The sequence below is a fragment of the Pandoraea cepalis genome (assembly GCF_902459665.1).
In the GTDB taxonomy this organism is placed as follows: Bacteria; Pseudomonadota; Gammaproteobacteria; order Burkholderiales; family Burkholderiaceae; genus Pandoraea; species Pandoraea cepalis.
In genome coordinates, this window is record NZ_CABPSL010000029.1 from 1 (window position 1) to 42,003 (window position 42,003).

Sequence of the window (42,003 nt, forward strand, 5' to 3'; positions counted from 1 at the left end):
CCTCGCGAGTTCAGGCGAGCAGCGGCGTCATCAACCTAACGGTGTCCACGTGTCCTGAGTTACAGGGGCAACTCCAGGCAGTCCCATCGCGTCGGCCAAGGCACTGGTGGACGCCGTACGTGCTCACCCGGGCAAGCCAATGACGCTTACCGTGCGACGCGACGGCGCGCTGCACAACGTGACCCTGACGCCAAGCGCGGAAGTCGATCCGGCCGAGGCGGGCGGTGCGCGCGTGGGCAAGATCGGCGCGGCGCTGGCGTCTCAGGTCGATACGGTGACGGTCCGGTATGGACTGATCGAGGCCATTGGCAGGGGGGCGCAGCGCACCTGGGATGTCACTTCGTTCAGCGTACGAATGTTCGGGAAGATGATTACCGGGCAGGCATCGCTCAAGAATCTGAGTGGGCCGGTGACGATTGCGGACTATGCGGGGCGTTCGGCCCGACTCGGCCTGGATTATTTCGTCGCCTTTCTCGCGCTTGTCAGCATTAGCCTTGGCGTATTGAATCTGTTGCCGATTCCGGTTCTGGACGGTGGCTATCTGTTATATTATGCGGTCGAAGCGATTACCGGTCGGGCAGTCTCCGAGCGGTGGCAGGGCGCACTGCAACGAGTGGGCATCGTTTGCATCCTCGCGCTGTCTGCCGTAGCCCTATTCAATGACCTGTCGAAATTGCTGCACTAGACGGCGTCACGCGCCTGCCGTCGCAGGCACATCCGAGTTGTTACGATTCAATTGTTTCTTGGGGAAGCAAGTTGTCGAATAAATACCACCTTGTTCCGAAGACCCTGGTGATTGCGGTTCTGGCGGCACACAGTTTCCTGGCGCGGGCCGTCGAGCCGTTCGTGGTCAAGGATATCCGAGTGGAGGGCTTGCAGCGCATTGAACCCGGTACGGTGTTTTCGTACTTGCCGGTCAAGCCGGGCGACAAGTTCAACGACGATAAGGGCACCGAAGCAATTCGTGCCCTTTATGCAACGGGCTTGTTCTCGGACGTGAGCGTCGAAGCGCAAGGCAACGTGCTGGTGGTGCACGTCAACGAGCGTCCCGCGATTGCTTCCATCGACTTCCTCGGCATCAAGGAATTCGACAAGGACGGTTTGAAAAAGGCCTTGCGTTCGGTCGGCCTGACCGAGGGTCGCAGCTTCGACCGAAACCTGCTCGAGAAATCGGAACAGGAACTCAAGCGTCAATACCTTACGCGCGGTTACTACGCTGCCGAGGTGAAGACGACGATCACGCCGCTCGAGCGTAATCGCGTGGGGATCCAGTTCGCCGTGACGGAAGGCCCGAAGGCCACGATCCAGCAGATCAACTTCGTTGGCAACAAGGCATTCTCGTCGTCGGATCTGACGGCTGAGATGCAACTTGGCACGCCGAACTGGTTGTCGTGGTATTCGAAGAACGACTTGTACTCCAAGGACAAGCTGACGGGCGATCTGGAAAAGGTGCGTTCGTTCTATCTGAACCGTGGTTATCTGGAATTCAACATCGACTCCACCGACGTATCCATTACGCCGGACAAGGACGAGATGTTCCTGACGATCAACCTGCACGAAGGCGAGCCGTACAAGGTGTCGGACGTCAAGCTCACCGGCGAGATGCTCGGCAAGCAGGACGACGTGCGCAAGCTCGTGCAACTCAAGGCCGGTGATACGTTCTCGGCAGCCAAGCTGCAGGCCAGCACGAAGGCCATTTCCGACATGCTGGGCAACTACGGCTTCGCGTTCGCGAACGTGAACGCTCAGCCGACGATCGATCGGAAGGACCACACCGTGGCGCTGACGCTGACGGTCGATCCGGGTCGTCGCGTGTACGTTCGCAAGATCAACATCGTGGGCAACTCGCGTACGCGTGACGAAGTGATTCGCCGCGAAATGCGCCAGCTCGAAAGCTCCTGGTACGACGCCGATCGACTCAAGCTGTCGCAGGATCGTATCAACCGCCTGGGCTACTTTACCGACGTGAACGTGACGACCGAGCCGGTGGCCGGTTCGAACGACCAGGTCGACCTCCAGGTGAAGGTCGAAGAAAAGCCGACTGGCACGATCAACGTTGGTGCGGGCTTCTCGTCGACGGACAAGGTCGTGCTGCAAGCCGGTGTCAGCCAGGACAACGTGTTCGGGTCGGGAACGTCGCTGTCGGTCAACGTGAACACCGGTAAGACGTACCGGACGTTGGCTGTCACGCAAGTCGATCCGTACTTCACGGTCGATGGCGTGAGTCGTATCACGGACATCTACTACCGCACGTATCAGCCGCTGCTGCTCACGAGCGATTCGGATTTCCGTATCAACACGCTGGGCGGCAATCTGAAGTTCGGCGTGCCGTTCTCGGAAGTCGATACGGTGTTCTTCGGTCTGGGCTTCGAGCAGACGCGTCTCCATCTGACGAGCGACAACACGACGCCGCAGCGCTATATCGACTATGCCAACCAGTTCGGCTACGTCAGCAACAACTATCCGCTGACCATCGGTTGGTCGCGCGATTCACGTGATAGCGCGCTGATCCCGAACCGCGGTCATTATCAGCAGGCCAATATCGAAATCGGTACGCCGATTGGCACGACCAAGTACTACCGTGCCTACTATCAGCACCAGTACTACTACCCGGTGAGCCGTGGCTTTACGCTGGCACTCAACGGCGAAATCGGCTACGGCCACGGGATGGGCGGTCAGCCGTTCCCGATCTTCAAGAACTACTTTGCCGGCGGTATCGGTTCGGTGCGCGGCTATGAGCCGAGTTCGCTGGGTCCGAAGGACACCAACGGCGAGCCGCTCGGGGGCGCGTCGAAGCTGATCGGCAACATCGAGCTGACGTTCCCGCTGCCGGGTACGGGGTATGACCGTACGCTGCGTATCTTCACGTTCATGGACGGTGGTAACGTGTTCGATAACGGCCAGGCGATTACCTTCAATAACCTGCGTTATTCCTACGGCTTCGGTTTGTCGTGGATTTCACCGATTGGCCCGCTCAAGCTCTCGATGGGCTTCCCGCTGGTCAAGAAGGTGGGCGATCAGTACCAGAAATTCCAGTTCCAGGTCGGTACGTCGTTCTAACGACGGCGAGTCGATCGGTTCCGAACGTTTTATCGTTGTAAAGGGGTATGACATTGAACGGTATCCGTAAGCATTGCCTGCGCGGCTTCGCCGCAGCGTTGCTGGCTGGGGCAGCCTTTGCTGCCATGGCTCAGGATGCGCGCATCGCCGCCGTCAATTCGGATCGCATTTTGCGCGATTCGGCACCGGCCAAGGCCGCACAAGCCAAGCTCGAAGCCGAGTTCTCCAAGCGGGACTCGGATCTGCAGGCCATGGCCCAGCGCCTCAAAGCTATGTCGGACAAGCTCGACAAGGACAACCCGACGTTGTCCGACGCCGAGCGCGCCAAGCGTCAGCGCGATCTGGCCGCGGCCGACACGGAATTCCAGCGCAAGCAGCGCGAGTTTCGTGAAGACCTGAATCAGCGCCGCAACGAAGAACTCGCCGCGGTGCTCGATCGCGCCAATCGCGTCATCAAGCAGATTGCCGAAACGGAAAAGTATGACCTGATCGTGCAGGAAGCCGTCTACGTGAGCCCGCGTATCGACATCACTGACAAGGTGCTCAAGACCCTGAACGCAAGTTCGGGCGGCGGCACCGCCGGCAAGTGACGGCCTCGCCTTTGATGCCGGGATCGCAGTCGATTTCGTTGGCACAGCTGGTCGCCCGCTTTGGCGGCGACCTCGTGGGCGATGGCGAAGTCACCGTGGCCGGTCTGGCGCCGCTTGATCATGCGGGTGCGAATCAGCTCGCGTTTCTGTCCAATCCGCTGTATCTCGCCGAAGTGCCCAACTCGGGCGCGGCGGCGGTGATTCTCTCGAAGGCCGACTTCGACAAGCTGCCGTCGCATGAGGGGCGGGCGTGGATTCTCGCGCCGAATCCTTATGCGTACTTCGCGCGCGTCGCGCAGATGTTCGCGCAGGCGGCGGCGCCGGTTCCCGCAGCAGGCATTCATCCGAGCGCGGTCGTCGATCCGACGGCCGTCGTGCCCACATCGTGCGTGATTGGCCCGAATGTCGTGATCGAGGCAGGTGCTCGACTGGGCGAGCGGGTGCGTCTGGTGGCGAACGTGTTTGTCGGTCGAGGCACGACCTTGGGCGACGACGTGCTCGTGTATCCGAATGCCACGCTGTACCACGCGAGTGTGATCGGCGCGCGTTGCGTGATTCACGCGGGCGCGGTGATCGGTTCGGACGGTTTCGGTTTCGCACCCGATTTCTCCGCCGCTGGCGGCGAATGGGTGAAGATTCCGCAGGTCGGGCGCGCCGTGATCGAAGACGACGTCGAAATCGGTGCGTCGACCTCCATCGATCGCGGGGCGATGGCCGATACGGTGATCGAGCGCGGTTGCAAGATCGACAACCAGGTGCAGATCGCGCATAACGTGCGGGTCGGCGCCTTCACGGTGATTGCCGCGTGTACGGGCATTGCCGGCAGCAGTACCATCGGTAAATTCTGCATGCTCGGCGGCGCCGTGGGCGTGGCCGGGCATGTCACGATTGGCGACCGCGTCATCGTGACGGCCAAGTCGGGGGTGTCGAAGTCGATTCCCGGCCCGGGTACCTATACAAGCGCCTTTCCGGCCATCCCGAACGCCGAATGGAACAAAAACGCGGCCATCATGCGCAATCTGGACAAGATGCGCGATCGCGTGCGTCAACTTGAAGCGAAGGTCAAAGACCTGCAAGACAAATGAGCGAGACCACAATCAATATCGACATCCACAAGATCATGAAGCTGCTGCCGCATCGGTACCCGATGCTGATGGTGGATCGCGTGATCGGGCTGGAGCCGCACAAGAACATCCAGGTCATCAAGAACGTCACGATCAATGAGCCGTATTTCACGGGGCATTATCCGCAGCGTCCGGTGATGCCGGGCGTGCTGATCGTCGAAGCGCTGGCGCAAGCCGCCGCACTCCTGACGTTCTCCGACGAGCCGGTGCACGACGAGAACACGCTCTACTATTTCGTAGGTATCGAGAACGTTCGCTTCAAGCGTCCGGTCGAACCGGGTGACCAACTCGTGCTCGACATCGATTTCCTGAGCGAGCGTCGCGGCTTCTACAAGTTCAAGGGCAAGGCGCTGGTAGACGGCAAGATCGCGGCGGAAGCCGAGTTCATGTGCATGGTCAAGAAGAACGGCGAATAACCGGAATTAAGACGCTCATGACGAATATTCACCCCACTGCAGTCGTCGATGCGAAGGCGCAACTGGCCGACGACGTCGTCGTCGGTCCCTATGCGATCATCGGGCCGAATGTCACAGTCGGCGCCGGTACGCAGATTCTCTCGCACTCGATTGTCGACGGTCATACGACGCTGGGCGAGGGCAACAAGATCGGCCCGTTCGCCTCGATCGGCGGCAGTCCGCAGGATATGAAGTACGCCGGCGAGCCGACGCGGCTCGTCATCGGCGATCGCAATACGATTCGCGAATTCACGACGATTCACACCGGTACGGTGCAGGACGGCGGTCTGACCGGCGTCGGCAACGACAACTGGATCATGGCTTACGTGCACATCGCGCACGATTGCCACGTGGGCAACCACACGGTCTTCTCAAGCAACGCGCAATTGGCGGGTCACGTCATTGTCGGCGACTGGGCGATCGTTGGGGGCATGACCGGGGTGCACCAGTTCGTGCGCATTGGCGCGCACTCGATGATCGGTGGCGCGTCGGTGCTCGTGCAGGACGTGCCGCCGTTCGTCATCGCCTCGGGCGACCGTGCAGTGCCTTACGGCATCAACGTCGAGGGACTGCGTCGCCGCAACTTCACGGCTGACGCGATCACGGCGCTGCGTCACGCGTACAAGCTGCTCTACAAGAGTGGGCTGACGCTCGACGAAGCGAAGGTGCAGATCGAAGCCTTCGGTAACGCGGGTGCGCCGGACGTGTCCGATGCCGTGCGCGCGCTGCTCGACTTCCTCAACGCCAGCACGCGCGGTATCGTGCGCTGACCCATGCCGCCGACCCTTCCCGGTGCCGGCCAGCGAACCCTGGCGATGGTGGCCGGGGAGCTGTCCGGCGATCTCATTGCCGGCAACGTGCTTGCCGGTCTCAAGCAGAGCCTTCCGTCCGACATCGCTTACGCCGGTGTCGGCGGTCCGCATATGGCGGAGGAAGGCTTCGATGCTTATTGGCCCATCGACAAGCTCTCCGTCATGGGCTATGTCGAAGTCATCAAGCATTTGCGCGAGATTCTCTCGATTCGCAAGCAACTTCGCGAGCGCTGGCTGGCCGAGAAGCCGCTCGCGTTCGTCGGCTTCGATGCCCCCGACTTCAACTTCGATCTCGAAATCAAGCTGCGTGAGGCGGGCATTCCCACGATTCATTTCGTGAGCCCGTCGATCTGGGCGTGGCGCGGGGGGCGCATCAAGAAGATCAAGCGCGCCGTCGATCACATGTTGTGCCTGTTCCCGTTCGAGCCGGAGATTTACCGTCGGGCAGGCATCGACGCGACGTTTGTCGGCCATCCGATGGCCGACAAGATTCCGATGGTGCCCGATGTCGCAGGCGCGCGCGCCAAGCTGGCGCTGCAAGGGACTGGCCCGGTCGTCGCTATTTTGCCGGGTAGCCGGACGTCGGAAGTGCAACGGCTCACGCCCGTGTTCTTCGCGGCCATGCGCCTGCTGGCCGAGCGCGAGCCGTCGATTCAGTTCGTGCTCCCGGCGGCGACGCCGCGGCTGCGCACGTTGATGCAACCGATCGTGGACGCGCACAGCGATCTCAACCTGACCGTGATCGACGGCCGAGCACCGCTCGCATTGGAGGCGGCGGACAGCGTGCTTCTGGCGAGCGGTACGGCCACGCTGGAAGCGGCCCTTTACAAGAAGCCGATGGTCATCTCCTACAAGGTGCCTTGGTTGACGGCGCAGATCATGAAGCGTCAGGGTTATCTGCCGTACGTAGGTTTGCCGAACATTCTGTCGGGCGAGTTCGTCGTGCCGGAGTTGTTGCAGCAGTTCGCGACCCCGGAAGCACTCGCTGACGCCGTCTGGAAGCAATTGACCGACCCGGCGTTACGAGCGTCCTTGCAGGTGCGCTTCACGAAGATCCACGAGCAACTGCGCCAAAATACGGCCGCGCGCGCGGCAGAAGTGATCGAGCGCGTGCTGCGTGAGAAGGGGCGGTTATGAGCGAGGAAGTGAAGGGGCGTCGCGGTGCGCGCAAGGGGACCTCGGGCGACGACGTACCGGCCGCAAAGTCGCGTCTCCGCGCGCCCAAGGCGACGCTACCGCAAATGGCGCTCGATCTGTTCGCCGACGTGGCTGCCGATCTGACTTGCGGCGTGGATGAAGTGGGGCGCGGCCCGCTCGCCGGGCCTGTCGTGACGGCGGCAGTGATTCTCGACCCGGCGCGTCCGATCAAGGGGCTGGCCGACTCGAAGAAGCTTACGGCGCAGCGTCGCGAGGCGCTTTACGAGGAGATCGTTGAGCGCTCGCTCGCCTATTGCATTGCCGAGGCAAGTGTGGCGGAGATCGATTCGCTGAACATTCTCCACGCGACGATGCTTGCGATGCAGCGCGCGGTGAACGGACTCCCGCGTGTTCCGACGCTGGCGCTCATCGATGGCAATCGCTGCCCCGCGTTGCCGATGCGCGCGGAGGCGATCGTCAAGGGCGACGACAAGGTGCCTGCGATTTCAGCCGCGTCGATTCTCGCGAAGGTCACACGCGACCGCCAACTGGTCGCGCTACACGAGGCATTCCCGCAGTACGGTTTCGACGAGCATGTCGGTTACGGCACGCCGCGCCATCTCGCCGCGCTGCGCCTGCACGGACCGAGTCCGCATCATCGCCAATCGTTCGCGCCGGTACGCGAGGCCTTTGCATTGTTCGGCGCGCTCACCGTCGCCCGCGTGGGCCATTCGTCATGAAGCTGATCAGTTCCAAAGACAACCCGTTCTACAAGCGGCTAAAGCAGTTGGCGCAGTCGAACCCGCAGCGGCGCAAACTCGGCCAGACGCTGCTCGAAGGCGTGCATCTGGCCGACGCCTATCTCGACGCGCTCGGACAGCCGCTTGTTTGCGTGGTGGCGGAATCGGCGCTGGAGAACCCCGAAGTGGCACAGATCTGGGCGCGCGTGGACGGCGATCGACGCGTGTGTCTGCCGCATGCGCTGTTCGAGCCGTTGTCGACGCTCGTCAACGGTGTGCCGCTGCTTTTCGTGATCGAGATGCCGTCGGGGCACCTGCCGGCAACGCAAACGACGGATTGCGTCATTCTCGACGCCGTGCAGGACGCGGGCAATGTCGGTTCAATCCTGCGTAGCGCGGCGGCGGCCGGTGTTCGCGACGTGTATTGCATGTCGGGCACGGCGCTCGCTTGGTCTAGCAAGGTGCTACGTGCCGGTATGGGGGCACATTTCTCGCTGAACATCGTGGAGCATTGCACGCCGGATTCGCTCGCGCCGCGCTTGTCGGTGCCGTTGCTGGCGACGAGCTTGCAGGCCAGCACGTCGCTCTATGCGCAGGATCTGCGCGCGCCGGTGGCGTGGGTGTTCGGAAACGAGGGGGCCGGTGTGTCCCCGCAGTGGCTCGAGCGCGTGCAACGGCCGATCCGTATCCCGCAGCCGGGCGGCATGGAGTCGCTCAACGTGGCGGCTTGTGCGGCCATCTGCCTGTTCGAAGCGGTGCGTCAGCGGCTCCCCTGAGGCGACGCGCGGCGGGGCGCACGGGGAGATCCGGGATATCAACAAGAAGGGACGCTCATGGCGTCCCTTCCTGCATTCGGCATGGCGCATGCATGCGCGGCGGGCAACGTCAGTAGACGTCACGCTCCAGCTTGATTTCCTGCAGGATGGTCGTGGCGATTTCTTCAATCGATTTGTGCGTCGAGGACAGCCACTTGATGCCCTCACGTCGCATCATCGCCTCGGCCTCGTTGACCTCGTATCGGCAGTTTTCCAGCGATGCATACTTGCTGCCGGGGCGACGTTCGTTGCGAATCTCCGAGAGGCGCTGCGGATCGATGGAAAGCCCGAAAATCTTTTCCTTGTACTGATCGAGCGTGGAGGGCAGCTTCTCACGCACGAAGTCTTCCGGAATCAACGGATAGTTCGCGGCCTTCACGCCGTATTGCATGGCGAGATAGAGCGTCGTGGGTGTCTTGCCGCTGCGCGACACGCCCACGAGGATCACATCCGCGCTTTGCAGGTTCTTGTTGGACTGCCCGTCGTCATGCGCGAGCGAGAAATTCACCGCCTCGATCCGGTTCTTGTACGCCTCACTGTCGGCGTTCTGGTGGACGCGGCCGATGGCGTGCATCGACTTGAGGCCCAGCTCCAGTTCCAGCGGTTCGATGAACGTCTGGAACATGTCGAGAATCACGCCCTGGCAATTGCGCAGGATCTCATTGGCCCGGGCATCGACGAGCGTGCTGAAAATGATCGGGCGGATGTTGTCGGTCCGATACATTTCATTGATCCGTTGCGCCGTTTCATAGGCTTTATCGACGGAATCCACGAAAGGAACGCGAATCTGACGAAAACGCATCTCGAACTGCGCGAGGATCGAATGCGCGAAGGTTTCGGCAGTAATCCCCGTGCCGTCGGACACGATGAAGACCGGGCGCGCAGCCACCGGTTGGGTCGGTGCGGCGGGGGATGTCGGGGAGTTTCCGGGTGTCGTGGCGTCGGTCATGCGCAGAATCGCAAAATGGTGCGTTGCACGGTAGAATAGCGGCAACTTGTTGGATAAGCAATTGTGCGACCGTCGCGCGCCGCCCGGCTTCAGGCCCGTGGGGCGGGGCGTCGCGGGAAGTCTGGAGGGGGCGTCGCTCGTCGTCGAGACCTTGCCCCCGGTTCATGACGCCGCGTATGCGCGATTTCTTATCCAACAGGTCGATCGGCCCCTGTCAGTCCCAGCCGATCCTCCGAGAATTTTTTTTCTTACCTTAGGGGCTTTTATGACTAACGCAGCACACGACGGCGCCTACGTGGTGCCGTTTGAGCATCTGCGCATGACCGACGTCGAGTCGGTCGGCGGCAAGAATGCATCGCTTGGCGAAATGATCAGCCAACTGGCCGGCGCCGGCGTGCGCGTGCCGGGTGGTTTCGCCACGACGGCCTACGCCTTCCGCGAATTCCTCCATCACAACAACCTGACCGAGCGTGTCGCCCAGCGCCTCGAGGGTTTGGATGTGGATGATGTCAAGGCGCTCGCGCAAGCCGGTGCCGAAATCCGTCAATGGATCGTCGACGCCCCGCTGCAGCCGCAGCTCGAGAAGGATATCCGCGAGCAGTTCGCCCGTATCACGGCCGATCAGCCGGACGCATCGTTCGCCGTGCGCTCCTCGGCTACCGCGGAAGACTTGCCCGACGCATCGTTCGCCGGTCAGCAGGAAAGCTATCTGAACGTCGTCGGCATCGAAGACGTGCTCGATCGCATGAAGCACGTGTTCGCGTCGCTGTACAACGACCGGGCCATTTCGTACCGCGTTCACAAGGGCTTCACGCACGCTGAAGTGGCGTTGTCGGCCGGCGTGCAGCGTATGGTGCGCTCGGACTGCGGCGCGTCGGGCGTGATGTTCACGATCGACACCGAGTCGGGCTTCCAGGACGTCGTTTTCATCACGGCCAGCTACGGCCTGGGGGAAACGGTTGTGCAGGGCGCCGTGAACCCGGACGAGTTCTACGTCTTCAAGCCGACGCTCAAGGCCGGCAAGTACCCGATCATTCGCCGCACGCTCGGCTCGAAGCTGCTCAAGATGGAATTCACGCAACCGGGCGAGCCGGGCCGCGTGAAGACCATCGACGTGCCGATGGAACTGCGCAACCGTTACTCGATCACCGACGACGATTGCGTCGAGCTGGCCAAGTTCGCGCTGATCATTGAGAAGCACTACGGCCGTCCGATGGACATCGAGTGGGGCAAGGACGGTAAGGACGGCAAGATCTACATTCTGCAGGCACGTCCGGAAACCGTGAAGAGCCAGGCGATCGGCAAGGTCGAGCAGCGCTTCAAGCTCAAGGGCGAGGCGCCGGTATTGGCCACGGGCCGTGCCATCGGCCAGAAGATCGGTGCAGGCGCAGTGCGCGTGATCATGGACCCGAGCGAGATGGAACGCGTGCAGCCGGGCGACGTGTTGGTAGCCGACATGACCGACCCGAACTGGGAGCCGGTGATGAAGCGTGCCGCCGCCATCGTGACGAACCGCGGCGGCCGTACCTGCCACGCGGCGATCATCGCGCGCGAACTGGGTGTGCCGGCCGTCGTGGGTTGCGGCGACGCCACCGACGTGCTCAAGGATGGCGCGCTCGTGACCGTCTCGTGCGCCGAGGGCGACGAAGGCAAGATTTACGACGGGCTGCTCGAAACCGAAATCACCGAGATCCACCGCGGCGAAATGCCGAAGATCCCGGTGAAGATCATGATGAACGTGGGCAACCCGCAACTCGCCTTCGACTTCGCGCAACTGCCGAACGAAGGCGTGGGTCTGGCGCGTCTGGAATTCATCATCAACAACAACATCGGTGTGCACCCGCGCGCGATTCTCGAGTACCCGAACATCGACGCCGACCTGAAGAAAGCGGTCGAATCGGTGGCCCGCGGTCATGCATCGCCCCGTGCGTTCTACGTCGACAAGCTGGCCGAAGGGATCGCCACGATTGCCGCCGCCTTCTATCCGAAGAGCGTGATCGTGCGTTTGTCGGACTTCAAGTCGAACGAGTACAAGAAGCTCATTGGCGGTTCGCGCTACGAGCCGGATGAAGAAAACCCGATGCTGGGCTTCCGTGGCGCGTCGCGTTACATCTCGGAAGACTTCGCCGAAGCGTTCGAGATGGAGTGCCGTGCGCTCAAGCGCGTGCGCGACGAAATGGGCCTGACCAATGTCGAGATCATGGTGCCGTTCGTGCGTACGCTGGGCCAGGCGGAGCGTGTGGTCAACATGCTGGCCGGTTACGGCCTGAAGCGTGGCGAGAACGGTCTGAAGCTGGTGATGATGTGCGAAGTGCCGTCGAATGCCATTCTGGCCGATGAGTTCCTCGAGTACTTCGACGGATTCTCGATCGGTTCGAACGACCTGACGCAGCTCACGCTGGGTCTGGACCGCGATTCGGGCATGGAGCTGCTGGCCAAGGACTTCGACGAGCGCGACCCGGCGGTGCGGTTCATGCTCAGTCGTGCGATCAAGGCGTGCCTGTCCAAGGGCAAGTACGTCGGCATCTGCGGTCAGGGCCCGTCGGACCATCCGGATCTGGCCGTGTGGCTGGCGAACGAAGGCATTGCATCGATGTCGTTGAACCCGGACACGGTGATGGAAACGTGGCAACAACTCGCCAAACTGGCGAAGTAACCGTCGCCGACGGTCACGATAGCGACCTCGGTTAGGACGCGTCCGAGTGGCACCTCGGACGCTGCCGAAAGGCTGACTCATCCCTTGGGATGCGCGCGCTGATCGGTGGGTTTCGTGCTATAAACCCCGGTATCACACCGGGGTTTTTTTGTGTCTGGGAGTTGCAATGGAACAGGCTTGGCTGTGGTTCGGCATTGCCGGATTGACCGTGGTGCTGGAGCTGGCAAGTGGTACGTTCTATCTCCTGATGGTGGCGCTCGGCATGACGGCCGGTGGTATTGCGGCGCTGTTGCGTATCGACTGGCCATTGCAGTGGGTGGCAGCGGCGGCGGTCGCGGGCGTGGCGGTCTGGATTCTGCGCCGCAGCCGCTTCGGTCAGCGGCGCATCAAGGTCGACGCGACGGCCGACCCCAATACCAACCTCGATATCGGGCAGCGTCTGCGCGTGGATGTCTGGGGCCCTGACGGTCAGGCGCGGGCGATGTATCGCGGTGCCGAATGGGACGTCGAGCTTTTGCCCGGCGAGTTGCCCAGCGCAGGATGGTTCGTCATTTGCGAGGTTCGCGGCAGCCGGCTGTACGTCGCGCACGTGACGGCATAGTCGCCGGGATCGGCGCGCAAACGCGCGTCTCGCTTTCGCTTCGGCGTCGTCGCATGGCATGCATCGCATCGTATCGCCCGTGGTCGCGGGCGACGGGGAATTCGCCCGCCGTCATGGCAGGCGCTTCAAGGGGGGAACATGTTTTCCAACGTCGCGTTTATTCTCTTCATCATCGCCGTGATCGTTGCGGCACGCTCGATCAAGATCGTGCCGCAGCAGCACGCCTGGGTGGTCGAGCGTCTCGGCAAGTATCACGCGACGCTCACACCGGGACTGTCCATCGTCGTGCCATTCGTGGATCGCGTGGCATACAAACATATGCTCAAGGAAGTGCCGCTCGACGTGCCGAGCCAGGTCTGTATCACGAAGGACAACACGCAGTTGCAGGTCGACGGAATTCTGTACTTCCAGGTCACGGATCCCATGAAGGCGTCGTATGGGTCGAGCAACTTCATCGTCGCCATTACGCAACTGGCGCAAACGACGCTGCGTAGCGTGGTCGGCAAGCTCGAACTCGACAAGACGTTCGAGGAGCGCGAATTCATCAACCACAGTGTGGTGAATGCCCTCGACGAGGCGGCGTCGAACTGGGGCGTGAAGGTCTTGCGCTATGAAATCAAGGACCTCACGCCGCCGAAGGAGATTCTGCATGCGATGCAGGCGCAGATCACGGCCGAGCGCGAAAAGCGCGCGTTGATCGCGGCGTCGGAAGGCAAGAAGCAGGAACAGATCAACCTGGCGTCGGGTGCGAGGGAGGCGGCGATTCAGAAGTCGGAAGGGGAGCGTCAGGCCGCGATCAACCAGGCGCAAGGTCAGGCCTCGGCCATTCTGGCGGTGGCGGAAGCCAACGCCGAGGCCATCCACAAGGTTGCGACGGCCATTCAGACGCAGGGCGGCATGGAAGCGGTCAACCTGAAGGTCGCGGAGCAGTACGTGGAAGCGTTCAGCAAGATCGCCCGAACCAATAACACCTTGATCGTGCCGGGGAATCTGACGGACATGAGCAGCATGATCGCCTCGGCGCTCAAGATTGTGCGTGGTACTGAAGGCGGTTCGACGGCGGGTGGGTCGACGGCGAGCGGTGACGATGTGGGGGGCTTCGGCCATTCGGGGGCACGACGTTAGTCCGGCCGCGCAAAGAAAAACGGCCCGCGCTGAACTGAACCGCCCAACGTCTGGGGTTCAGTGCAATGCGGGCCGTTTTCGCTGGGTAGCGGGCGGAAGCGGTGGCCTGCCTCGATGCACACGCCCCCTGATGCAGCGCCTTACGTTTACGTCGGCGTGCGCATCAGGCGCGCTCGCTCGCGTTCCCAGTCTCGCGCCTTTTCCGTCTCCCGCTTATCGTGCAGCTTCTTGCCCTTGGCCAGCCCTATCTCGCATTTCACGAGGCCTTTGCTGTAGTGCAGGTTCAGCGGTACGAGCGTGTAGCCGCGTTGCTCCACCTTGCCGATGAGCTTCTTGATTTCGTCGGCCTTGAGCAAGAGCTTCCGGGTGCGCACGGGGTCGGGGTTGATGTGCGTCGATGCGGATTGCAGCGGGCTGATGTGTGTGCCGATCAGAAAGATCTCGCCATGCTTGATGACGACATAGCCTTCTTTGATCTGCGCCCGCCCGGCGCGAATGGCCTTGACTTCCCACCCTTCGAGCGCGATCCCGGCTTCGTATCGCTCCTCGATGAAGTAATCGAAGAAGGCCTTCTTGTTGTCGATGATGCTCATGGATCCTTGGCGGGTAACTTGGTCGGACCCGGTGAGTCGGGCTCGGGTAAAATACCGATTTTAACAAAGAGTCTCGGCAACAGGCGGCTTGCGTCGCGCGCGTATCGATACGACCTCGATGGCCGACGCGTCCTGCATGCACCTCGACCGACAGACGATGGCCGAAGTCAGTAAAACCGTTCTCGTGCATTTCTCCGCTGAGCAAATGTACGACCTGGTGACCAATGTCGCCGATTACCCCAAATTCCTGCCCTGGTGCGGTGGTGTCGATATTCGGCACCAGGACGAGCACAGCATGGAGGCGTCGCTGATCATCGACTTCAAAGGGCTGAAGCACTCGTTCGCGACGCGCAATCTCCAGGAGCGCCCGCATTCCATTCAGATGACCTTCGTCGAAGGGCCTTTCAAACGTTTTCACGGCACCTGGAAGTTCACGCCGCTGCGCGAGAACGCTTGCAAGATCGAGTTCGGCCTTCACTACGAATTTGCGAGTTTTCTGCTCGAGAAGGTGATCGGCCCGGTATTCAGCCACATCGCCAATACGTTCGTCGACGCCTTTGTCAAACGTGCGGAGACCGTTTATGCCGGGTGAGGTGAATGTCGAGGTTTGCTACGCATTGCCCGCCGAGCAGACGATCGTTGCGCTGACGTTGCCGCAAGGCGCCACAATGCGCGAGGCGATCGAGCGCAGCGGGCTGCTGCAGCGGTTTCCGGAGTTGGACATGTCGCGCATGAAAGCCGGCGTTTTCGGTAAGCTGCGCGCGCTTGACGCCGCCGTGGAGGACGGGGATCGCATCGAAATCTACCGGGCGTTGAAGGCCGATCCCAAGCTCGCACGTCAGCGACGCGTGGAAAAGGTACGCAACGAAGGCAGCCGAGAAGGGCAGAAATGGCTCGGTAGCCGGCGCGGCAGTTGACGTCTGCGGTGTGTGACCCGGTGCCGCGCTGACCGGCACGCTAACCAAAACGCTCACGTGGGCGCTGAGTGGTGCGCTAAGTGGTGCGCGGGCGGGGGGGGAGCGACTAGCGTCTTTATGCGAATCACGGCGTGCGAATCAGTGCGCCGGTTTTCTCGCATGCAATTTTACCGAAGCGCTGACACCCACCAGCAGCAACGCGATGGCGGCGAGTTCCAGCAGGCGTGGCAAGCGCTGTTCGTAGACAAAGCCGTAAATCAGCGCGAAGAGCGTTTCAAACACGATCATCTGTCCCGACAGGGTGAGCGGCAGTCGTCGGCTTGCCGCATTCCAGAACGCATTGCCAATGGTCGATGCGCCCACCGCCACGGCGATGTTGACGATCAGAAACATCTGCCAGTCGCGCGGCGCGTCGAGCACGACCGGGTGAGGGAGCCACACGGCCGGAATCGCCAGCATGAGCGCGAGCACGCCCGTGGCGACGCCCGTCAGCAGCGACCATTCCTGACTCGTGAAGTGTCCGAATCGCGCCAGATAGCGGGCGTTGGCCACCGCATACCATGTCCAACTCACGAGCGCGCCGACTGCGCAGCCAATGCCGGCGAGGGTGAGCCGCCAGTCTCCGCCGCTTGCCGAGGCGTGGGCGAACACGTCGACGTTGATGCAGACGATGCCCGCCGCGACCAGTACTAGGGGCCCCGCCAGCCGCGACAGGGGGAGGGCGCCGTGGTCACGGCTGCCGACCAGTGTGACCGTTACGGGCAGCACCCCTACGATCAACGAGGCCGGCGCAATCCCCGCCATCTGGACCGCGCCCGCGAGAAACAGGTAGTAGATGAGATTGCCGACAAGACTCAGCCGGAACAGCGCCCGCCAGTCACTGCCAGTGACGGTATGCCGTAGACGCGCCCAGAGGGGAGCGAGCAGCACGGCGGATACCAGTCCGTACAGGACGTAACGGGCGGCCGACAGTTCCAGCGGCGAGAACCCGGGCAGCAGGCGAGGGGCCAGGAAGACCAGGCCCCACAAGGCGCCCGCAGCCAGTCCGAAAGAAATGCCTTGCCCCATGAAATTCGTACCCGTGGTTCGTGTTGGCGAGATGCCGATGATCCGCGCCGGACATCGCCTCGTTATACCGGCCGGGGCGGAGCAGGAAGGGCCGAAGAATAGCATGGGCCCAGGGCGCCGCTCTTGTGAAATCCGGCAGTCGGCCGGGTTGGCAAATCGGTCGCCGCGAGGCGCGGATGCGCGTTCGTTCCGGCCCTCGGGGAAAAAGCCCCTTGACATGTGGGGCAGACGTGCCATGCGTCCTGCGATTTCTGTATAATTCGGTTTTGCGCCTATAGGATTTGCCATGCGTCTGATCCAAAAAGCACTCACTTTCGATGACGTGCTCCTCGTACCGGCTTACTCTGCCGTTCTTCCGCGCGACACCAGCCTGAAAACCAAGCTCACGCGCAACATCACCTTGAACATGCCTTTGCTGTCGGCCGCCATGGATACGGTGACCGAAGCGCGTCTGGCTATCGCCATGGCACAACAGGGCGGCATCGGCATTATTCACAAGAATCTGAAGCCGGCCGAGCAGGCGCGTGAAGTGTCGAAGGTCAAGCGCTTTGAATCAGGCGTTCTGCGCGATCCGATCACGATTCCGCCGCACATGAAGGTGCGCGATGTGATCGCGTTGTCGCGCCAGCATGGCATTTCCGGTTTCCCGGTCGTCGAGGGCGCTCAGCTCATCGGTATCGTGACGAACCGTGACCTGCGTTTCGAGAGCCGCCTGGACGAGCCGGTGCGCGCGATCATGACGCCCAAGGAAAAGCTCATCACCGTGCGCGAAGGCGCGTCGCCGGCCGATGCCGAGCACTTGATGCACAGCCACCGCCTGGAGCGCGTGCTGGTCGTCAATGACGCCTTCGAACTGCGCGGCCTGATGACCGTCAAGGACATCATGAAGGCGACCGAGCACCCGCTCGCGAACAAGGACGAGCACGGCAAGCTGCGTGTCGGCGCCGCCGTTGGCGTGGGCGCGGACAATGAAGAGCGTGTCGAGCTGCTGGTGGCGGCGGGTGTCGACGTGATCGTGGTCGACACGGCGCACGGCCACAGCCAGGGTGTGCTGGATCGCGTGCAGTGGGTCAAGAAGCATTTCCCGCAGATCGAAGTGGTCGGCGGCAACATCGCGACGGCGAGTGCCGCCGTGGCGCTGGTCGAACATGGGGCGGACGCCGTCAAGGTCGGTATCGGCCCGGGCTCGATCTGCACGACGCGTATTGTGGCGGGCGTGGGTGTGCCGCAAATCACGGCAATTGCCAACGTCGCCGAAGCGCTCAAGGACACGGGTGTTCCGCTCATCGCGGACGGTGGTATTCGTTACTCGGGCGACATCTCCAAGGCGCTGGCCGCTGGCGCGCACACGGTGATGATGGGCAGCATGTTCTCGGGCACGGAAGAAGCGCCGGGCGAGGTGTTCCTGTACCAGGGCCGTTCGTACAAGAGCTATCGCGGCATGGGTTCGGTGGGGGCAATGAAGGATGGCGCCGCCGACCGTTACTTCCAGGATCCGGCGAACAACGCCGACAAGCTGGTGCCGGAAGGCATTGAAGGCCGTGTGGCCTACAAGGGCAGCGTGATGGCCATCCTGCATCAGTTGACGGGCGGTATCCGTTCGTCGATGGGGTATCTGGGTTGCCCGACGATCCAGGACCTGCACGAGAAGGCGGAGTTTGTACAAATCACGGCCGCCGGCATGCGCGAATCGCATGTGCACGACGTCCAGATCATGAAGGAAGCCCCCAACTACCACGTGGAGTAATCACCCATGAAGGCCATGTTGCGTACGGTACTGTTCCTCGATGCGGCGTTGAATCTGGCACTCGGTGTGCTGTTGATCGCGTCGTTCTGGTCATCGCTGTATGCGGCCATTGAAGTGCCCGCGCCATCGCCCGTGCTGTATGCGCAGGCGCTTGGCGTGGCCTTCGTCGGTGTGGCCTGGCTGCAATGGCACGCCACCGTGAACGGCCAGTTGACGGCGACCGTCGCGAAAGTGACGGGGCATATCAACTGGGTGATCGGTGCTTTCGTGCTGGGGTGGCTGATTTCCGGCCAGTTGGCGGTGACGGGGGGCGGCAAGTGGTTGATGCCGGCGCTTGGGGCCGTCTTGCTGGTGGTGGGTGCCATTCTCGTCAAGCTGGCGTCGAGCGTGCGTACGAAAGAGCGCGTGCAGGCGGCACAGCAGGCGGCCGGTCGCGGGCGTGGCGGGGTCGTGAGCGACACCCGGCGCGACGCACCGTACGATGATCCCGATGCCCGGGCCGGCGACGAAGCCCGAGGCAAGCGCGCTGAGCCGCGCATGGAGGCGCCTCGCGGCGGCTCCGCTTCCGTCAATACCACGCCGGTCGCGCCTGCGGGCACCACCGGCATTGTCACACCCGTGCCTTCCGCCACGGCGCCGACGTCCAACGAATCCACTTCCTCCGTACCTCACGATGCACGACAAAATCCTCATTCTTGACTTCGGTTCGCAAGTCACCCAGCTCATCGGCCGCCGCGTTCGCGAAGCGCACGTTTACTGCGAGATCCACCCGAACGACGTGTCGGACGAGTTCATTCGTGAATTCAATCCGAAGGCGATCATTCTGTCGGGTAGCCATGCGAGCACGTATGAGGATCAGGATCTGCGTGCGCCGCAGGCCGTCTGGGATTTGGGCGTGCCGGTGCTGGGCATTTGCTACGGCATGTTCGCGATGACGGTTCAGTTGGGCGGTCAGGTCGAGGCTAGCCATCATCGCGAGTTCGGTTACGCCGAAGTGCGCGCGCAGGGCCATACGCCGCTGCTCGACGGCATTGAGGATTTCCGTACGGCCGAAGGCCACGGCATGCTGAAGGTGTGGATGAGCCACGGTGACAAGGTCACGCATTTGCCGCCGGGTTTTGTGCTGATGGCGTCGACGCTGAGCTGCCCGATCGCCGGCATGGCCGACGTGTCGCGTCACTATTACGCGGTGCAGTTCCACCCGGAAGTCACGCACACCGTGAAGGGCCGTGAGTTGCTCGAGCGCTTCGTGCTGGAGATTGCCGGGGCGAAGCCGGACTGGATCATGCGCGACCACATCGAGGAAGCCGTCAAGGCGATCCGCGAGCAGGTGGGCGACGAGGAAGTGATTCTGGGCTTGTCGGGCGGTGTCGATTCGAGCGTTGCGGCGGCGCTGATTCATCGCGCCATTGGCGACCAACTGACGTGCGTGTTCGTCGATCACGGTCTGCTGCGTTTGAACGAAGGCCAAATGGTGATGGAGATGTTCGAGGGCCGTCTGCACGCGAAGGTTGTGCACGTGGATGCCGCCGAGCAGTTCATGGGGCATTTGAAGGGCGTGACCGATCCGGAGCAGAAGCGCAAGATCATCGGCCGTGAGTTCGTCGAAGTGTTCCAGGCGGAAGCGAAGAAGCTGAAGAATGCGAAGTGGCTGGCGCAAGGCACGATCTATCCGGACGTGATCGAGTCGGGCGGTGCGAAGACGAAGAAGGCGAAGACGATCAAGAGCCACCACAACGTGGGCGGCCTGCCGGAGACGCTGGGTCTGAAGCTGCTGGAGCCGCTGCGTGACCTGTTCAAGGATGAAGTGCGCGAGTTGGGTGTGGCGCTAGGACTGCCGCACGACATGGTTTATCGTCACCCGTTCCCGGGCCCGGGTCTGGGTGTGCGCATTCTGGGCGAAGTGAAGCGCGATTACGCCGATCTGCTGCGTCGCGCCGATGCGATCTTCATCGAAGAGCTGCGCAACACGGTCGAGCCGAACAGCGGCAAGACGTGGTATGAGTTGACGAGCCAGGCCTTCGCGGTGTTCCTGCCGGTCAAGAGTGTGGGCGTGATGGGCGATGGCCGCACGTATGAGTGGGTCGTGGCGCTGCGTGCCGTGCAGACGCAAGATTTCATGACGGCGCACTGGGCACACCTGCCGCATGACCTGCTCGGCAAGGTGTCGAACCGCATCATTAACGAAGTGCGTGGTTTGAACCGGGTCGTGTATGACATCTCGGGCAAGCCGCCTGCGACGATCGAGTGGGAGTGATTCGGCGTCCGGCACCGGCCGGCATACGTTGGCAGTAAAACATACCTAAGCCCGCGATTCTGCGGGCTTTTTCGTATTCTTGTCTGGCAATGGCTGGTGTCCCGGGCATTCACTCACGAACGTCAATCATCGCCTTCAAGTTGAAACGATCCCTCCATGACGCGGACGCATTTCCCGCCAACACGAATCCGTGTCTGCCCGTCATGCAAGTCAATTCTGGCGCTGAGAATGCTGGGTCGGCCCATGTCAACGCCTTGAGCAACGCATAATGCCAACTCTGGCACCCCGCGCACGTGTGCGATGAGCGCTGCAGTCGCTGCTGTTGCGCTGCCTGTCGCGGGGTCTTCTGTCATGCGCGGCGTGAACATGCGGGCCTCCAAATCACAGGCGTGCCCCGCTCTCGCATGGTCGACATCGCGCGTATAAGCGTAAATAGAAACAGCTCCGTCGATTGGCAGAAGGCCTTTGAATGCCACTAGATCAGGTACGCATCGTCTTAGCGCATCGCGTGAAGCAAGTTCGACGACGAGAAACGGGAGGCCAACTGACGCGACCTGAGGCGCATGAGCGTCGAACCGAATATCGTCAACGCTGAGTGAGAGGCAAGCCGCCACACGAATTTCGGCGACCTGTGAAAGCTGCGCCAACGGTTCCGGTGCAATGAGTTCAGCACCAAGAATCGTCGCCCCCTCCTTCAACAGGCTCACCGGAACAAGACCGGCAAGCTCCTCGAAGACGAGTAAGTCCGGCACCTCCACACCATTTGACGCAGCCTGTGAGGCGAGCACGAATGCAGTGCCGATGTTCGGGTGTCCCGCGAAAGGTATCTCGCGACTTGGCGTGAATATCCTCACCCACGCAGTGTTTGAAGCATCGCGGGGAGGCAAGACGAATGTCGTTTCGCTATAAGCGAACTCGCTGGCGATTGCCTGCATCTGACGGGTAGACAAGCCGGAGGCGTCAAGCACGACGGCGACTGGATTGCCCTTAAATTTCTCGGCTGTGAATACATCGGCGGTGACGTAGCGTCGATTCATGGTTTGCTTTGGCCCGTTAATCGTCATATCCAATCTCGATGATCGGTTGCAAGGCGTCAAAGTGAGAGACAGTTTTGCCCTGAAAGGCGGGGCCAGCGGACAATTTGGCTCAGGCGTCGAATGAACGGCAGTCGCCGGCTAGCGTCCGACTACCGAGTGCGACGATCACATCGGGTGCGCACCTCATGCGGTCGGTATAACACGACCTCGTGCTGTCCGCTGACGATCTCAGTAGCCGCTGCTCAGTCAACGATGAAGCGCTTGGCACCCGTCTTCGTATAGGACTGGTGCGGCTCCGCGCTGTCGCCGATCTGATAACGCATTGAGCAGGTTCCGCTGAGTCGTTACGTTAGCGCGAGTGGTCGCCCTTGTGAAGTTCGCCCCGCCACGGCCGATGAATCTGCCGCGTCATGGCGGAGACGGCCACGATGGCCGCGGCGATACCCGATGCCGCCCCAACGCCAAGTGCCCAGCGTGGACCCAGATGGTTCGCCACCCAACCCGCGATAGGTGCACCGATCGGCGTACCCCCGAGCGCGATGGCCACGCGCAGTGCCATCACCCGTCCCCGCATGGCGGGCTCGGTCGTGAGCTGCATCAGGCTGTTGGTCGCGTTGGTGAAGGTCAAGGCGGCGACCCCGATGACGACCAACGCACCGGCGAACAGCCAATAGTTCGGGGCAATAGCGGCCAGCGCGCAACCGAGTCCGAAAATCGTGGCACCGATCAGCAGCGAGGTGAATTGTGGCCGACCGCGGCCGGCGGCCATCAGTGCCCCTGAGACGGTACCGATGGCCATGATCGACGACAGGAAGCCGTAGCCACGTGCATCTGCATGGAAGACACTGACGGCCATGGTTGAGATGAAGATCGGGAAATTCAGTCCGAACGTACCGATCAGGAACAGCATGGCCAGGATCGCCTTGAGGTCTGGTCGAGACCCTACATAGCGCAATCCCTCGGTCAGACTCCCCTTGGTTCGGTGTGCCCGTGCGTTCGCATGCAGACCGGAGGTACGGAGCAGAAACAGGGAGGCCAGTACTGCGACGAAGCTGGCCCCGTTTAACAGAAACGCCCAACCGATGCCAATCGAAGCGATGACCAGACCGGCCATCGAGGGCCCGATCATTCGCGCCGCATTGAACGAGGTCGAGTTGAGCGCGACCGCGTTGGGCAGGTCCGCATCGCCGACCAGTTCTGTCACAAAGGCCTGGCGCACGGGGGCATCAAAGGCCGAAGTGCAGCCGGACAGAAAAGCGAATACATAGACATGCCAGAGATGGACGTTACCCGTGGCGGTGAGAAGGCCCAGCGCCAAGGCAAGAATACCCATCGTCGCCTGGGTCGCCATGAGGAGCTTGCGCTGGTTGTAGTGATCGGCCGCGAAGCCGGTCCAGGGCAGCAGTAGGAGTTGTGGCCCGAACTGGAGCGCCATGACCGCGCCCACGGCCGACGCATCGTGATGGGTGAGTTGGGTGAGGACAAGCCAGTCCTGGGCCGTGCGCTGCATCCATGTCCCGATATTCGAGACCAGCGTTCCAGCCGCCCAGATCCGGTAGTTGATGTTCCTCAGCGAACGGAAGACGCCCGTTGCTGCCGCGCTCACGAATGCTCTGGCGTATTGCCGCCGTGGAAGCGGCCAAATAGCCGCGCGGAAAGTAGCCCGATGGCCAGGATGCCAAGCCCGAACGCGATGGCATCGCTCGTGCGTCTCAGGTCGAAATCACCGATGCGGTAAACGAGCACGTAACCGATAACCAGATTGAGAAACCCCCAGAGCACGTTTACCGTCGATGAGGACAGCCCTTGCCCTGGCGGTTCTGCGAATGGACTCTGGAACGGTTCTCCCATTACGCCGGCGACGAAGTGCGGCACAGCGTTCGTGAGAAAGGCGCCGCCGAAGAAGTAGGAGACGAGTTGAAGCCATACCATTTTCAGACGCTCCTTGTTGACAGTAGGTCGATGACGTCTTGAGCCGTGCCCGTTTCACCCAGCTTCGGAAAAATGTTCTTGATGCTGTAGTCATGCGCCTCAGAACGCGCGTCCGTCATGGCGTCGAGAGCCAGGGTGACATTGAAGCCATGCTCGTACGCCTGACGCGCGGTCGCCTCAACGCCCGTCCCGGTGGCGACACCAGTGATGACGACTTGGGTAACGCCCAGTGTCTTTAGTTGGTTTTCGAGACCGGTGTTGACGAACGCGCCCCAGGTTCGCTTCGTCACGACGATGTCGCTGGGCTGCTGATCGAGTTCGGGGATGAAGTCGGTCCACCCCGCCGGGAACGATCCGCTGTGACGCGGCCGCTCGGTACGCCCCGGTGCTACGCCGGCAACGTTGACGAGAACGACCGGCAGGCCGCGTTCGCGAAACGCATCGAGCAGTGCGCGCGAACGATCCACGATCCCGTCAATGGGATGAATGAAAGGGGAGCCGACGATGCCTTTTTGCAGGTCAACGATGATAAGGGCGGTAGTCGGGTCGAGCGTGGTGAGGGCCATGCGATTTCCTGAAACGGGTGGTGCCGGCTCAGAAGTCGGCGAGGCGTTGCAGTAGCTTCACTGCAGCCGCGAGTTCGCCTTGTTCCTGAGGGGATAGTTGCGCCTGCAGGGCGCGGACCAGCCAGTCCTCTTTGGCGGTCCGGTTCTCCTTGAGGGTCTTCCGAAAACCAGGCGTCAGGTCGACGAGGGTTTGCCGACCGTCGGTGGGATCGGGTTTGCCGCTGACTGCCTTCATCGCCTCTAGTCCGGCCACCGTGATACGCATGGACTGCGGACGGACGCTTTCCGCACGGGCCAAGGCGGACACGGTGGCGGGCCCGTCGCGGTCCAGACGGAGAAGTACCGACTTCTGGGCGGACGTGAAGTCACCGGGATGGGCTTGCTCCCGCACCCGTCGAATCAGTTTGCCTAGTGAAATGCGCAATTCGCCGGCTAGGATGGCCGCTGAGGGTGCGTTGGATGTGAGTGACGATTTGATCATGTCCAAACTCTAACATAAATGCAGTATAACTGTACAGTTATACTGCATTTATAGTCGCGCTGTGGTGGCGTGTTCTGGGCGATTGGACGGGGCGGTCAACTGATTTCGGCCACGGTATTCAGCGTTTCTTCCGCAACAGCTGGCGCCATTCGGTCTTGAATGCCGACGGCCTTGCGCCCAGACATTCGTAACGGCGCCGCACCAGCGGTGATATTTGAATTTCACTTACGTCGCAATGAACCGTTGACGATCTTTTTCAATTTCGCGGCATCAGCCACTTATCGTTCATCGATGGCCGTGTGCAAGTCGGCATGGGTATCCGATCTCGGACGATCGAAGGATGAGCGAGCCCGGTCAGTGCGGCCGGGGCGACTGGAAATGGCGAATATGAAACGGGGCACGTTAGTATTGTCGTTTTGCCTTGCCACGGCCCTTGCCAACGGCGCAGTGGCTGCCGACGCGCTCTGCGGCGGAAGCTCGGCAATCCTCACGTCGTGGCGGTGTGGTCAAGGCGTGAACGGATTTTGCTACCTGTGGGGCGTTGACACGGCGCTTGCCTGGCGGGTTGTGGCACCGTGCCAACGACCGGCCCGGATGGGGGCGTTGCATTCCCCGACAGAGACAGCGCATGGCTGAAAGAAGGGCCCTTTGTCAACGTCGAAAATCTGCGGCAGATGGCTCCCGGGTTGAATAAGACGCAAGTTTACGCACTCCTGAAAGAACCGCACTTCGATGAAGGCGTGATTGGCGTGCGCGTGTGGAACTACATCTTTGACTTCCGGACGGGACACGGAAACGACTTCATCTCCTGCCAGTACCAAGTCCAGTACGATGAAAATCGGCTGGTCAAGGCGACGTAGTGGAAGGAGCCGGAATGCGAGAAGTATGTGAATCCAACGCCTGTGGCGGCTGCCGCGCCGGCGCCGGTCAAGCGAATCACGCTCGACGCGTCGTTGCTGTTCGGATTCAACCAGTTCGCGCTCGGCGATTTGCGGCCGGAAGGACGCGCCAAACTTGACAGTATCGCGGCCTCGCTTAGCGATAACGTGGCGAACGGTGAGCGAATCAAGGTCGCGGGTTACACCGACCGAATTGGATCGCAAGCCTACAACCAGCAGTTGTCGCTTCATCGAGCCCAGACCGTTCGCGACTATTTCGCCAGCCGGGGCATCGATGCCCATCGGATCGATGCCGTCGGTATGGGGAGTGCGAACCCGGTGTCTTCGGGATGTCCCGACGGACGTTCGACTGCCGCCTTGCAATGCCTCGCAGTTGACCGTCGCGTGACAATCGAAACGGTTCCCGTGGTCGCCAATCAATCGCATTGATCGACTACAGCACTTCTGCGTGCGCGAAAGAGGCTTAACGTTTCGTATGCTGGAAGATGCCGTTCAGTCAGCGCACTGAACGGCATTTTTACTTCGAGGAGGCTGGTGCATTTCACTGGTTGGCGCTGGCTCGCCTCGGACCGTGGTCGACAGCACCGCGCCCCAACCCCGTTACGGCTTGCAGGATTGCCACACGCGCCTGGCCCAGAATCTGCCCTTGCCAAATCGGGTCCTCGAAGCAGAACGCCGCGCGCACCGCTGCTCGAATCGCCGCCGCCTGCGCCGCCGGCGCGTCCGGATGCTGGCGCAGCCAGGCATCCGCCCGCAGCATGTGCAGCATGTCGATGAGCGGTACCGTGCCATATTCGATGGCCATGGCGGTCACCTGCGCATCCGGACACGCAAACCGCAACGTGTCGAGCAATGGCCCGCCAACGTTGGATGCCACCGTCGTTCCGTCGACCGGGCTGGCCAGATCGGCACCCCACCAGGCACGAGCGCGGCTGAGTTCGGCGGCGTCGACTCGTCCCACGCTGATCTTCTCTCCATGACCGGGTGGACCGAGCCCGGTATGAAAGTCGATCCAACCCACCGCTTCGCAAGCCTGCGCATGGTCGTGAATGAGCGCGTCCATCAGTCGGGTGCTTGCCACCGGAGCACGCCCGCCATAGAACAACCCGTCTGCAAATCGATATTGCCCAAGGGTCAGCGCGCGCTGATACGCGGGTTCACCGTGCGCGGCGATATAGTGCGTGATCGCCGCGACATTGTCGTCCGAGGGCGGCCACGTCGGTGGCACCAGCAAGGCGTGCAGATCGGCATAGGCATCGTTGGCCGGCAGCGGTTGCGTGAAGTCGATGCTGTTGCGGTTCAAGTCCACGTTGTCCTCGTTGGTTCGCGACAGCCACGAGAAGCCGTAAGGATTGATGGCATGCACGACAAGGATCGCCACATCAGCCGCCGCCAGGCGTGCCTGTAGCCCTGCATCGCCCAGCAGTGCGACTTGCGCCGCACTGCCGCAAAAGCCCTCCACGCCATGGGTGCCCGACGTCAGGATCAATAGCCGACGGGTGCGCGGTGCCCCGAGCCGCACAACGTCGGTCGCCAGCTCCTCGCCTTCACGCCCCGCGATGCCGGGAAGGAGATGGCTTGTCACGGCGGCCCCAGCAGCCCGCGCAGCGGCGGCAAAGCGCGCGCGTGCCTGGGCATAGGTCGCGGAAAAGAACTTGTTGGCCATGATGCGTTACGCGACCAGGAAGGCCTCAGCCAGACGAACCCAATACGTGGCGCCCAGCGTCAGCACATCGTCGTTGAAGTCATAGCTCGTGTTGTGCAGCATGCACGGGCCGAGCCCGTGTCCGTGTGCGCGGTGATCGCCCAGTCCGTTGCCGATATACGCATAGCATCCCGGACGTTCCTGCAGGAAAAATGAAAAGTCCTCCGCCCCCATGGTCGGGTCGATCGGGTAGACAACGTGGTCGCGCCCGACGATCTCTCGCATGACATCGACGGCGAACTGCGTCTCGGTCGCCGTGTTGACGGTCGGTGGGTAATTGCGCACGAATGTGAATTCCGCCGTACAGCCATAGGCGGCCGCCGTGGATGTGCAGAACTCGCGCATGCGAGTCTCCACCAGATCGAGCACTTCGATCGAGAACGTACGCACGGTGCCGGCCAACGTGGCGGTGTTGGGGATGACGTTGATCGCTTCGCCGGCCTGCATTTGTGTGATGGATAGCACGGCGGCGTCGATCGGACGTTTGTTGCGCGTCATGATGCTCTGCAGACCGGTACCGATCTGCATGGCCGTCAGGACCGGGTCGATGCCATCGTGCGGCATGGCGGCGTGCGCCCCCGTCCCCTTGACGACGATCCGGAACTCATTGCTCGACGCCTGCGTCGCACCCACGCGCGCACCGAAACTACCGGCGGCGAGTCCCGGCCAGTTGTGCAGCGCGAACACCGCGTCGACCGGGAATCGCTCGAACAGGCCGTCCTGAAGCATGGCCTTGGCGCCGCCGCCGCCTTCTTCCGCGGGCTGGAAGATGAACACGATCGTGCCGTCGAACGTGCGATGCGTGGCAAGCTGCTGCGCAGCGCCCAGCAGCATGGCGGTATGACCATCGTGACCGCATGCATGCATCTTGCCGGCATATTGCGAGGCGTGGGCAAAGCTGTTGAGTTCCTGGATGGGCAGGGCATCCATGTCGGCACGCAGACCGATGGTCTTCTTGCCGGTGCCGTTGCGCAACACGCCGACGACCCCTGTCTTGCCGAGGCCGCGGGTGACCTCGATACCCCAGGATTCGAGCAGACGCGCAACGATGTCGGACGTTCGCGCTTCCTCATAACGCAGCTCCGGGTGGGCGTGGAGGTCGCGGCGAATGGCCTGCAACTCGGTGGTGCGTTCAGCGATTTCGGGAATGATGGACATGTAAGCGGGTTCTCCATGGAGGCCCCGATGGCGCCGCCGCCGGCGATCGTCAAGAAAGCCGGGGCGCGACATTGGCCATGGGGCGTGTTGTGGGACTGAAGTGAGTGAGACATGCGCGAGACGACGTCCCGCGCATGGGGAGCGATGCGCAAATCGTTACTGCAACGGCATGCGCGAGCGGTCTTGCAGCATCAGGATCGTGATGAGGCCCACTGCCGCGCCGAACATTCCGTAGTACACGACAGCGAGCTTGTCCCCCGTCCAACTGATGAGAAGCGTGGCGATAGCGCCGGCGAAGCCGCCGAAGATCATGACCGCGAAGTTGTAGCCAATCGCCATCGACGTGGCGCGTACCCGCGATGGGAAGAGTTCACAGACGAAGGCGCAATACGAGCCCTGGAACAAGCCCAGCGAGAGCATCAGGCAACACTGCACGAGAATCAGCATCGGCAGGGTCGGCGTGTGACTCACGGCCAGGAACAGCGGATACGTGATGACCAGGCTGATCACGCCGGACGCTACCATCGGCTTCTTGCGGCCGATGGCGTCTGAAATCCGGCCCGATGCAAACGTACCCACGATGTACGCGACGGCCGCGCACAGCGACGCGATCACGCTGCTCTTGAACGGAATGCCCAGCGACTTCGTGGCGTAACTCGGCATGTAGTAATAGAAGATGTACGTGCCAATGGTGCCGTACACCGTCAGGCCGAAGCCGGCCAGCACCTGTCGCCAGTGCGTGGTCACCGATTCGATGAAAGGCGAGCGACGGGGCTCGGCATGCTGGGTGGCGTGCTTGAACACCGGGGATTCGTCCAGGCGCGAGCGCACATACAGGCCGACTGGCACGATCAACAGGCCGATCGCGAAGGGGATGCGCCATCCGAATGCGTCGATCTGCTCCGGTGTCAGGGTTTGGGTGATACCTACCGATACGATGGCCCCGAGCAACATGCTGCAGGCCTGAGCGATCATCTGGAAGCTGCCGTACACGCCGCGTCGTTCGACAGGGGCATGCTCGACCAGGAAGGCGGTGGCGCTGCCCACTTCGCCGCCGGCGGAAAAGCCTTGCAGGAAACGGCCGATCAACATCAGTACCGGTGCGGCCATGCCGATTGACGCATAGGTTGGCGCAAAGGCGATGACCGCGACACCCACCGCCATGACAGAGATGGTCAGCAGCAGGGCTGACTTGCGGCCATGCCTGTCGGCGACGTTACCCAAAACGATGCCGCCCAGCGGCCGCGTGAGGAACCCCACGCCAAACGTCGTCCAGGTGGCGAGCAAGGCGGCGGTCGGGTTATCGCTGGGAAAGAACTGGCGGGCGATGTTGGCCGCGAAAAACGTGAAGACCGTGAAATCGAACCATTCGAGCGCATTGCCGATCGTAGATACCGCAATCACGCCTACGTCGATACGTTTGCCCGATCGTTCCGGGGCTGTCGGGGTAGCGGCGCTGTCGCGCTCAACTGAAACTTCCATGGAGAGGCTCCTGTCTCGAAGTTTGACCGTGGCAAGCCGGATTTACTTGCTCCGGCTGATTCTGCTTGTGTAAAAAAAGCAATAAAAGCTAGAATTTGTGATCCGTCATCGCAAATATTTTGATGAATTCGCGGTCGACGAGATCTCGACACGACCTACGAGGAAACCCGTGAGCAACCTGCGATTCATGCGCACTTTCATAGCGGTGGCGCGGTACGGCTCGTTCGCTTCGGCGGCCGAACGTCTGGCGATGACGCAGTCGGCGGTGAGCATGCAAATGCGCGCGCTGGAAGAGGAGTTCGGTCACGCAATATTCGATCGGGTGGGGCGTTCGATTGCACTCAACGCCATGGGCCGGGCGTTGCTGCCGCACGCGCAGTTGTTGCTGGCGCAATACCAGAACATGCGCATATTGGCGTCCGGCATCGAGTCGCCCGTCGGCCCTGTCGCGATTGGTGCGATCGAGTCTGCGGTAAGCGCGTTGGCGCCCGCCGTGCTGCAGATCAAGCAGGCGCGCCCGGGCCTGGAGGTCTCGATCGTTACCGCGCGCTCGATGGAACTGACGGCCCAGCTCGACGCCGGTGATATTGATTGCGCGGTGCTGGTCGAGCCGCCGGGGCGTCGGCCCGCGGGGGTGCGCTGGACGCCCCTGTATCGCGAGCCTCTGGTGATGCTTGCCCCTTCCGGGATGAAGCAGGCGTTGAGCGCGCGGCTGCTGGCGACGGAACCCTTCCTGCGCTTCGACCACACACAACGCACGGGGGCGCTGATCGATCGCGCTTTGCGGCGTCAGCGCATCAAGGTCAATGAATTCCTGGAGTTGAGTTCCATTGAAGGCATTGTGGGACTGGTGCGCCAGGGGCTCGGCGTCACCGTCGTGCCAATGCTGCGCAACGCCACGTGGGCGCAAGAAGACACCCTGCGCGTCGTCGCGCTGCCCGACGTGACCGAGCAACGTAGCATTGGTCTGCTGGCGCGCGCCCGCGACGACAAGACCGGTATTACGAGCGTCATCGCCCAGCAGGTTCTCGCACAGGCGTGAGTTTGCGGGCGGCCACGAGTCGCGTTGTCAAGCAAGCCCCGGACGAAGGGGCATCGATCGGAATGTCGGCCTGACGATCGTGGCCGTACCTGAACCGATAGGACCCGAGGGGGAGGGCCGCTCCAATCTTGTGCGCGATGGGTGAGGGAGGCGGCCAGACCGAATGGGTCCGGTGAAGGCAGGCGCGCGACGCTCACACCGAGCGCGTCAGTCCGCCATCAACGCGAATGTTCTGGCCGGTGATGTACCCACCGCCTTCCGACGCGAGGAACGCCACGGTCGCGGCGATCTCTTCCGCCGTGCCGTAGCGCTGCATCGGAACGCTCTCACGGCGTGTTTCTTGCTGCGGCAGACTGTCGATCCAGCCCGGCAGCACATTGTTCATTCGGACGTTGTCCTTCGCGTACTTGTCCGCAAACAGCTTCGTGAATGATGCCAGACCGGCGCGAAACACCGCGGAAGTCGGAAACATGTCGCTCGGCTCGAACGCCCACGCCGTCGAGATGTTGATGATCGCGCCCGCGCCTTGCTTCTGCATGATCGGTGTCACCAGCCGCGTCGGGCGGATCACGTTCATCAGATAGGTGTCCATGCCGCGATGCCAGTCGTCGTCGGTAATCTCCAGAATCGGCGCTCTCGGACCGTGACCTGCGCTGTTGACCAGCACATCGATACGTCCCCAGCGTTCGACGGCCAGCTCGACCAGCGTCGCCAGCGCTTCGTTCGATTGATTCGACCCCGTCACGCCCACGCCACCCAGCGCCGTGGCCAGGGCCTCGCCCTTGCCCGACGACGACAGGATGCCGACTTTGAAGCCATCTGCCGCGAGACGCCGCGCCGCGGCAGCGCCCATGCCACTGCCGCCCGCCGTAATCAACGCCACTTTTTCCACTGTCATACCGATAACCTCCAGAGACGCCGGCATGCCCACAACGGCAGCCCGCATTACGATTCGCGTCTGAAAGCGTAACATCTCGGCGCATCCCCGATGACACATCAGCGCGCTAGTTCGATGAGGCGCTGGCCGCGCGCTCGGCCACAGGGGATTGCGACAAACGGTCATCGCGTTGCGTCGCTTGCGGGTGGGGAGGCGCTATGCGCCCTGGCAAGACAATGGCGCATACCGCGAGTGACTTCGTGTCATCATATGGCATGGTCCAGATCCCACTCTTCCCGCTTGGCAACGCCCTGTTTCCTGCTGGGGTGTTGCATCTGCGCATCTTCGAGGTGCGCTATCTCGACATGATCAAGCGATGTCTCGCCGATGGCACCGAATTTGGTGTGGTCGTCCTGCGCAAGGGCAGCGAGGTACGCTTGCCCGACGGCGTCGAGGAGCCCGCCATGATCGGCACGATGGCGCGCATCGACGACTGGCGCGCGACCATGCCGTCGCTGCTCGAGCTCGTGTGCCGTGGCACGACCAAGTTTCGGCTCGCGTCCGTCGAGCAGGGGAAGTACGGGCTTTGGACGGGCGAAGCGCAAATGCTGCCGGACGATGTCAACATCGCCATCCCCGATAACTTGCAGATCAGTGCCGACACACTGGGCAAGCTGATTGCCGGCTTGCAGCGCGACCCGGCACGCGCGGCAAAATTGCCGCTCGCACCGCCGTACCGTCTGGACGAGTGCGGGTGGGTTGCGGATCGATGGGCCGAGTTGTTGCCGCTGCCGCCGCACGAGAAAGAGGCCCTGCTGGGCATCGTCGATCCGGCGGCGCGTCTGTCGCGCATTCAGGCGTTCCTGACCGATCACGGCGTGCTGTCCTGAGCGCCGACCCGGGCAGGGTCCGGGCGTTCGTTTCGTCAAAGCCGGCCAGACAGGCGATAATGCCGCCTGCAACGTCTTTCCATGCCGACGTTCCGCGTCGTGCCGCAGCCAGCGGCGCCGGGGGCGGCGGCATCGTCACAGAAATCCATGACAGTCCAGATCAACGAAGAACTCAAGGCGTACATCGATCCGCTCACGCCTGATGAATATGCGGCGCTCGAACAGAGCCTGCTGGCCGAGGGATGCCGCGACGCCCTTGTACTGTGGGGCGACGTGCTGGTCGACGGCCACAATCGCTACGCGATTTGCCGCAAGCACAACATCGAATTCCGTACGGTGCAGAACCTCTCGTTCAAGTCCATGGACGACGTGCGCCTGTGGATGATCGACAATCATCTGGGCCGGCGCAGCGTGTCCGATTACCAGCGCGGCGTGCTGGCGTTGCGCAAGAAGACCATTCTCGAAGCCCGCACCGGTAGCGACAATCCGGCGCAAGCCGAGGCGCCGCCGGCCGCTTCGGCGAGCGATGCGGCTGAGGCAATGGGGACCAATGCGTCGATCCCCGCGCATACGATGGCGCTCACGCGCGCGGCGTTGGCGCGTGCGGCGCGATTGTCGAGCAATACGCTGGGGCAGATCGAGCAGATCCACACGGCGGCGGCGCCGGAGCTGGTGGATGCCGTCAAACGTGGGGAGGTGTCGATCAACGCGGCCGCGGCCGTCTCGACCTTGCCGCAGGCGGCACAGGTGGCCGCGGTGGTCGCTGGCAAGCAGGAGTTGCGTGAGCTGGCGCGTCAGGTGCGTGAGGCGCGTCCGGTCAAGCCACGCAAGCGGAAGGACGACGAGATCGCTGACGAAGACGACGGCACGCCGCCGTGGGATACCACTGCGGAGCCGACCGACGAACTCACGCGTCTGTCAAAGGAACTCAAAGCCATGACCGCCGAGCGCGATGCGCTCAAGAAGCGGGTGGCCCATCTGACCATTGCGCTGGCGGAGGCGCGAGCGGGCAAGTAAGTATGCGAACACCCAGATCCCAAGCCCTTCATGAGGCCATCCGCGACACGCTGCGAGACGAAATCTTGCGCGGCGTGCTCCCGGGTGGGTATCAACTGCGTCAGGAAGCCCTGGCTGAGCGTTTCAACGCAAGCCGGGTGCCGGTGCGCGAAGCGTTGCGGCAATTGGAAGCGGAGGGGTTGGTTACCCACCCTCTGAACCGTGGCGCGACCGTGACGAGCATGAACCTCGAGCTATTGTGCGAGTTGCTCGACATTCGTGTCGCGCTCGAATGCCATGCCGCGAAGCTTGCCGTGCCCAACATGGCGGAGCGCGACTTCCAGGGGATGGAACAGATCCTGGCGGACTATTCGGCGTCCGAAGCCGTCTCGGAATGGGCCGAATACAACCGACGTTTCCATCTTGCGCTGTCGGCGCCCGCCAACAACCGCCGTTTGCGGATGCTCGTCGAAGCCTACTGCCTGAACACCGACCGCTACTCGCATCTGGCGATGTCGCAGGCGACCGGCAAAGAGAACCCGCAGCACGATCACTACGAAATTCTCGCGGCATGCCGGCGTCGCGACGTGGGGGCGGTCGTGTCCCTGCTCGAGGCGCATATCCTCGCCACCCGTAACGAAATCAAGGCGATGGCGCGCGAAGACGCCAGCTTCCTCCCGCAGGCTGCTGTCTGAGTCGCCCCTGTCGATCACAGCGGTCGACGCCCCGATTCGCGCTTATTTGTGAATTCAGTGCACGAATCTTGTTCGTCTGAGGGGGCTTCTTGTGCGTGCGCGAATCCGGGACACTGTGCGCTTCCGTCGCGCCGTTCAACGGGCGTTGATTTCCTTGGCGCGACGCATCTGACAGGAGTTGCACTCATGAGTCTTCCCGCCTTTGGCCTCGGCACGTTCCGTTTGAAGGGGCAAACCGTCGTCGATACCGTTACCCAGGCGCTCGCGCTGGGATACCGCGCGATCGACACCGCGCAGATCTACGAGAACGAAGCCGACATCGGGCACGCACTGACGGCATCGGGCGTCAAGCGTGACGCGTTGCATCTGACCACCAAGATCTGGGTCGACAACTTTTCCCGTGACAAGTTGATTCCGAGCCTGAAGGACAGTCTCTCGAAGCTCGGCACCGACCGGGTCGATCTCACGCTGATTCACTGGCCGTCGCCCGCCAATGCAGTGCCGATGGCGGAATATCTTGGCGCGTTGCGCGAAGCCCGCGAGCAGGGCTTGACCCGTGCCATCGGCGTGTCCAACTTCACCATTGCGCTGCTGCAGCAGGCCATTGGCATTGTTGGGCCGGGCGAGCTGGCGACCTTGCAGATCGAGCTGAGTCCATACCTGCAGAACCGCAAACTGGCGGAATTTGCGCGTTCGCAGGGCGTTCACGTCACGTCATACATGACGCTGGCGTACGGAAAAGTTTTGAACGATCCGGTGCTCGTGAAAATTGCCGAGGCGCACGAGGCGACCACGGCGCAAGTCGCGCTGGCCTGGGCGATGCAGCAGGGATACGCCGTCATTCCGTCGTCCACCAAGCGCGAGAATCTGGCGAGCAACATGAAGGCGTGCGACCTGAGGCTAAGCAATGACGACATGGCACGGATCGCCACGCTCGATCGCAACGAGCGTCAGGCCAATCCGGCGTCGCTCGCGCCCGCTTGGGACTGAAATACGCGCGAGTCGGGAGATTGCGGGTGCGGCGGGGGATTGCGGAGCGCGCGCTCGATGTGTGACGGTGGCGGGGCGTGTGCGAGAATAGCGCATTGCCGATAGCGGCCAATTGCGCTGTGCGGGGCGCGTCCGAAATGGGGCGGGCGACGCGTAGCGGCTTTTCGTCAACGTTTCATGAATCGAGAGTTACCCGCCACCGACGAGACCTACATGGGCCTGGCGCTGCAGCAGGCCCGCGCCGCGATGGTGCAGGGAGAGGTGCCGGTGGGTGCCGTCGTCGTTTGCGACGGACAGGTGATTGCCGTTGGGCACAACTGTCCAGTCGGCGGCCACGACCCGTCGGCTCATGCCGAAATGCAGGCGCTGCGCGCGGCGGCACAGGCGTTGGGCAACTATCGTCTGCCGGAATGCGAACTGTACGTGACGCTCGAGCCGTGCGTCATGTGTGCGGGTGCGATCATGCATGCGCGCGTGAAGCGCGTCGTGTATGGGGCGGCGGATCCCAAGACCGGGGCGTGCGGCAGCGTGGTCGACCTGTTCGCGGAACCTCGGCTCAATCATCATGCCGAAGTGCTCGGCGGCGTCATGCGCGACGAGTGCGTCGACATTCTCCAGACCTTCTTCAGTGAACGACGTGCCGCTGCGAAGGCGCGTCGCTCGTCGGCGTCCGCCGAGTCGGTGGGCGAGACCCCAACCCCAACACCGGGATCCCTCAATTGACGCAGACCAGGCTTCTCGAACTGATTGCCCCGTCGGGCTACGCCCCCGACCCCGACGTCGCCTTGCGCGGCATCGAGACATTGGAGCGACTCGGCTACACCGTCAGCAATCGCGAGGCGCTTGCGCGTCGGTACTTGCGCTTTGCGGGAACCGATGCCGAGCGCGTTGCCGAAATCAACCAGTTGGCGGGGCGTGACCATCCCGTGCCCGAGATCGTCCTCGCGGTGCGTGGCGGATATGGCGCCGTGCATCTGCTCGACCAGCTTGACTACGAAGGCCTGCATCGCCGGTTATCGGGAGCACCGGTCGCCATCATCGGTCATAGCGACTTCACGGCCGTGCAGTTGGCACTGTTGGCGCAGGCCCATCTCACCACGTTCGCGGGGCCGATGTTGCTGGCGGACTTCGGGGCTGATCCGCTGAGCGATTTCACCCTGACGCAATTCCAATCCGTATTGCGTTCGCCGAGTCACGTGGCCGAGTGGCTGGGGGATGGGGCGAGCGGCGATATCGACGTGTCGGGCACCTTGTGGGGCGGCAACCTGGCGATGGTCTGCAGCCTGATCGGTACCCGGTACCTGCCGCAGATCGAGGGGGGCGTGTTGTTCGTCGAAGATGTCAACGAGCCGCCGTATCGCGTTGAGCGGATGCTGTACCAGTTGCATCAGTCCGGCATTCTGGCGCGTCAACGTGCGTTGGTGCTTGGGGATTTCTCACAGTACCGAGTGACCGAATATGATAACGGATACGACATGCCGGCGATGATCGAGAGCGTGCGTAAAGTAATCGGCATTCCGATCGTGACCGATATGCCGTTTGGTCACTGTCCCGACAAACTGACCTTGCCGGTGGGCGGACAGGCCAGATTGCAGACATCCGGGGCGCAGGTCACGCTGACGCTTACGGGATATCCCTATCTGTACGCGTAATTTCCAAGCGAGCGCCGACTGAGCGTTCGATAAAGCGGCATAGCGGCAAGCGAAAGCACGCCGGGTCGAAACAACGGCCCGGCGTGCTTTTTTGTTGTTGCGTCGATTGACGTCTATTGGGCGATGTTGCGTGATTTTTTGCGTTATTTGACGGTGTTTTTGGTAGGTTTGTCGACAACCAAAATCTACGGGCGGGGAGGGGGCCGAATGAGCTCGGGCGAAGGAGTACGCGTGAACGGGCGGGGCCGTGCGGGGGCGACTATACGTTTAAGCACAGCCTGAATATCCGAATCTGGCTATGTTTCCGCGGGATGGATTTGGCTACACTGCTTCGATCATTTCGCCATTCCCCGAATGCCAGGACACCATGGCCAGCCACATTGCAAGTTCCAGCGACTATCCGCGCGACCTCATCGGTTATGGCCGTCACGTACCGTTTGCCGACTGGCCGGGGCGTGCGCGCATTGCCGTTCAGTTCGTTCTGAATTACGAAGAAGGCGGCGAGAACTGTGTATTGCACGGCGATCGCGCGTCCGAGCAATTCCTGTCCGAGATCATTGGCGCGGCGGCGTACGAAGCGCGTCACATGAGCATGGAGTCCATTTACGAATATGGGTCGCGGGCGGGCGTGTGGCGCATCTTGCGCGAATTCGAGCGCCGCGGGCTTCCGTTGACCGTGTTTGGCGTGGCGATGGCCATGCAGCGTCATCCTGAGGTGACAGCCGCTTTTCAGGAATTGGGGCATGAGATCGCGTGTCACGGGTGGCGCTGGATTCACTACCAGAACATGGACGAGGCGACAGAGCGCGAGCACATGCGCATCGCGATCGACCTCTTCAAGGCAATGACGGGCAGCGCGCCGCTTGGCTGGTACACGGGTCGTGACAGCCCGAATACGCGGCGTCTGGTGGTCGAGCAGGGCGGGTTCGTGTACGACTCCGACAACTATGGCGACGACCTGCCATTCTGGACACAGGTGCGGACCGGCACGGGCGACGTCAAGCCTCACCTTGTCGTGCCTTACACCCTCGATTCCAACGACATGCGCTTCGCGGCACCGCAGGGCTTCAATACGGCGGATCACTTCTTCCATTATCTGCGCGATGCGTTTGACGTCTTGTATGCGGAAGGGGACGAGGCACCGAAGATGTTGTCGGTGGGCATGCATTGCCGCTTGCTGGGTCGCCCAGGGCGATTTGCGGCGTTGCAGCGATTCCTCGATCACATTGAGAAACATGATCGTGTGTGGGTGTGTCGTCGTATCGACGTGGCACGTCACTGGCAGACGCGCCATCCGTACGTGGCGGCGTGAGCGAGCAGATTTGGGTGAGGCGGCTACGTTGGGAACCGGCGTGGTCACTGGTAGAAATTTGAATCCGAAAGGCGTCACTCGGCTGTGCGAAAAGCATGGCGGGGCGCCACCTTTGTTCTCCGGGAGAGCAGTGAATGAACGCCCCGTTGTCTATGACCCAACGTACCGTTGCCGAACTGTCGGCGTTGCCCCGTGCCGAGTTCGTTGCGGCGCTCGACGGCATCTTCGAGCATTCGCCTTGGGTGGCCGAAGCGGCTTGGGACGACCGTCCGTTTGCCACCGTCGAGGCGTTGCAGGACGCCATGTGTCAGGCCGTCATCGATGCTGGCGAAGGCCCTCAGCTCGACCTCATCCGTGCTCACCCCGAATTGGCGGGCAAAGCGGCCGTGCGAGGCGAACTGACGGCCGAGTCCACGCGTGAGCAAGCGGGGGCGGGGCTGGACCAGTGCAGTGCCGACGAATTTGCGCGCCTGACCGAACTCAACGACGCGTACAAAGCCAAGTTCGGGTTCCCGTACATTCTGGCGGTGCGTGGGCATACGCGTGCCAGCATCATCGAAAACTTCGCGGCGCGCGTTGCAAACAGCCGGGCGGACGAGATCGACGAATGCTTGCGACAGATCTTCCGTATCGCCGGATTCCGTCTGCAGGATCTGGTTCGCGACTGAACCGTAAGGAGACTGGGCGGATAGTGTCGGCCCGAGTGGTTTCCGTCCGTTGCAACCCGATTCGTTCCGTTTCAGACATTACCCAGCATCAAGGAGTTGGCATGGCCCTCGCCCCGCAAGACCCGAACGCACCGGAATTTGTGCGCCGTTACGTCAACTTGGCTGATCCGCGCCTGGGTGCGCAGGCGTTGGAGGCCAGCGACGAGTTTTTCGCGGCCAAGGAGCGCATGCTCAACCCTGAGCCGGCCGTGTTCATCCCTGGCAAATACGACGACAACGGCAAGTGGATGGATGGTTGGGAGACACGTCGCAAGCGTGTGAACGGCTACGACTGGTGTGTGGTCAAGCTGGCGCGACCGGGCGTGTTGTTTGGCGTTGACCTCGACACCAGCCACTTCACCGGCAACTTTCCGCCGGCCGCGTCGCTCGAGGGTTGCCACAGCCCGGACGGCGCTCCGGGCGAGTCGGCCGAGTGGTTCGAATTGCTGGCGTCGACCAGCTTGCAGGGCAATGCTCACCACTACCATGCGATCACCAACCCGCGTGCGGTGACCCATGTGCGAGTGAACCTGTACCCCGATGGTGGCCTGGCGCGTTTGCGCGTGTATGGGTTGCCGCAGAGCGATTGGGCGCGACGCTCGCGTGACGAGTTGATCGACCTCATCGCGATGGAGAATGGCGGTTACGTCGTCGCGGCGAACAACCAGCATTTCGGGATGGCGTCGAACCTGTTGATGCCGGGCCGGGGGGTGAACATGGGCGATGGGTGGGAGACGCGTCGACGTCGTGAGCCGGGCAACGACTGGGCGATCATTGCGTTGGCGCAGCCGGGCGAGATTGCGAAGATCGAAGTGGACACGGCGCACTTCAAGGGCAACTTCCCGGATCGTTGTTCCATTCAGGCGGCGTATGTGACGGGCGGCACCGAGCAGTCCCTGATTACGCAGTCGATGTTCTGGCCTGAGCTGTTGCCTGAGCAGAAATTGGCGATGGACAAGCAATTCAGCTTTGAGGAGCAGGTACAGAGGCTGGGGGCGATCACGCACATTCGCTTCAACATCATTCCGGACGGGGGTGTATCGCGTTTGCGATTGTGGGGCCGGTTGAGCGAAAAGAAAGCGTAAGCGTGAATGAATCCCTCTCGCGGTCGGCGACGTTTGCGAGAGGGGGAAATGAAAAAGGGAAAAAAAAGGAGAGTGACATGGCGGGAGCGGCGTTGAAGATCGAGCGATTGACGCGAGAGGCGTTTGCGCCGTTTGGCGATGTGATCGAGTTGTCGGGGGCGAAGCATTTCGGGATCAATGGCGGGACGACGGAGCGGTTTCACGATTTGGCGACGGTAGATTTGGGGCCGGAGGGCGGTCGCACGTTGGTCAATGTGTTTCGTGGCCAGCCGAGGCAGTTGCCGTATGAGGTGAAGATGTTGGAGCGGCATCCGTTGGGGAGTCAGGCGTTCATACCGTTGAAGACGACGCCGTACCTGGTGGTGGTAGCGCCGGCGGGCGAATTGGATGTGAGTCAGATGAGGGCGTTTGTTTCGGAGGGGTGGCAGGGGGTGAACTATGCGCGTGGCGTGTGGCATCACCCGTTGTTGGCGTTGGATGAGGTGAGTGACTTCGTGGTGGTGGATCGGGGTGGAGAGGGTCACAACTGTGACGAGCAGGATTTGCCGGGCACGTACGTGTTGACGCGAGCGGCGTTGGAGGCGGTGCGCTCAGCGAGAAAGGCCGCATAAGCAAAGCGGTAGCGAACGATAAGTGCAGGACAGCGAAGACGCCGGGGAGAGCCCGGCGTTTTGCATATGGGGGGGACGAAAAAGCGAGGGAGGAGAGCGAGAGGAGGTGCTAGGAGGAGGTAGGAGGAGAAGATGTACTGGAGAGGTGTGGGCGACGACGCGGCCGTCCTGCGGCAGATGCGGAGCACGCGCGGGGCGGGTGCGGCGTCGCGATGGCGATGGAGACGGGCGGTGTCGACGGGACAGGGGCGGTGTGGGGGGAGGCGAGGGAAGCGGGCGGTGTCGGTGGGGGGACTGGGGGCGTGGAGGGGGATGGACCGGGGCCCCTTTCTGCAGCGAGTTGGGTTTATGTTTGAGAGGCGGAAAGGGGCCCCGGTCCGTCTAGGGGAGCGGTGTTGAGTTCAAATCACTAATATGGTGCGAAATGATGGGAGTGGTGCACGGAAATCGTGCGAAAGGGTTAAAAAGCAGCACGGGCATGGATATTGCACGATCTCGACACAGCAATCTGCGGAGAAGCAAATGGTCGAGAGCTACAACGAGATGGCGAGCATCACGGGTGCGACGCGTGCGCATTACCGGCGGTTTGACGATTGGCTTAAATGCCAGTCCGAGGATGTCTTGCACCACAAGCGGGCCGAGGCCGACTTGGCGTTCCGGCGAGTGGGGATCACATTTGCTGTGTATGGCAATGAGGCGGGCACAGAGCGCTTGATCCCATTCGATTTGATCCCACGAATTGTTCCTGCTCACGAATGGCAGACCTTGCAGGCGGGATTGCGCCAGCGTGTGGACGCGTTGAACCGGTTCGTTCATGACGTCTACCATGAGCAGGACATCTTGCGTGCCGGGGTCATTCCGGCGGAGCAGGTATTACAGAACGCGCAGTATCGTCCTGAGATGCAGGGGGTGGACGTACCGGGCGACATTTACGCACATATCGCGGGTGTGGATGTCGTGCGGGCGGGGGCGGGCGACGATGGCGTGTTCTACGTGCTGGAGGACAATCTCCGAGTGCCGTCCGGCGTGTCGTACATGCTGGAAAACCGCAAAATGATGATGCGGTTATTCCCTGAACTGTTCGCGAGAAACCGAATTGCGCCGGTCGAGCATTATCCTGACCTGTTGCTGGACAGTCTGCGCGCCGTGGCGCCGGTGGGGGTGGGGGTGTCAGAATTTCCGTGTTCAAGGCGAGTTGAGAATTACACGGACGGTCGAACGAATCGATCCGCGTAAAGGA

Annotated in this window: 40 protein-coding genes and 3 pseudogenes; 31 read left to right on the forward strand and 12 right to left on the reverse strand. The window is 62.1% G+C overall.

Features of this window, described 5'->3' with window-relative positions; all coding sequences use genetic code 11:
* Nucleotides 1–67 precede the first annotated feature (67 nt).
* The 9 genes and pseudogenes from rseP to PCE31106_RS22840 all read left to right on the forward strand — a co-directional run.
* Nucleotides 68–685: pseudogene (gene rseP / locus PCE31106_RS22800) on the forward strand (RIP metalloprotease RseP); the annotation flags it as partial.
* 71 nt (nucleotides 686–756) lie between these two features.
* The gene (gene bamA, locus PCE31106_RS22805; protein WP_174975405.1) at nucleotides 757–3,060 is read left to right on the forward strand and encodes an outer membrane protein assembly factor BamA; all 2,304 of its coding nucleotides are present in this window, start codon (nucleotides 757–759) and stop codon (nucleotides 3,058–3,060) included.
* Between the two features lie 47 nt (nucleotides 3,061–3,107).
* A complete protein-coding gene (locus tag PCE31106_RS22810) occupies nucleotides 3,108–3,650 on the forward strand; it encodes an OmpH/Skp family outer membrane protein (protein ID WP_017234132.1) in 543 nt (180 codons plus the stop codon).
* Nucleotides 3,651–3,664: 14 nt separating this feature from the next.
* A complete protein-coding gene (gene lpxD / locus PCE31106_RS22815; RefSeq protein ID WP_150564783.1) occupies nucleotides 3,665–4,735 on the forward strand; it encodes a UDP-3-O-(3-hydroxymyristoyl)glucosamine N-acyltransferase in 1,071 nt (356 codons plus the stop codon).
* Entirely contained in the window at nucleotides 4,732–5,190 is a 459-nt protein-coding gene (fabZ, locus tag PCE31106_RS22820; protein WP_017234130.1) for a 3-hydroxyacyl-ACP dehydratase FabZ, read from the forward strand. Before lpxD ends, fabZ begins: the two co-directional genes overlap by 4 nt.
* Nucleotides 5,191–5,207: 17 nt before the next feature.
* The gene (gene lpxA, locus PCE31106_RS22825; protein WP_017234129.1) at nucleotides 5,208–5,999 is read left to right on the forward strand and encodes an acyl-ACP--UDP-N-acetylglucosamine O-acyltransferase; all 792 of its coding nucleotides are present in this window, start codon (nucleotides 5,208–5,210) and stop codon (nucleotides 5,997–5,999) included.
* A 3-nt stretch (nucleotides 6,000–6,002) separates the two neighbouring features.
* A complete protein-coding gene (gene lpxB / locus PCE31106_RS22830) occupies nucleotides 6,003–7,178 on the forward strand; it encodes a lipid-A-disaccharide synthase (RefSeq protein WP_174975407.1) in 1,176 nt (391 codons plus the stop codon).
* 104 nt (nucleotides 7,179–7,282) lie between these two features.
* Nucleotides 7,283–7,918, forward strand: coding sequence for a ribonuclease HII (gene rnhB, locus PCE31106_RS22835; protein ID WP_254441289.1), 636 nt, complete (start codon nucleotides 7,283–7,285; stop codon nucleotides 7,916–7,918).
* Nucleotides 7,915–8,694, forward strand: a complete 780-nt coding sequence (locus PCE31106_RS22840) for a TrmH family RNA methyltransferase (protein WP_150564785.1) — start codon at nucleotides 7,915–7,917, stop codon at nucleotides 8,692–8,694. Before rnhB ends, PCE31106_RS22840 begins: the two co-directional genes overlap by 4 nt.
* Before the next feature lie 109 nt (nucleotides 8,695–8,803).
* Here the strand turns inward: PCE31106_RS22840 and ppsR are convergent, their stop codons facing one another.
* Nucleotides 8,804–9,682, reverse strand: a complete 879-nt coding sequence (gene ppsR, locus PCE31106_RS22845; protein WP_150564786.1) for a posphoenolpyruvate synthetase regulatory kinase/phosphorylase PpsR — start codon at nucleotides 9,680–9,682, stop codon at nucleotides 8,804–8,806.
* 265 nt (nucleotides 9,683–9,947) lie between these two features.
* On the opposite strand from ppsR, the gene ppsA reads away from it, so the two are divergent.
* From ppsA to PCE31106_RS22860, 3 genes are all read left to right on the forward strand, one after another.
* The gene (gene ppsA, locus PCE31106_RS22850; protein WP_017234125.1) at nucleotides 9,948–12,338 is read left to right on the forward strand and encodes a phosphoenolpyruvate synthase; all 2,391 of its coding nucleotides are present in this window, start codon (nucleotides 9,948–9,950) and stop codon (nucleotides 12,336–12,338) included.
* Between the two features lie 166 nt (nucleotides 12,339–12,504).
* A complete protein-coding gene (locus PCE31106_RS22855; RefSeq protein ID WP_017234124.1) occupies nucleotides 12,505–12,939 on the forward strand; it encodes an NfeD family protein in 435 nt (144 codons plus the stop codon).
* A gap of 138 nt (nucleotides 12,940–13,077) precedes the next feature.
* Nucleotides 13,078–14,064, forward strand: a complete 987-nt coding sequence (locus PCE31106_RS22860) for an SPFH domain-containing protein (protein ID WP_150564787.1) — start codon at nucleotides 13,078–13,080, stop codon at nucleotides 14,062–14,064.
* Nucleotides 14,065–14,210: 146 nt separating this feature from the next.
* Here PCE31106_RS22860 and smpB read toward each other — a convergent pair.
* Nucleotides 14,211–14,660 (reverse strand): annotated as a pseudogene (gene smpB / locus PCE31106_RS22865) (SsrA-binding protein SmpB); the annotation flags it as partial.
* Nucleotides 14,661–14,814: 154 nt separating this feature from the next.
* Here smpB and PCE31106_RS22870 point away from each other — a divergent pair.
* Nucleotides 14,815–15,249 carry a type II toxin-antitoxin system RatA family toxin gene (locus PCE31106_RS22870; RefSeq protein WP_026131979.1) on the forward strand — a complete coding sequence of 145 codons (435 nt, stop codon included), beginning with the start codon at nucleotides 14,815–14,817 and terminating at the stop codon, nucleotides 15,247–15,249.
* Nucleotides 15,239–15,574: an RnfH family protein gene (locus PCE31106_RS22875; protein ID WP_150564788.1), complete on the forward strand. Its 336-nt coding sequence runs from the start codon at nucleotides 15,239–15,241 to the stop codon at nucleotides 15,572–15,574. The genes PCE31106_RS22870 and PCE31106_RS22875 overlap by 11 nt, the downstream gene beginning before the upstream one ends.
* 138 nt (nucleotides 15,575–15,712) lie before the next feature.
* On the opposite strand, the gene PCE31106_RS22880 is transcribed toward PCE31106_RS22875, so the two are convergent.
* Entirely contained in the window at nucleotides 15,713–16,642 is a 930-nt protein-coding gene (locus PCE31106_RS22880; protein ID WP_150564789.1) for a DMT family transporter, read from the reverse strand.
* A 286-nt stretch (nucleotides 16,643–16,928) separates the two neighbouring features.
* Between PCE31106_RS22880 and guaB the strand changes: the two genes are divergently transcribed.
* The 3 genes from guaB to guaA are packed head-to-tail and all read left to right on the forward strand — an operon-like array spanning nucleotide 16,929 to nucleotide 20,646.
* Complete coding sequence (guaB, locus tag PCE31106_RS22885) at nucleotides 16,929–18,389, forward strand: IMP dehydrogenase (RefSeq protein WP_017234118.1); 1,461 nt, start codon at nucleotides 16,929–16,931, stop codon at nucleotides 18,387–18,389.
* A 6-nt stretch (nucleotides 18,390–18,395) separates the two neighbouring features.
* Nucleotides 18,396–19,088: a hypothetical protein gene (locus PCE31106_RS22890; RefSeq protein WP_017234117.1), complete on the forward strand. Its 693-nt coding sequence runs from the start codon at nucleotides 18,396–18,398 to the stop codon at nucleotides 19,086–19,088.
* Nucleotides 19,063–20,646, forward strand: a complete 1,584-nt coding sequence (guaA, locus tag PCE31106_RS22895) for a glutamine-hydrolyzing GMP synthase (protein ID WP_150564790.1) — start codon at nucleotides 19,063–19,065, stop codon at nucleotides 20,644–20,646. Before PCE31106_RS22890 ends, guaA begins: the two co-directional genes overlap by 26 nt.
* A 122-nt stretch (nucleotides 20,647–20,768) precedes the next feature.
* Here guaA and PCE31106_RS22900 read toward each other — a convergent pair whose 3' ends face one another.
* From PCE31106_RS22900 to PCE31106_RS22920, 5 genes are all read right to left on the reverse strand, one after another.
* Nucleotides 20,769–21,710: a PhzF family phenazine biosynthesis protein gene (locus tag PCE31106_RS22900; protein WP_254441283.1), complete on the reverse strand. Its 942-nt coding sequence runs from the start codon at nucleotides 21,708–21,710 to the stop codon at nucleotides 20,769–20,771.
* Nucleotides 21,711–22,032: 322 nt separating this feature from the next.
* Entirely contained in the window at nucleotides 22,033–23,289 is a 1,257-nt protein-coding gene (locus PCE31106_RS22905; protein ID WP_150564791.1) for an MFS transporter, read from the reverse strand.
* A complete protein-coding gene (locus PCE31106_RS22910; protein WP_150564792.1) occupies nucleotides 23,286–23,615 on the reverse strand; it encodes a hypothetical protein in 330 nt (109 codons plus the stop codon). The genes PCE31106_RS22905 and PCE31106_RS22910 overlap by 4 nt, the downstream gene beginning before the upstream one ends.
* Before the next feature lie 2 nt (nucleotides 23,616–23,617).
* Nucleotides 23,618–24,181 carry an isochorismatase family protein gene (locus PCE31106_RS22915; protein ID WP_150564793.1) on the reverse strand — a complete coding sequence of 188 codons (564 nt, stop codon included), beginning with the start codon at nucleotides 24,179–24,181 and terminating at the stop codon, nucleotides 23,618–23,620.
* A 28-nt stretch (nucleotides 24,182–24,209) separates the two neighbouring features.
* Nucleotides 24,210–24,662: a MarR family winged helix-turn-helix transcriptional regulator gene (locus tag PCE31106_RS22920; protein WP_150564794.1), complete on the reverse strand. Its 453-nt coding sequence runs from the start codon at nucleotides 24,660–24,662 to the stop codon at nucleotides 24,210–24,212.
* A gap of 575 nt (nucleotides 24,663–25,237) precedes the next feature.
* Between PCE31106_RS22920 and PCE31106_RS24690 the strand changes: the two genes are divergently transcribed.
* Both PCE31106_RS24690 and PCE31106_RS24695 read left to right on the forward strand, forming a co-directional pair.
* Nucleotides 25,238–25,522, forward strand: coding sequence for an outer membrane protein assembly factor BamE (locus PCE31106_RS24690; protein WP_254441285.1), 285 nt, complete (start codon nucleotides 25,238–25,240; stop codon nucleotides 25,520–25,522).
* A gap of 27 nt (nucleotides 25,523–25,549) precedes the next feature.
* Nucleotides 25,550–25,990: an OmpA family protein gene (locus tag PCE31106_RS24695; RefSeq protein WP_254441287.1), complete on the forward strand. Its 441-nt coding sequence runs from the start codon at nucleotides 25,550–25,552 to the stop codon at nucleotides 25,988–25,990.
* A gap of 112 nt (nucleotides 25,991–26,102) precedes the next feature.
* On the opposite strand, the gene PCE31106_RS22930 is transcribed toward PCE31106_RS24695, so the two are convergent.
* The 3 genes from PCE31106_RS22930 to PCE31106_RS22940 form a co-directional block, all read right to left on the reverse strand.
* Nucleotides 26,103–27,227, reverse strand: coding sequence for a M14 family metallopeptidase (locus PCE31106_RS22930; protein ID WP_150564795.1), 1,125 nt, complete (start codon nucleotides 27,225–27,227; stop codon nucleotides 26,103–26,105).
* Between the two features lie 6 nt (nucleotides 27,228–27,233).
* Entirely contained in the window at nucleotides 27,234–28,424 is a 1,191-nt protein-coding gene (locus tag PCE31106_RS22935; RefSeq protein ID WP_017232068.1) for a M20 aminoacylase family protein, read from the reverse strand.
* A gap of 156 nt (nucleotides 28,425–28,580) precedes the next feature.
* Nucleotides 28,581–29,906, reverse strand: a complete 1,326-nt coding sequence (locus PCE31106_RS22940; protein WP_150564796.1) for an MFS transporter — start codon at nucleotides 29,904–29,906, stop codon at nucleotides 28,581–28,583.
* A gap of 169 nt (nucleotides 29,907–30,075) precedes the next feature.
* Here PCE31106_RS22940 and PCE31106_RS22945 point away from each other — a divergent pair, with 169 nt between their 5' ends.
* Nucleotides 30,076–30,948, forward strand: coding sequence for a LysR family transcriptional regulator (locus PCE31106_RS22945; protein WP_150564797.1), 873 nt, complete (start codon nucleotides 30,076–30,078; stop codon nucleotides 30,946–30,948).
* 193 nt (nucleotides 30,949–31,141) lie between these two features.
* On the opposite strand, the gene PCE31106_RS22950 is transcribed toward PCE31106_RS22945, so the two are convergent.
* Entirely contained in the window at nucleotides 31,142–31,846 is a 705-nt protein-coding gene (locus tag PCE31106_RS22950) for an SDR family oxidoreductase (protein WP_026131619.1), read from the reverse strand.
* 254 nt (nucleotides 31,847–32,100) lie between these two features.
* Between PCE31106_RS22950 and PCE31106_RS22955 the strand changes: the two genes are divergently transcribed.
* The 11 genes and pseudogenes from PCE31106_RS22955 to PCE31106_RS23005 all read left to right on the forward strand — a co-directional run.
* The gene (locus PCE31106_RS22955) at nucleotides 32,101–32,715 is read left to right on the forward strand and encodes an LON peptidase substrate-binding domain-containing protein (protein WP_026131620.1); all 615 of its coding nucleotides are present in this window, start codon (nucleotides 32,101–32,103) and stop codon (nucleotides 32,713–32,715) included.
* A gap of 147 nt (nucleotides 32,716–32,862) precedes the next feature.
* Entirely contained in the window at nucleotides 32,863–33,732 is an 870-nt protein-coding gene (locus tag PCE31106_RS22960) for a ParB N-terminal domain-containing protein (RefSeq protein WP_026131621.1), read from the forward strand.
* Between the two features lie 2 nt (nucleotides 33,733–33,734).
* A complete protein-coding gene (locus PCE31106_RS22965) occupies nucleotides 33,735–34,406 on the forward strand; it encodes a GntR family transcriptional regulator (RefSeq protein ID WP_026131622.1) in 672 nt (223 codons plus the stop codon).
* 186 nt (nucleotides 34,407–34,592) lie between these two features.
* The gene (gene dkgB, locus PCE31106_RS22970) at nucleotides 34,593–35,396 is read left to right on the forward strand and encodes a 2,5-didehydrogluconate reductase DkgB (protein WP_150564798.1); all 804 of its coding nucleotides are present in this window, start codon (nucleotides 34,593–34,595) and stop codon (nucleotides 35,394–35,396) included.
* A gap of 177 nt (nucleotides 35,397–35,573) precedes the next feature.
* Complete coding sequence (tadA, locus tag PCE31106_RS22975) at nucleotides 35,574–36,119, forward strand: tRNA adenosine(34) deaminase TadA (protein ID WP_150564799.1); 546 nt, start codon at nucleotides 35,574–35,576, stop codon at nucleotides 36,117–36,119.
* Complete coding sequence (ldcA, locus tag PCE31106_RS22980; RefSeq protein ID WP_150564800.1) at nucleotides 36,116–37,048, forward strand: muramoyltetrapeptide carboxypeptidase; 933 nt, start codon at nucleotides 36,116–36,118, stop codon at nucleotides 37,046–37,048. Before tadA ends, ldcA begins: the two co-directional genes overlap by 4 nt.
* A gap of 367 nt (nucleotides 37,049–37,415) precedes the next feature.
* The gene (gene puuE, locus PCE31106_RS22985) at nucleotides 37,416–38,360 is read left to right on the forward strand and encodes an allantoinase PuuE (RefSeq protein WP_039829837.1); all 945 of its coding nucleotides are present in this window, start codon (nucleotides 37,416–37,418) and stop codon (nucleotides 38,358–38,360) included.
* Between the two features lie 146 nt (nucleotides 38,361–38,506).
* Nucleotides 38,507–39,028, forward strand: a complete 522-nt coding sequence (gene uraD, locus PCE31106_RS22990; protein WP_026131624.1) for a 2-oxo-4-hydroxy-4-carboxy-5-ureidoimidazoline decarboxylase — start codon at nucleotides 38,507–38,509, stop codon at nucleotides 39,026–39,028.
* Between the two features lie 101 nt (nucleotides 39,029–39,129).
* Nucleotides 39,130–40,152 carry an allantoicase gene (gene alc, locus PCE31106_RS22995; RefSeq protein ID WP_150564801.1) on the forward strand — a complete coding sequence of 341 codons (1,023 nt, stop codon included), beginning with the start codon at nucleotides 39,130–39,132 and terminating at the stop codon, nucleotides 40,150–40,152.
* A 77-nt stretch (nucleotides 40,153–40,229) separates the two neighbouring features.
* A complete protein-coding gene (locus PCE31106_RS23000) occupies nucleotides 40,230–40,763 on the forward strand; it encodes an ureidoglycolate lyase (protein ID WP_150564802.1) in 534 nt (177 codons plus the stop codon).
* Nucleotides 40,764–41,285: 522 nt separating this feature from the next.
* A pseudogene (locus tag PCE31106_RS23005) lies at nucleotides 41,286–41,927 on the forward strand (circularly permuted type 2 ATP-grasp protein); the annotation flags it as partial.
* Between the last annotated feature and the right edge of the window lie 76 nt (nucleotides 41,928–42,003).

What these genes read in the sequence shown, in the direction of transcription:
- PCE31106_RS22810 (WP_017234132.1), top strand. Translation starts at nt 3,108, where the DNA reads ATGACATTGAACGGTATCCGTAAGCATTGCCTGCGCGGCTTCGCCGCA.
- lpxD (WP_150564783.1), top strand. Translation starts at nt 3,665, where the DNA reads ATGCCGGGATCGCAGTCGATTTCGTTGGCACAGCTGGTCGCCCGCTTT.
- fabZ (WP_017234130.1), top strand. Translation starts at nt 4,732, where the DNA reads ATGAGCGAGACCACAATCAATATCGACATCCACAAGATCATGAAGCTG.
- lpxA (WP_017234129.1), top strand. Translation starts at nt 5,208, where the DNA reads ATGACGAATATTCACCCCACTGCAGTCGTCGATGCGAAGGCGCAACTG.
- lpxB (WP_174975407.1), top strand. Translation starts at nt 6,003, where the DNA reads ATGCCGCCGACCCTTCCCGGTGCCGGCCAGCGAACCCTGGCGATGGTG.
- rnhB (WP_254441289.1), top strand. Translation starts at nt 7,283, where the DNA reads ATGGCGCTCGATCTGTTCGCCGACGTGGCTGCCGATCTGACTTGCGGC.
- PCE31106_RS22840 (WP_150564785.1), top strand. Translation starts at nt 7,915, where the DNA reads ATGAAGCTGATCAGTTCCAAAGACAACCCGTTCTACAAGCGGCTAAAG.
- ppsR (WP_150564786.1), bottom strand. Translation starts at nt 9,682, where the DNA reads ATGACCGACGCCACGACACCCGGAAACTCCCCGACATCCCCCGCCGCA.
- ppsA (WP_017234125.1), top strand. Translation starts at nt 9,948, where the DNA reads ATGACTAACGCAGCACACGACGGCGCCTACGTGGTGCCGTTTGAGCAT.
- PCE31106_RS22855 (WP_017234124.1), top strand. Translation starts at nt 12,505, where the DNA reads ATGGAACAGGCTTGGCTGTGGTTCGGCATTGCCGGATTGACCGTGGTG.
- PCE31106_RS22860 (WP_150564787.1), top strand. Translation starts at nt 13,078, where the DNA reads ATGTTTTCCAACGTCGCGTTTATTCTCTTCATCATCGCCGTGATCGTT.
- PCE31106_RS22870 (WP_026131979.1), top strand. Translation starts at nt 14,815, where the DNA reads ATGGCCGAAGTCAGTAAAACCGTTCTCGTGCATTTCTCCGCTGAGCAA.
- PCE31106_RS22875 (WP_150564788.1), top strand. Translation starts at nt 15,239, where the DNA reads ATGCCGGGTGAGGTGAATGTCGAGGTTTGCTACGCATTGCCCGCCGAG.
- PCE31106_RS22880 (WP_150564789.1), bottom strand. Translation starts at nt 16,642, where the DNA reads ATGGGGCAAGGCATTTCTTTCGGACTGGCTGCGGGCGCCTTGTGGGGC.
- guaB (WP_017234118.1), top strand. Translation starts at nt 16,929, where the DNA reads ATGCGTCTGATCCAAAAAGCACTCACTTTCGATGACGTGCTCCTCGTA.
- PCE31106_RS22890 (WP_017234117.1), top strand. Translation starts at nt 18,396, where the DNA reads ATGAAGGCCATGTTGCGTACGGTACTGTTCCTCGATGCGGCGTTGAAT.
- guaA (WP_150564790.1), top strand. Translation starts at nt 19,063, where the DNA reads ATGCACGACAAAATCCTCATTCTTGACTTCGGTTCGCAAGTCACCCAG.
- PCE31106_RS22900 (WP_254441283.1), bottom strand. Translation starts at nt 21,710, where the DNA reads ATGACGATTAACGGGCCAAAGCAAACCATGAATCGACGCTACGTCACC.
- PCE31106_RS22910 (WP_150564792.1), bottom strand. Translation starts at nt 23,615, where the DNA reads ATGGTATGGCTTCAACTCGTCTCCTACTTCTTCGGCGGCGCCTTTCTC.
- PCE31106_RS22915 (WP_150564793.1), bottom strand. Translation starts at nt 24,181, where the DNA reads ATGGCCCTCACCACGCTCGACCCGACTACCGCCCTTATCATCGTTGAC.
- PCE31106_RS22920 (WP_150564794.1), bottom strand. Translation starts at nt 24,662, where the DNA reads ATGATCAAATCGTCACTCACATCCAACGCACCCTCAGCGGCCATCCTA.
- PCE31106_RS22930 (WP_150564795.1), bottom strand. Translation starts at nt 27,227, where the DNA reads ATGGCCAACAAGTTCTTTTCCGCGACCTATGCCCAGGCACGCGCGCGC.
- PCE31106_RS22935 (WP_017232068.1), bottom strand. Translation starts at nt 28,424, where the DNA reads ATGTCCATCATTCCCGAAATCGCTGAACGCACCACCGAGTTGCAGGCC.
- PCE31106_RS22940 (WP_150564796.1), bottom strand. Translation starts at nt 29,906, where the DNA reads ATGGAAGTTTCAGTTGAGCGCGACAGCGCCGCTACCCCGACAGCCCCG.
- PCE31106_RS22950 (WP_026131619.1), bottom strand. Translation starts at nt 31,846, where the DNA reads ATGACAGTGGAAAAAGTGGCGTTGATTACGGCGGGCGGCAGTGGCATG.
- PCE31106_RS22955 (WP_026131620.1), top strand. Translation starts at nt 32,101, where the DNA reads ATGGTCCAGATCCCACTCTTCCCGCTTGGCAACGCCCTGTTTCCTGCT.
- PCE31106_RS22960 (WP_026131621.1), top strand. Translation starts at nt 32,863, where the DNA reads ATGACAGTCCAGATCAACGAAGAACTCAAGGCGTACATCGATCCGCTC.
- PCE31106_RS22965 (WP_026131622.1), top strand. Translation starts at nt 33,735, where the DNA reads ATGCGAACACCCAGATCCCAAGCCCTTCATGAGGCCATCCGCGACACG.
- dkgB (WP_150564798.1), top strand. Translation starts at nt 34,593, where the DNA reads ATGAGTCTTCCCGCCTTTGGCCTCGGCACGTTCCGTTTGAAGGGGCAA.
- tadA (WP_150564799.1), top strand. Translation starts at nt 35,574, where the DNA reads ATGAATCGAGAGTTACCCGCCACCGACGAGACCTACATGGGCCTGGCG.
- puuE (WP_039829837.1), top strand. Translation starts at nt 37,416, where the DNA reads ATGGCCAGCCACATTGCAAGTTCCAGCGACTATCCGCGCGACCTCATC.
- alc (WP_150564801.1), top strand. Translation starts at nt 39,130, where the DNA reads ATGGCCCTCGCCCCGCAAGACCCGAACGCACCGGAATTTGTGCGCCGT.
- PCE31106_RS23000 (WP_150564802.1), top strand. Translation starts at nt 40,230, where the DNA reads ATGGCGGGAGCGGCGTTGAAGATCGAGCGATTGACGCGAGAGGCGTTT.